This is a genomic window from Actinomadura sp. 6K520, assembly GCF_004349245.1.
Taxonomy (GTDB): Bacteria; Actinomycetota; Actinomycetes; order Streptosporangiales; family Streptosporangiaceae; genus Spirillospora.
Genome location: NZ_SMLC01000033.1, coordinates 1 through 57,671 on the forward strand (window position 1 = coordinate 1; position 57,671 = coordinate 57,671).

The 57,671-nt window shown below is 68.5% G+C and carries 46 protein-coding genes and 1 pseudogene (1 of these 47 running past the window's edge); 23 read left to right on the top strand and 24 right to left on the bottom strand.

The genetic code is table 11. From position 1 onward, the window contains the following. Positions 1-1,436 precede the first annotated feature (1,436 nt). The 3 genes from E1289_RS11625 (at position 1,437) to E1289_RS11640 (ending at position 5,372) form a co-directional block, all read left to right on the top strand. Positions 1,437-2,666: a HEAT repeat domain-containing protein gene (locus E1289_RS11625; RefSeq protein WP_131978855.1), complete on the top strand. Its 1,230-nt coding sequence runs from the start codon at positions 1,437-1,439 to the stop codon at positions 2,664-2,666. Positions 2,667-2,959: 293 nt separating this feature from the next. Beyond that, positions 2,960-4,042 carry an SMI1/KNR4 family protein gene (locus tag E1289_RS11635; RefSeq protein WP_131978858.1) on the top strand — a complete coding sequence of 361 codons (1,083 nt, stop codon included), beginning with the start codon at positions 2,960-2,962 and terminating at the stop codon, positions 4,040-4,042. A 367-nt stretch (positions 4,043-4,409) separates the two neighbouring features. After that, entirely contained in the window at positions 4,410-5,372 is a 963-nt protein-coding gene (locus E1289_RS11640; protein WP_131978861.1) for a site-specific integrase, read from the top strand. Between the two features lie 68 nt (positions 5,373-5,440). Here E1289_RS11640 and E1289_RS11645 read toward each other — a convergent pair whose 3' ends face one another. From E1289_RS11645 to E1289_RS11655, 3 genes are all read right to left on the bottom strand, one after another. Further along, a complete protein-coding gene (locus tag E1289_RS11645) occupies positions 5,441-5,725 on the bottom strand; it encodes a hypothetical protein (protein WP_131978864.1) in 285 nt (94 codons plus the stop codon). Between the two features lie 458 nt (positions 5,726-6,183). Next, the gene (locus E1289_RS11650) at positions 6,184-7,356 is read right to left on the bottom strand and encodes a serine/threonine-protein kinase (protein WP_165970438.1); all 1,173 of its coding nucleotides are present in this window, start codon (positions 7,354-7,356) and stop codon (positions 6,184-6,186) included. Further along, positions 7,353-9,107, bottom strand: a complete 1,755-nt coding sequence (locus tag E1289_RS11655) for a hypothetical protein (protein WP_131978870.1) — start codon at positions 9,105-9,107, stop codon at positions 7,353-7,355. Before E1289_RS11655 ends, E1289_RS11650 begins: the two co-directional genes overlap by 4 nt. Positions 9,108-9,649: 542 nt before the next feature. Between E1289_RS11655 and E1289_RS11660 the strand changes: the two genes are divergently transcribed. The 3 genes from E1289_RS11660 (at position 9,650) to E1289_RS11670 (ending at position 12,253) form a co-directional block, all read left to right on the top strand. After that, positions 9,650-10,111: an NUDIX domain-containing protein gene (locus E1289_RS11660; protein WP_165970439.1), complete on the top strand. Its 462-nt coding sequence runs from the start codon at positions 9,650-9,652 to the stop codon at positions 10,109-10,111. Between the two features lie 133 nt (positions 10,112-10,244). Continuing rightward, on the top strand, positions 10,245-11,564 hold the full coding sequence (hisS, locus tag E1289_RS11665; protein WP_131978876.1) for a histidine--tRNA ligase: 1,320 nt from the start codon (positions 10,245-10,247) through the stop codon (positions 11,562-11,564). A 50-nt stretch (positions 11,565-11,614) separates the two neighbouring features. Then, on the top strand, positions 11,615-12,253 hold the full coding sequence (locus E1289_RS11670; protein ID WP_243712760.1) for a DUF6879 family protein: 639 nt from the start codon (positions 11,615-11,617) through the stop codon (positions 12,251-12,253). On the opposite strand, the gene E1289_RS11675 is transcribed toward E1289_RS11670, so the two are convergent. Together E1289_RS11675 and E1289_RS11680 are read right to left on the bottom strand one after the other, a co-directional pair. Next, on the bottom strand, positions 12,247-12,459 hold the full coding sequence (locus E1289_RS11675; protein ID WP_131978882.1) for a DUF397 domain-containing protein: 213 nt from the start codon (positions 12,457-12,459) through the stop codon (positions 12,247-12,249). The genes E1289_RS11670 and E1289_RS11675 overlap by 7 nt on opposite strands. Further along, positions 12,456-13,265 (bottom strand): helix-turn-helix transcriptional regulator, encoded by an 810-nt coding sequence (locus E1289_RS11680; RefSeq protein ID WP_131978885.1) that lies wholly within the window; start codon positions 13,263-13,265, stop codon positions 12,456-12,458. The genes E1289_RS11675 and E1289_RS11680 overlap by 4 nt, the downstream gene beginning before the upstream one ends. 145 nt (positions 13,266-13,410) lie before the next feature. Between E1289_RS11680 and E1289_RS11685 the strand changes: the two genes are divergently transcribed. After that, entirely contained in the window at positions 13,411-13,668 is a 258-nt protein-coding gene (locus tag E1289_RS11685; protein ID WP_165970440.1) for a hypothetical protein, read from the top strand. Further along, positions 13,665-14,051, top strand: a complete 387-nt coding sequence (locus tag E1289_RS11690; RefSeq protein ID WP_165970441.1) for an ATP-binding protein — start codon at positions 13,665-13,667, stop codon at positions 14,049-14,051. Before E1289_RS11685 ends, E1289_RS11690 begins: the two co-directional genes overlap by 4 nt. Before the next feature lie 17 nt (positions 14,052-14,068). Here E1289_RS11690 and E1289_RS38930 read toward each other — a convergent pair whose 3' ends face one another. Then, positions 14,069-15,241: an HNH endonuclease signature motif containing protein gene (locus E1289_RS38930; RefSeq protein WP_131978893.1), complete on the bottom strand. Its 1,173-nt coding sequence runs from the start codon at positions 15,239-15,241 to the stop codon at positions 14,069-14,071. 551 nt (positions 15,242-15,792) lie between these two features. On the opposite strand from E1289_RS38930, the gene E1289_RS11700 reads away from it, so the two are divergent. Genes E1289_RS11700 through E1289_RS11710 form a run of 3 tightly spaced genes read left to right on the top strand, consistent with a single transcriptional unit; the run spans position 15,793 to position 17,656 of the window. Next, positions 15,793-16,101: a hypothetical protein gene (locus E1289_RS11700; RefSeq protein ID WP_131978896.1), complete on the top strand. Its 309-nt coding sequence runs from the start codon at positions 15,793-15,795 to the stop codon at positions 16,099-16,101. Between the two features lie 59 nt (positions 16,102-16,160). After that, positions 16,161-16,619, top strand: a complete 459-nt coding sequence (locus E1289_RS11705) for a transposase (protein WP_131978899.1) — start codon at positions 16,161-16,163, stop codon at positions 16,617-16,619. Between the two features lie 8 nt (positions 16,620-16,627). Further along, entirely contained in the window at positions 16,628-17,656 is a 1,029-nt protein-coding gene (locus E1289_RS11710; RefSeq protein WP_131978902.1) for an IS3 family transposase, read from the top strand. Here the strand turns inward: E1289_RS11710 and E1289_RS11715 are convergent. From E1289_RS11715 to E1289_RS11735, 5 genes and pseudogenes are all read right to left on the bottom strand, one after another. Beyond that, positions 17,617-17,856: pseudogene (locus tag E1289_RS11715) on the bottom strand (DUF6082 family protein); the annotation flags it as partial. The gene E1289_RS11710 and the pseudogene E1289_RS11715 sit on opposite strands and share 40 nt — an antisense overlap. 406 nt (positions 17,857-18,262) lie before the next feature. After that, positions 18,263-18,532: a hypothetical protein gene (locus tag E1289_RS11720; RefSeq protein ID WP_131978908.1), complete on the bottom strand. Its 270-nt coding sequence runs from the start codon at positions 18,530-18,532 to the stop codon at positions 18,263-18,265. 293 nt (positions 18,533-18,825) lie between these two features. Further along, positions 18,826-19,995 carry an IS701 family transposase gene (locus tag E1289_RS11725; protein ID WP_165970442.1) on the bottom strand — a complete coding sequence of 390 codons (1,170 nt, stop codon included), beginning with the start codon at positions 19,993-19,995 and terminating at the stop codon, positions 18,826-18,828. A gap of 812 nt (positions 19,996-20,807) precedes the next feature. Continuing rightward, a complete protein-coding gene (locus E1289_RS11730; RefSeq protein WP_131978914.1) occupies positions 20,808-21,002 on the bottom strand; it encodes a DUF397 domain-containing protein in 195 nt (64 codons plus the stop codon). Then, the gene (locus tag E1289_RS11735) at positions 20,983-21,810 is read right to left on the bottom strand and encodes a helix-turn-helix transcriptional regulator (RefSeq protein ID WP_131978917.1); all 828 of its coding nucleotides are present in this window, start codon (positions 21,808-21,810) and stop codon (positions 20,983-20,985) included. Before E1289_RS11735 ends, E1289_RS11730 begins: the two co-directional genes overlap by 20 nt. Positions 21,811-21,917: 107 nt before the next feature. On the opposite strand from E1289_RS11735, the gene E1289_RS11740 reads away from it, so the two are divergent. Then, on the top strand, positions 21,918-22,343 hold the full coding sequence (locus tag E1289_RS11740; protein WP_131978920.1) for an ATP-binding protein: 426 nt from the start codon (positions 21,918-21,920) through the stop codon (positions 22,341-22,343). A 134-nt stretch (positions 22,344-22,477) separates the two neighbouring features. Here E1289_RS11740 and E1289_RS11745 read toward each other — a convergent pair whose 3' ends face one another. The 4 genes from E1289_RS11745 to E1289_RS11760 all read right to left on the bottom strand — a co-directional run bounded on the left by E1289_RS11745 (position 22,478) and on the right by E1289_RS11760 (position 32,534). After that, the gene (locus E1289_RS11745) at positions 22,478-23,551 is read right to left on the bottom strand and encodes a hypothetical protein (protein ID WP_131978923.1); all 1,074 of its coding nucleotides are present in this window, start codon (positions 23,549-23,551) and stop codon (positions 22,478-22,480) included. A 97-nt stretch (positions 23,552-23,648) separates the two neighbouring features. Then, on the bottom strand, positions 23,649-26,360 hold the full coding sequence (locus E1289_RS39530; protein ID WP_243712758.1) for a hypothetical protein: 2,712 nt from the start codon (positions 26,358-26,360) through the stop codon (positions 23,649-23,651). Between the two features lie 2,289 nt (positions 26,361-28,649). Then, positions 28,650-31,427 (bottom strand): DEAD/DEAH box helicase, encoded by a 2,778-nt coding sequence (locus tag E1289_RS11755; protein ID WP_243712759.1) that lies wholly within the window; start codon positions 31,425-31,427, stop codon positions 28,650-28,652. An 84-nt stretch (positions 31,428-31,511) separates the two neighbouring features. Continuing rightward, positions 31,512-32,534, bottom strand: coding sequence for a serine/threonine-protein kinase (locus tag E1289_RS11760; RefSeq protein WP_165970443.1), 1,023 nt, complete (start codon positions 32,532-32,534; stop codon positions 31,512-31,514). A 623-nt stretch (positions 32,535-33,157) separates the two neighbouring features. Here E1289_RS11760 and E1289_RS11765 point away from each other — a divergent pair. Continuing rightward, complete coding sequence (locus E1289_RS11765) at positions 33,158-38,614, top strand: DUF3320 domain-containing protein (protein WP_131978929.1); 5,457 nt, start codon at positions 33,158-33,160, stop codon at positions 38,612-38,614. A 201-nt stretch (positions 38,615-38,815) separates the two neighbouring features. Then, positions 38,816-39,625 carry a DUF6082 family protein gene (locus tag E1289_RS11770; RefSeq protein ID WP_131978932.1) on the top strand — a complete coding sequence of 270 codons (810 nt, stop codon included), beginning with the start codon at positions 38,816-38,818 and terminating at the stop codon, positions 39,623-39,625. Here E1289_RS11770 and E1289_RS11775 read toward each other — a convergent pair. The 3 genes from E1289_RS11775 to E1289_RS11785 form a co-directional block, all read right to left on the bottom strand. Continuing rightward, a complete protein-coding gene (locus E1289_RS11775; RefSeq protein WP_131978935.1) occupies positions 39,605-41,074 on the bottom strand; it encodes an amidase family protein in 1,470 nt (489 codons plus the stop codon). The genes E1289_RS11770 and E1289_RS11775 overlap by 21 nt on opposite strands. Positions 41,075-41,296: 222 nt before the next feature. Beyond that, entirely contained in the window at positions 41,297-41,707 is a 411-nt protein-coding gene (locus tag E1289_RS11780) for a nuclear transport factor 2 family protein (protein ID WP_131978938.1), read from the bottom strand. A 60-nt stretch (positions 41,708-41,767) separates the two neighbouring features. Beyond that, complete coding sequence (locus E1289_RS11785) at positions 41,768-42,769, bottom strand: sigma-70 family RNA polymerase sigma factor (RefSeq protein WP_207928919.1); 1,002 nt, start codon at positions 42,767-42,769, stop codon at positions 41,768-41,770. Positions 42,770-42,778: 9 nt separating this feature from the next. Between E1289_RS11785 and E1289_RS11790 the strand changes: the two genes are divergently transcribed. After that, positions 42,779-43,384 carry a hypothetical protein gene (locus E1289_RS11790; RefSeq protein ID WP_131978941.1) on the top strand — a complete coding sequence of 202 codons (606 nt, stop codon included), beginning with the start codon at positions 42,779-42,781 and terminating at the stop codon, positions 43,382-43,384. Here E1289_RS11790 and E1289_RS11795 read toward each other — a convergent pair. Then, on the bottom strand, positions 43,330-43,950 hold the full coding sequence (locus tag E1289_RS11795) for a hypothetical protein (protein ID WP_131978944.1): 621 nt from the start codon (positions 43,948-43,950) through the stop codon (positions 43,330-43,332). The two genes, E1289_RS11790 and E1289_RS11795, sit on opposite strands and share 55 nt — an antisense overlap. 272 nt (positions 43,951-44,222) lie before the next feature. Here E1289_RS11795 and E1289_RS11800 point away from each other — a divergent pair, with 272 nt between their 5' ends. Next, positions 44,223-45,647, top strand: a complete 1,425-nt coding sequence (locus E1289_RS11800; RefSeq protein WP_131978947.1) for a glycoside hydrolase family 43 protein — start codon at positions 44,223-44,225, stop codon at positions 45,645-45,647. Positions 45,648-45,712: 65 nt separating this feature from the next. Here E1289_RS11800 and E1289_RS11805 read toward each other — a convergent pair whose 3' ends face one another. The 3 genes from E1289_RS11805 to E1289_RS11815 form a co-directional block, all read right to left on the bottom strand. Beyond that, positions 45,713-46,753, bottom strand: a complete 1,041-nt coding sequence (locus E1289_RS11805; RefSeq protein ID WP_165970444.1) for a right-handed parallel beta-helix repeat-containing protein — start codon at positions 46,751-46,753, stop codon at positions 45,713-45,715. A gap of 212 nt (positions 46,754-46,965) precedes the next feature. Continuing rightward, positions 46,966-47,409, bottom strand: coding sequence for a hypothetical protein (locus E1289_RS11810; protein ID WP_131978953.1), 444 nt, complete (start codon positions 47,407-47,409; stop codon positions 46,966-46,968). 66 nt (positions 47,410-47,475) lie between these two features. After that, on the bottom strand, positions 47,476-47,913 hold the full coding sequence (locus E1289_RS11815; protein WP_165970445.1) for a limonene-1,2-epoxide hydrolase family protein: 438 nt from the start codon (positions 47,911-47,913) through the stop codon (positions 47,476-47,478). A 59-nt stretch (positions 47,914-47,972) separates the two neighbouring features. On the opposite strand from E1289_RS11815, the gene E1289_RS11820 reads away from it, so the two are divergent. From E1289_RS11820 to E1289_RS11840, 5 genes are read left to right on the top strand one after another with little or no spacing between them, the layout of a single operon-like run. Beyond that, positions 47,973-50,006 carry a BTAD domain-containing putative transcriptional regulator gene (locus E1289_RS11820; RefSeq protein WP_207928920.1) on the top strand — a complete coding sequence of 678 codons (2,034 nt, stop codon included), beginning with the start codon at positions 47,973-47,975 and terminating at the stop codon, positions 50,004-50,006. A 56-nt stretch (positions 50,007-50,062) separates the two neighbouring features. Further along, the gene (locus E1289_RS11825; protein ID WP_131978957.1) at positions 50,063-51,607 is read left to right on the top strand and encodes an MFS transporter; all 1,545 of its coding nucleotides are present in this window, start codon (positions 50,063-50,065) and stop codon (positions 51,605-51,607) included. 38 nt (positions 51,608-51,645) lie between these two features. Beyond that, a complete protein-coding gene (locus E1289_RS11830; RefSeq protein ID WP_131978960.1) occupies positions 51,646-52,560 on the top strand; it encodes an SPFH domain-containing protein in 915 nt (304 codons plus the stop codon). A 12-nt stretch (positions 52,561-52,572) separates the two neighbouring features. Continuing rightward, positions 52,573-52,893 (top strand): hypothetical protein, encoded by a 321-nt coding sequence (locus tag E1289_RS38940; RefSeq protein ID WP_207928921.1) that lies wholly within the window; start codon positions 52,573-52,575, stop codon positions 52,891-52,893. Between the two features lies 1 nt (position 52,894). Next, on the top strand, positions 52,895-53,521 hold the full coding sequence (locus E1289_RS11840) for a GPP34 family phosphoprotein (RefSeq protein ID WP_131978963.1): 627 nt from the start codon (positions 52,895-52,897) through the stop codon (positions 53,519-53,521). Position 53,522: 1 nt separating this feature from the next. Here the strand turns inward: E1289_RS11840 and E1289_RS11845 are convergent, their stop codons facing one another. Next, the gene (locus E1289_RS11845) at positions 53,523-53,930 is read right to left on the bottom strand and encodes an Ohr family peroxiredoxin (protein ID WP_131978966.1); all 408 of its coding nucleotides are present in this window, start codon (positions 53,928-53,930) and stop codon (positions 53,523-53,525) included. A 158-nt stretch (positions 53,931-54,088) separates the two neighbouring features. On the opposite strand from E1289_RS11845, the gene E1289_RS40315 reads away from it, so the two are divergent. Continuing rightward, a complete protein-coding gene (locus tag E1289_RS40315) occupies positions 54,089-54,937 on the top strand; it encodes an ATP-binding protein (RefSeq protein WP_347813572.1) in 849 nt (282 codons plus the stop codon). A 44-nt stretch (positions 54,938-54,981) separates the two neighbouring features. Here E1289_RS40315 and E1289_RS11860 read toward each other — a convergent pair whose 3' ends face one another. Then, positions 54,982-56,070, bottom strand: a complete 1,089-nt coding sequence (locus E1289_RS11860; protein ID WP_131978969.1) for a mechanosensitive ion channel family protein — start codon at positions 56,068-56,070, stop codon at positions 54,982-54,984. Positions 56,071-56,245: 175 nt separating this feature from the next. On the opposite strand from E1289_RS11860, the gene E1289_RS11865 reads away from it, so the two are divergent. Next, the coding region annotated (locus E1289_RS11865; RefSeq protein ID WP_131978972.1) for a CocE/NonD family hydrolase crosses the window boundary (this coding region is incomplete at its 3' end): on the top strand, positions 56,246-57,671 show 1,426 of its 1,642 nt. The annotated region continues 216 nt past the right edge of the window.

Genomic DNA, 57,671 nt, shown 5'->3' on the forward strand with positions numbered 1-57,671 from the left:
CCCGGCCCACCGCACCGGCCCTCCCGGAAGCCGGCAGCCCGACAGCCCGCACACCTGCCGCCACCCGAGGCCGCACAAGCCCGGGCGCGATGTGACGCATGTGTGGATCCCACCGCATTCGCGAGGAGAAACCGCACCTTCTGGACGGTGCATGGAGTCGAACAGGCGGCTTGCGGGCTGCCCATATGGCCGAATGAGCGACAGTCAATTGATCATTCGATCTGTGGCAAAGTGCATTCACCGGCGAAGTGGACGCCTTTACGCTGCCTCCGTCGAGCAGCAGCAGGGCGGGGACAGCGATGGCACGGCGACCGACCAAAGCCGAAAAGCGACGCAACACGATCTTGATCTGGTGGGGCGCGGTCATCATCCTGGCGGTATGGGCCTGGCGGTCCGGCCGTCCAGAGCTATGGATACTGCCGCTGCTGACCTGGGCCTACTACGAATTGTGCGCCGTTCCTACACTATGCGGCGTCGAGACGAGCAGAGGTCTTCCCTGCAGGAATCCCGCGAACGGGCGTCTCATGGCTTGTACCCACCAGCCGTCCCACCCCGTTTACAAGACCGACGCGCTCCTAAGAATGCTCGGCTTTCGTCGCAGCCCCCGGCAGGTGACAGCGCCGGCTCCTCACCCAGATGGTGAAGCGGCTTCCCACCACAGCGCACCTGCGCCTGAACAGCCGACCATTGAGCGGAAGCAGACTCTCATGACCGCCCTGACGCTGATCGGGACACTCGCGGGAGTGGTCCAAGTACTGCTGGCCGTCACGACGACCTGACAACGCGCTATTCAGCGTCTCCCCGCCCCAACGAGAAGGTCCCCACGATCAGGCCGCCGATCGCGGGCGCGCGTCCCTGCAGATCGCCCGGCCGTCGGACAGATCGAGGGCGCGCGGTCACTGACTGTAGAAGACCACCGGATGGTCGTGATCGGCCGAGCAGCCGTAGAACCCGCCGTGACTGAAGCGGCCGAGCCGTATGCGGCATGGACACACCCTCTCGCGTCCCAACGGCAAACCCCGGCCAACCACTGCCCAGCATCGGGCCCGAGGTATCGGCGGCAAACGATTGGACGTTCTCCGAGAAGCCCGAAACGCAAGACCGTCCGCTCAGAATATCCCAGCGAGCTGGACCGTCCGCCCGATACGGTCCGCTCCTGGCCGGACACGGAAGTCACCCATACGCCGGCAGGTGTTCTCGGCCTCGCCCAACCCACCGTCTGCGAGCTGGCCGGCGGCCTTAAGCCCTCGCAGCATCGGCTGGGCGGCAAGCCATGGGCAAGCTGGCCCTACCCCCTGAGCACCTATAACGCCAGGTGGCGGATTCGGCCGCGAACACGTCCTTGATAGCGGCACTTTCGGGCGGGGCCGAGAGGCGTCCGAGGCACTGGATTACGATGCCGTCGATGTCGGTATCGGCTGGCATAATCGCGCGCCATGAGCGTCAAGGAAGATGACCCGCTCGCGGGCCTCGACGAGATCGACTGGGCGAGCCTGCGGCATGCCTACGGCCCGGCCGAGGACGTGCCCGTTCTGCTCCGGTTGCTCGTCTCGGAGTCGGCGAGCGAGCGCGACGACGCGATGCACGCGCTGTACGGCAACATCTTCCATCAGGGCAGCCGGTACGAGGCGACCGCGCATACCGTGCCGTTCCTGGCCGCGCTGGCCGCGGACCCCCGGGTCCAGGACCGCGCCGAAATCGTGCACCTGCTCTCCGCGATCGCCATCGGCTACGACGAGTCGTACCTGCCGAACGGTGTCGACATCGCCGGATGGCGCGCGAGCATCGAGCGGATGCGTACCGCCGACCCCGCCGAAGAACTGCGCCGGATGGACCGGTGGGTCGCGGAGGCTGCGGACGAAGGCGAACGCCGAGTCCGCGAGATGCGCCGCGCCACGTACGACCACGACCGATCCTTGCGGCACGCCGAAGCCGAACTCGGCGCGTACGACGCCGTCCGCGCCGCGGTTCCCGCACTGTGCGACCTGCTCGACGATCCTGACCCAGAGATCCAGGCCGCCGTGGCGTACACGCTCGGCTGGTTTCCGGAGGAGGCCACCGGGATCCTGCCCGCGCTGGGGCGGTTGCTGGAGCCGGACGTCGTCCCCGGCGTGACGGCGAACGCGATCGTCTCCGCGGGCCTCCTGACCGGCCAAGCCCTCGTACCGAGAATCCGTACCTTCCTGGCCGCAGAGAACGCGCTGCTCCGCTGCGCCTCCGCGATCGCGCTGGCCCGGCTGGGGGTCACCGACCCGGATGTCCTCGACTTGCTGGAGGCGGCCGCCGCCCAGCCGCCCGAGGACTCCGCGCCCGGAATCCAGCATCTGGAAGGCGACGTACGCGGATATGTGACGATCACCCTCGCGGCGATCGAGGAGCAGGCGCATCCGAGGCTTCTCGGCGCCATGCTCGAAGGCCTCGCGCTCAGCTCCGGCCCCGCCGCCTTCCCCACAGCCGAGGCCGTACTGCGACGCGTATTCGGGCAGCCGCGGAGCGCACCACTGCCGCCGTACGCGGACCTGACCGAACCGCAGCAGCGCGTCGTCCGGACACTGGCCGAGATGGGGGACGACACCTGGCGCTGGGCCAACTTCATGCTGATGCTCAACGCCTGGGGCCTACCGTCCGAGCATGCGAAGTGCCGCGCATACGCGGGACTCGCCTAAAGAGCGTGTCTCGTCTGGGAGTTCGGCGAGCTTCTTGTAGCAGGTGATGGCGGCTGCGAGGACGAGGAAGGCGTTGAACAGGTGGCCGTGGCGTTCGTAGCCGGCCCTCAGGCGCCGGTAGCCGAACAGCCAGGCCAGGGTCCGTTCGATCTTTCATGCCGCACCGCCTACCGAACCCACGTGGGACACGCTCCTGGTCTTCCCTCCTGTCCCAGATCGGCTGCATCGGGAGAGAAGGTCAGAGCCTGCCGCTAGGGTCTGGCTCGTTTCCGGATCAAGATTGGAGATGTCGAATGAGCGATCCCGTTCCCACGGCGGCCGGCCTTCGGCAGGCGGGCCAGAAGCTGGCCGCGACTCTCCGGAGCGTCCCGGATGACGGTGGCCCCGGCTGGGAGCCGCGCTTTCCGGGCGGTCCCTTCCCGGAGGACTACGTCGCACTGGTCTCCCGTACCGGCCCGGGCACACTCGCGGGGGTGCTCCGGCTGCTGGCCCCAGGGTGCGACGACGGGTCCGGGCGCTTCGACGGTTTCGACATCGAGGCCGAGTGCCGCAAGCACGCGCCGCCACATCCGGAGGCGCTGCTGTGGGGTGTGTGCACGAGCGGGGAGACGTGCTGGTGGCTGCCGTTCCACGACGACCCGGCCCGCTGGCTGGTGGCGCTCGCCGGTCGCGGGCATCAGCAACTCAACCTCACCACTACCGAATTCCTCGACGAGTGGCTGGACGGCCGCCTCGACCTGCCGGCTCTTTCTCTCCCACCTGTGCCTCGCGCACGCACCCTGACCCTAGCCGGACACCCCGTCGGGGCCCCCGCCTCCGAGCACGCCCAAGAAAGGCGCCGGGACCCACTGGCCCAGTTGCAGACCATCATCGGACCGGGAAGTCCGGCCCACTACAACTGGGCGGCCGTCGAGCGCGAGCTGGGCGTCCCTCGACTACCGACCGATTACAAACGCCTGTACGAGGCGTACGGCGCCGACGGGCAGATCGCTCTGAACGGGATCTTCATCGAGCACCCGCATGACCTCGCCGCCGAGCACCTGGGCCAGACCGAATTCCTTGAGGAAACGGAACCGGCGGCCAAGGACTCCACGGAGGCAATTCATCATTACACGGTGCACCCGGAGCCCGGCGGCCTGCTGTACTGCGGGAGCACCGAGGGGCGAGCCACCCTGTGCTGGGACACACGTGACCCGGATCCTGACCGGTGGCCCGTGGTCAACGTGGGCTACGGCAATGTCGAGGAGTTCGGCCCACTGGTCGATCTCCTCGTCGCTGAACTCACCGGTATCGGCCTGGGCCTGACCGACGGCTCCCTCGGTGATCCCGCGACGTGGGCGTGGCCGATCTGGGGCCCGCGCCCTCACCGCGAGTGATCCGCCCCGTCCCGGCGAGCCATGTCTGCGGTTCAGACCGGGCGAAGTGCTTCCACCGACCGTCGGATGCCCGGAACTCGCATTCAGCCGCACGGCCGTCAATCTATTGAAAGGCTGACCCTTGCTCCTAGAACCGTTCTGCGACCCGCATCAACCTGCCGAGGTGGCATAATTTGAACCCACGACCTTTTTGTCCCGAAGGGCATATTGTACGTTTTCTGCGGCTCGCAGAAAACGCTGGATCTCGATAAAATCCCAGGTAGATGGCCTGTTCGGCTGCCAGCGCGTGATCTCCAGGGTCGCGCCATCACTCGCAGTCCGGGGTCAAACGAGGGTCAGATGATCAAGCCTGGGAGGCGGAGAGCCCATGGGGCAGACACGCAAGAGACTGGGTAAGGACGGCAAGCCTCGCTACACGGCCTACTACGACGACATTCGCGGCCAACGAAGGTCTGCCGGAACCTTTGCGAGCAAGAAAGAAGCGGACAAAGCATGGCAGCGCGCCGAAGTGAAGGTCTCGGAAGGTAGAACCGGAGAACCTGCCCGCGGAAGGCAGCGATTCAGAGACTACGTCGAGAACACCTGGCTTCCGAACCACGAGATGGAGGCGAGCACCCGGGAGGGCTACACCTACGCCATCCACAAGCACCTCATGCCGGAGTTCGGCGGCATGAGGATGGTCGACATCCTCCCCGAGCACGTCCGAGCCTGGATCACCAAGCTCAAGAACCAGGGCATGAAGCCCGTGACCATCCAGTGCAACAAGATCATCCTCAGTGCCATCTTCACCACGGCACTGGACGACCAGGTCACCTACCTACACCCCTGCCGCGGGGTGAAGTCTCCGCCCATCGCGCGCAAGCCTCTCCGGATCGTCACGCCCGAGCAGTTCGACGACGTCTACAACGCCCTCCCCGAAGGCACCTTCCGCCTCCTCGCCGAAACCGAGATCGAGAGCGGCCTCCGCTGGGGGGAACTCAGCGAGCTGCGTCCCAAGGACCTCAACCTCAAGACGCGCATCCTCACGGTCAGCCGGACGGTCGTGGAGCTCAACCCGAAGTTCCATCCGGAAGGCGGCCACTTCCTCGTCAAGGACTACCCGAAGGACAAGGAGTACCGCCGCTTCAAGCTCAGCGCCCAGATGACCGAGAAGCTCGAAGCGCACATCAGGGAGGCGCGCCTCACCCGAGACGACCTCTTCTTCCACATGCCGCCTCAAGACAAGCCCCGGGCCCGCATCACCGAGATCCCCCATGGCACATCCTGTTGGGCGCCCAGGCCCGTCATAGTGTGCAGCTTCGATCATGCACTCTTTGCATCAACGCACTGACAAGCCGATGAGAGTGCGCAGCAGGCATAGCCTTCCGTGAGGACAGCCGGAGTGGCAGAGGCGCCAACCTATTCGCTTGGGATGCCTTCGCGGGCTTCCTGCTCGTCCTCGACGCCTTTCTCGGCTACCGGGGTCGAGTCCATGGCGGCAGGGTCCTGCTCACGGCCCAGGGGATGCTTCGAAACAAGCCTCCCTGGAGCCAGCTTCCAGAGCCCGACGCCAACTGTCGCGACGACGGCGGCGCTCGCAGCGACGCCGATCGCCACGCCCTTCTTTACGCCGGCGGCTTCGCCGATAGCGAGGCCCTCTCCCACGCCCGTGTGGTAACCGGCGCCCCACGCCGCGTTGCCCATGCAAGTCCCCTCCCGCGTTCCCCATGAATCGCAGAGAAGCCTAGCCGCGGGCTGCCAGCTCTTCATCAATTCTCGACGGGTTCAGCTCGTCGTGGGGCTCCGCGTGGGCCAGGTCGTCGAGCACGGTCGGCTCGGCCGCTGGTTCTCAGCGGCCAGCCACGGCAGCAGGCGACCTGTTCGGGGCTTGTTGGCTGGCCCAGACACTCGGTCGCAACGAGGTACTCCACCAATCCATGATCGAATAGGCCCGTACCGCTGTTTTGCACCCGCTCATTTGCGGCGAACAACGCACGTCATCAACCAGGGCCTATGCAGTGTTGACGTTCATCCGTACCGGCGCTCTGCGTGACACGCCGACAGAGCTGCGTCACATAGGCGCGTTCTGCATGAGCCTCGTTGATTGCCGCTATGTCGGCGCAGTTGCACAACTTCAGGCCAGCAACTCACTCACGTGGCGGTCACTTGGGGGGCGGAACCTTCCCGAGCATCCACGTCATGCGGGTTTCGATCAGCTGCTGTGTATTCGGATCGTACGGTCCACATACGCGCTGGTAGTCAACGATAAGTTCGTCGTAGGCTCGCAGGCCGCCATCAAGATCGCCCGAGCGTGCGATGCGTCCAGCCAGATCGGCCCTGGCCTCCAGCGTCAGCAAGTGGTCTTCTCCATACCGCCTGCGGGCGTCCCGTACCGCCGCGTCAGCGGCCCGCAGTTCGCCAAGGGATCCGGGATCGACATGCGGGACGTCCGGCGCCGGGCTGGTCGCGGGCCTGCCCTCGGCGTCGATGACGGTCGCGCCCGCCGCGGGATGGACAATCTCGCGGAGCCGCACGATGACCTCGTCAGCGGACTGCGGCCGGTGTCCTGGCTCCTTGGCGAGTAAGTCCATCACGAGCCGGTCGACGGCCTCAGGAATGCCGCTGAAGCCAGCCGCCGGTGACACCGGCGGCCTATAGAGGTGGTCGTTGCGTAACTGTTCGGTGTTGGCGTGCCCCAGCCACGGTCCGAACGGGGGCTCGCCGGTCAGCAGCTCGTACATCAGACAGCCGAGCGAATATAGGTCGGTGCGGTGGTCGCCGCCTCGTTCGAGCCAGCGTTCCGGCGCCATATAGGCGGGGGACCCTGCTGGGACACCCGGTGCGGTCAGCGACGACTGGCGCGTTCGGGCGATGCCGAAATCAACCAGCTTGGCGTCGTCTGTCTCGGTGATCATGACATTGGCGGGTTTGATGTCCCGGTGGAAGACGCCACCCCGGTGGCAGTGCGCCAGGCCGAGGCAGAGCTGCTCGCACCAGCGCTGCACCTGTTGCAACCGCGGCCGGTGCAGGCTGCCGCTGCTCAGGGGACGGCCCTCGATCCATTCCATGACGAGGAAGAGCAGGTCGCCTTCGGTGCCGTGGTCCCGTACCGCCACTACGTACGGGCTAGGCAGCAGATCGCCGAGAATGCTGATCTCACGGCGGGCCAATCGCGCCGCACGCGGGCTGATCTCCTTAAAGAGCTTGACGGCGACCCGGTCACCGCCGCGCAGGTCCCGGGCCGCCCACAACTCGGCCTGCCCACCCTCGCCGACCTTGTGATCGAGAAGATAGGTGCCAGCAACGGTCGTACCGACCGGTCGAAGAGAGGTCACGGCGCCAGCCCATTCAATACCTTGCTTAATTCCGCCTGGCCGGCACGCTCGGTCTCATCCCACATCCGCAGCAGTGCGCTGGCCTCCCCGACCATGGCGGTGATGGTGATGCCCGCCCGGCGTTGCTCCTCGAGGATCTCCGCGTCCCGCCGCCGAAGCCGCGCCGGGTAGGTGAACAGTTCCAGGCCTGCGTACACCACTAGTGCGATACCTAGGACGATTATCAACCATCGGACGATGCCCGCAACCTGGAAGAAACCGACGAAGGGCAGCGCGGCACCGCCGACCGCGACGGCGACCGTACGTGAGTCCGGTGGCTGTACCCTCCGGGTCGCGGCGATGTGCTCCCGCACCTCCCGAATGATCCGGGCGCTCTCCTCCTGCGCGGACGCCCCGGCAGCGATCTCGCCCTCCCAGCCGTTCAGTTCGACCGTCACACGGTGCGGACGGTGCGCGCGGGCCTCGGCCGTCACCGAACTACCGACGCGCATGATCCAGTCCTTGGCACAAACGAGCGCGAACCGCCGTGCCTGTGGGACGAGCCCGAACGCCTCGGGCTCGAAGGCCGCTTGGGTGAGGAAGGTAGCCAGGTCGTTGGTCTCCGCATACGGGTCGCCCAGCTCACTTTCGAGTTGGGCGGCCCGCTCCAGGTGTCCGTCGCACTTCTCGATCAGTTCCTTGGAACGAATGGCGCGGAGCACCTCGGCCTCGTCCGGCTCGGGCTGGTCGATGAGCGCTCCCAGGGCCTGCTGAGAGTGCCTGTGCACGCCCTGCCGGAAGCCGTCGGTAGTGTCGTTGGCGAGTTCGGCGAACCGCTCACGGAAGGCTTCGGCCGTGTTTCCGCACGCGATGGCGTACCGCCAGGTCTCCGCGATCTCCAGCCACTGCTCACCGGGCACATGGCGGCGCAGGACGGGGAACCCGTCCTGAGGCAGGGGTTCATTGTTGAGCAGAAGATGGTTACGGCAGATGTCGAACTGCGCGCCATAGGGCGTCGTCGATCCGCCCCCCGTACTCAGCGTTCGCCCCCACCTGTTCAACGCGGTGAAGGCGTAAGAGCGCGCCTCCTTACCGAGTTCGCCTTCCGCGAGCGCATTGATGATGTGCGAGAACTCCCGTCCGAGCACGCTCGGGTCGATGTTTGTCAAGTACCTGTTCATGCTGCTTGCGGCTGCGGCATGCTCGCCCAGCCTTGAGTAGAACAACGACATGAACAGGTCGCTCTTGGCCCTGTCCTTGCTGAAGGACAGAACCCATGCCTTCGCGGTGGTGTGGTCATGCCCGAGGTGCTGGGACGCGACCGCGACCACTGCGTGCGCGAGCCAGTAGTTGATCTCCTTGAGCGCGGAGGAGCCCGCCGCGCCGATCACCGTCCGGTGTTCCAGCACCCGCTGGCGGATGGCGGCAGATCCGGGTTCGCTGATGAGGCTTTTGGCGAGACCCCGGATCTCCATGCGCCCGGCGAATCTGGTGTCCAAGTCCTGCTGCAGCCGGGCTCTCTCGGCGCGGGCGCGCGCCAGATTACTTTCGCGCACCTGCTGATCGCGGATTTCGGTGAGGACCGCATCGAACCGAGCGATCCGGTCCTCGAGCCGCGCGATGCGCTGGGAAACCTCCTCCAGCTTGCCGACCTTGCGATGGATCTCGCCGACCTCATCGACCAGCCTGCCCCTGACCTCCCTGAGGTCCGCCTGGACACTGCTGATCATCTGTGACTGATCCGCCAGCCGCCGCTCGACGCCCTCGCCCAACGGACCTCCACCCACCCGAACCCCACGGACCGCTCTGTATGACGCGCTCACCTTACGGGTGGTTTCCATGTATCTCTTGCGTCATGCGACACACTTCCGATTGCGGCATGAGACGGCCCTACTTCCGTCGGTATCCGCAGTTCCTGGCGTATGCCGTTCGCCCTGGTGAGCGCTAGGAGCCGGGGCGCCAGCGCTGTCGGATCCGACCCGTCAGAAGGAGCGATCAGCTGCCCCGCGCGCGTCGCCAAGTCCAGCCTAAACCGGCGGCATTGAGTCAGCGAGATCACCACTTGCGACTCGCGGCGGCCGCTGCACACCTACCCCGTCTTCGCTGTGCCCAGATGACCGGTCACCGTCTACAAGGCATCGTGTATTCGGCGCAAACCACATGTGGCCGAACATCTGGCCGCCACATCGCTGCGAATCAGAGTTCCCGCCGACGACGGACCGGACGGACGCGCCTACATCGACATCGCGATAAACAACCTCGACCAAGCCCTCAATGCCCTCGTCTCATCGTCTGGCCGCACTACCCTGCCAGCGTGACCACCGCATCAGGCCTCGACATCCAGCAGTTGCACGCCGACGCCGACCGCGACGGCATAACCAAACTCGTGGTCGGCGCCATCGTCCACACCGATGATCAAGTGCTCATCCTGCGCCGCTCCACCGAGGACGCGTTCATGGCCGGTATCGAAGAGTTGCCCTCAGGCGGCGTCGAGTCAGGCGAGAACCTGCTCACCGCACTGGAACGCGAACTCGCCGAAGAAATCGGCTGGACCGGACCACTCACCCTTGATCCTGACTTTGTCACCCATTTCGACTGCATCTCCGGATCTGGCCGCAAAGCTCGCCAATACACTTTCGGCCTCGCCCCCCACGGTCGGCCCATCGTCCTGAGCACCGAACACACCGCCCACCGATGGCTCCGCCCCGCCGACCTGCCCGACTCCGACGTTACTGACGAGACCGCTCAGGCAATCCGGGACTCGGCCGCCTCATAATCTCGACAGCGCGGTGAGGAAGCTGTCGATAATCTCGGAGAGGTTCGGTCCCATGGTTCGCTCCACGTCCGGATGCGGACCGGGTCTGTGACACACCTATCGCGATGAGCCGTCGCATTGATCAGGAGCTCCCGTGGCGTCACAACAGTTCGAGCCGCCCTCGGGCACCAGGGACTTTCTCGCCAGCGCCCTGCGTACCCGCGAGCACATCTTCGCGAAGGTCCGTGGGGTGTTCGAGCGGTACGGGTTCGAGCCGTTGCAGACGCCGGCCTTCGAGCGGCTGGAGACCCTGACCGGCAAGTACGGCGACGAGGGCGACAAGCTGATCTTCAAAATCCTGCGGCGCGGCGAGCACGAAGCGACCGGGGAAGCCGACCTCGCTCTCCGCTACGACATGACCGTCCCGCTTGCCCGAGTCGTCGCCGCCTACGGCTCACAACTCCCTACGCCCTACAAGCGGTACGCCATGGGGCCGGTGTGGAGGGCTGACCGGCCAGGCAGGGGCCGGTTCCGCGAGTTCGCGCAATGCGATGTGGACGTGGTCGGCTCGGCGTCACCACTCGCTGATGCCGAGGTGGTCTGCGCGCTGACTGATGCGCTGGACGTGGTCGGCGTGCGGGACTACCGGGTACTGGTGAACTCACGGCGGGCGTTGTCGGGGCTGCTGGAGGTCTATGGCGTTCCGGTCGGCCTCGGCGGCGGTGTTCTCATCACCCTGGACAAGCTCGACAAACTCTCCCCAGACAAGGTCGCGGCCGAGTTGGTGGACGCCCGATCGTTGGGGCCCGACCTCGCCGAAGCCCTGGTCGGCGACCTGACGGCCGCTGACGCTGTTGAGCGAATGCAGACCGCGCTCAAGGACAGCGAGGCCGGGGGCGCAGGCCTGGACGAGATCAACCGGCTACTCGAACTGGCATCCCCGAGAATCGGCGAAGACCGACTCGCTTTCACCCCTGGCCTGGTCCGTGGCCTTGACTACTACACCGGCGTGATCTTCGAAGTGGTCGCCGAGGGAATGCCAGGATCGATCGCCAGCGGCGGCCGCTATGACGGCCTGATCTCCTCCCTCGGAGGACCAGACGTCCCGGCCTGTGGCGGCTCCCTCGGCGTCGAACGGATCATCGGCCTCCTCGGCGACGGCGAGGGCGACGCACACAGAATCGACGTCGCGGTCACGATGATCGCCGAAGACACCGCGTCCGAAGTCATGGGCTTCGCCGCACAACTACGGGACGCTGGCCTGCGCACCGAGATCTACCTGGCCGCCAGCCGCAAACTGGCGAAGCAACTCAAGTGGGCCGCCGACCGCAAGGCACGCTTCGCGCTGATCTACGGCGCGTCCGACAAGGAGGCGCAGGTGATCACAGTGCGCGACATGGACTCAGGGGAGCAGACCCGCGTCCCGGCCAGTGAGCTTGCCGCCCACCTGGCCGGGAGTGTGCACCGGTGGTAGCCGTACGGTGACTACCTCCTCGGCGCAATGAAAGACATCCTGGACGAGTGATGCATCAACCCCCTGCATGGGCACTCGACAGCAGCGAGCGACTCACCCTGGACGGCTTCCTGAAGTCGTTCGGTGAGGCCTGGGCATGCACCGAGAGGCGCTTCCTCAAGCTGGAGTGCTGGCAGTCATATCGCGAGGCCGACGGCGTCCGATCGCAGGACGCCTTCCAGGCAGGGAACGCCGCGCTGGCTCGCAGCCTTCTGGAGGAAGAGGCGATGGGGGACCAGCCTCTTCGCGACGAGGTGAAGGCGCGGAATCTGGAGTTCACCCGGGTGCGACTGCTCTCCTACCCGCTCACTGCCTACCTGCACTACGAGATGATCAACTATGAGGTGCGGAGCCGGCTGGGAGAAGACATCGAGTTCTTCGTGCCGCCGTCTCCTGTGGAGAGCCACTTCGACTTCCTGCTATTCGACTCCCACACCGCCCTCATCCACGACTACGGAAACGGCCCGGTCGGCCACCAAACCGGCGGCTGGCTCTCCCATCACGCAGAGACGCTGGAGGCCCTGGCGGGCATCGTCACCAACCTGCGCACTCACAGTGAGCAGGTGCGGCCTTTGGAGGGCGTGGTGGAAGGCCTAGAGACGACGTCCGGGCCGCAGGATCCAAGGCCCCGCCGAGACTTCCCTCAGTAAGCTGTGCTCCCAACGACATTGAGATCGTTCCGCTTCACGCTCGCCACGAGGGCGGCGAAGCTCTCTGAGGAGAGCGAGAGGTGACCGCTGCTCGGTGCCTTGCTGTCTCGTAGGCCGATAGCGTCGTCTAGCCGGGCGACCTCCACGCACTGGCCGCTAGTCCCATCGCTGGACCGGCTGCTCTTGCGCCATTGGGGGGAAGTCACGTCATGGTCTCCATCAGTTGCTCGATCAGACTCCGACTGGAGTCTACGGGGAGGGCGACCGCCCCAATGCGGTCGAACCTGTCAAGCAGGCCGTCCACCTCCGAAGCGTCCGCAACAAGACGGCCTCCAGTAGGCGCCTCCACGTAGCCGACCTGTCCCTCCTTGACCTTGATGACCTTGAACGGTCCGTCGAGTCCCGCATTGGCTCCGGCGGTGTTCGGGACGATCCTGAGCATCACGTTGGGCAGGTGAGATAGCTCGATGAGCCGGGCCAGTTGCTCCCGCATGACAGCCTTGCCGCCCACCAGACAGGGCAGCGCGGTTTCCGCGAGCATCACCCACAGGTCAGCGGGGCTGTCGTTGGTCAGGATCTTCTGCCGTGCCATGCGCGCCTCGACCAGAGCGTTAATGCCCGGCTCGCGTCCTTCGACCAGGAGGGCGCGTGCGTACGCGGGTGTCTGGAGCAGTGCGGGAATCAGCTGGCCGCTGTAGATCTTCAAGACGCTCGCGCGTCCCTCCGAGTCAGTGAAGTTCTTGAACCAGTTGGGGTCGTGTCCCAACCGCGCGTACCAGAGCATGATCGTGAAGGTGCCGCCGGTGTTCCATTCCTTGTCCAGGGCGGCAGCCTGGGCGTCGGTCAGCTTCGCTTCGCAGTTCTCCAGTCTGGAAATCGAGGAACGCGCGCAGTTGAGGAACCTGGCCAGTGCGTGGCCCGACATGCCGTGCTGCATTCGCTGAAACCGCAGGTAGTAAGCCATCCATGCCCACATCGACGACCGGGGGTCGGGGGACTCGTTGATGTGCATGAGCGTTCCGTCCGTCGGGTGAATTTCCAAGTGCTCCAAGGAACGGCGACACCGTAACCGTCACGGAGCACGCTTGTCCCGAAAACCCCAAGGTCACAGCGTGGAATCGGGAAAGCGAGTCATGGTGGACAATTTGGAACAAGAAATGCATCCAGGACGTCGGCAGCATCTGCTGACCTGGCTGGCGGACCAATTGCAGCGCTACGAACTCTGTCCCGAGGTCCTCTGGTCGGGGCCGAACGCCGTCCTGCGCGTGACCAACCAGCGGACGAAGGCCATCCGGTTCATCGCCTGCGTCCCCGCACCCCAGATGGCGACGTGGGCCTGGGTATGGTCCAACGACTGGGCACTGATCACCGACCCCCGCGCCGTCCCTGTGATCGCGGAAGCGATGAGCTCATGACGACCTGGACTGTCCTCGGCCGCGTGAGCCTGTCGGCTGTCCCGGAGAGCGTGGGGCAGGCTCGCCGCTTCGTCGCCGACGTCCTAGGCGACACCGACCGTACGGCAACAGCGCAACTGCTGATCTCCGAAGCCTGCACCAACAGCGTGAAGCACTCGGACTCACGCCACGGCGGCTCGTTCACCCTCACCTTGTTCGACTGCGGCAGTTCTCTGCGATGCGAGGTGATCGACGCAGGCGGCCCGACATTGCCGGCCCGTCGTCAGGGCACGGATCTCCGTGACCACGGCCATGGCATCGTCCTGATCGAGGCACTGGCCGTTCGTTCCGGCTACGACATCGACGAGAGCGGGCGCCTTCACACCTGGTTCGAACTCACCTGACGAAGAGCTGGTCGGTATCAGGCTCGGGATATCCAAGCCGTGTGTCTCGCCCGCGCCTCAGAGAGGAGGATCTCTCTGAGCTGCTCGCCCGTTCGACCTCTTGTTTTGATGACGTGGCAGTTGGGACAGAGAGCTACCATTTGAATGGGGTGGTTGCGCCCCCATTTTGCTCGATCTTGGACGTGATCTACCTCAAGGATGGGGTCCCCATTCTTGTTCACGTCGTTGGGCTGGCCGGTGCATAGAGGATTTTCGCACTGGCCGCCGCTTCGGATCAGGACGGCTTTGGTGGCGGCTGCAGAGCGCACTGGCTGCTCACGAGCAGTGGTTGAGGTGCGGTCGTGGTCGCCACGTTCTTCGGCGGCCTCTACCGTCTGGCAAAGACGCAGGTAGGTGCTCAGCTGATGCGAGCCCCCAGACGGCGTCGTGGAAGTGTTCTGCCCTTGGTGTAGCCCGACCTCTGCAAGCAATGCCTCTGGAAGGAGGCCTCCAAAGAATCTCGTTCCGAGAGTCGTAATGGCTTCCGTTCGTGCTGATTCGCTGGATACGATTAGTTCATACACCCAAGCCGGCAGGCCGCAGTGAGGATCTTGCTCTTCAAGCCAGGAAATCGGTTTTGCGTGGGCAGCTGGAATGTTCCCAACGTGGCCACGCAACTCCCATAGTTCCGTATGTGCGAGCGCAATGATGGGGAACTCAGGGGTCGGTCTCGAACTGGGTTGGCCGTACTCGCGCATTAGGTCGCGCAGCTCGGCATAGGCGTTTCGCCAGGGCACAAGGCGCGGATGGCGGTGTGATGCCTTTCCGAACGCCCAGAGGAGGGTGATCGGCTGATGCCGAGCCGGTCCATCGGCGGTGCTGGCGATGCGTAGCGTTTCGAGGGTTTCGATCAGGCGGCGCCGAGGTGAGGTCGGCTCATCGTTGACTACCTCGAAGCCCAAGCGTGTGAGGAGCCGGACGACCGTCTGACGACCGCCTGAGAACTGGCCGGCGGTCAGTGGCCGACCTGTCACGTGACGGTAAGCCACCCCCACGATGGCTTTGGAGTCGTAGTAGACACCATCGTGGTAGAGGAAGTATTGGCGGGCTGGGTCGAACCCGTAGCGGTCGAGGAAGCGATGACGGCCAAGCTCGTCACACTCGACGATCGCGCTGAGGACAGCCTCGCGTGTGATCGCCGATAGATCCATATGAGCATGATATGCCCGATTTGAGATAGATTCCCAGTAGGTCTCGTTGCTTCTCTCGGGCAGTGGGAGTCGGTGAGCCGCCTCTTTGGCTGTTGACTGTCCAGCAGGGAGAGCCCGCACTGCGGCACTCCCAAGCTGTCGCGCAGTGTCCGAGTTCGGCCAGAGGTGGATTCTGCTCCTCAGTCCGACAACCGATCGGCATTGCCGGACCTTCCTCCCGCTCAAGAGTCCGGGATCCCCATGCGACAGATTCCGGCGAGTTGAAATGCCCTTTCCTGTCCTAGGGGAGATAGCCTGTTGACGGCCTCCCTGACAGTCAGATCTGCGAGAACTCAGCGGCACACTCCAGGCCGCCGCCGCCCGCCGCAGCAGGGCATGAGCTTGAGAGGGATGCGTTGGCACATTTTGGGTACCGAGCTGTTTAGAGGCTGCGAGCTGTTTAGAGGCTGCAAGGTAGGACCGTGTCGCGACACGTTGTGGATTCATAGGAATCCACCGCACACACTTCTGTGGTGCGGGACCGGGCGCGGTCCTGGACGAGTTGATCGGAGGTGCAGTCACGAGCGAGGTACAGCTCAACCAGCCACGCAAGCTCCGGCGACGTTCGCAGCTCGGCGGAGGACGCCGACGGGACCGTCCAGCTCGCAGCCAACCTGCACGAACACGTCCGCCAGCTCAACTACGCCACGGCTGGCCCGCCGAGCCTCACTCAGCCTTCCACCGCGTACGCCATCCTCGGCAACCTCAGCGCAGCCATCTATGGTCTCGACCAGGCTCTCGACCAGATCAACCGCTTCTTCTTGCGCGAACTCCAGGCTGGCCGACTCGGCCACGACCCCCTCTCTGTCAGACTTCTGTGAGACCTGGGACGAACGAGTCCTAGTGATGTGAAGCAGGGCGAGACAGGACGATCGAGACAGTGACGATGACCCTCGCCGACCAGGCCGCCATGACGGGGCAGGATGGTCGTGTGACCCAACAGCAGCCGGACCGGCCCAAGCGGCGGACGTTCACCAAGGCCTACAAGGCCCGGATCCTGGCCGCCTACAATGCGCTGCCCGAGGGCAGCCCCGAACGCGGCGCCCTGCTGCGGTCCGAACGGCTGTACCACTCCCACATCGAGCACTGGCGCAAGCAAGCTGAGAACGGAACCCTGGGCGCGTCCGCCGGCAAGCCGAAACGCAATGCCGAGGACGAGGAAACGACCGCGCTGCGGGCAGAGATCAAGAAACTCAAGGCCGATGCAGCCAAACTGGAGTCCCGCAACGAGAAACTCGCCGGCGAGCTGAACAAGACTAAGTCCGCGCTGGACATTACGGGAAAAGCATTCGCGCTGCTTCAAGACATCTCAAGCAGCGCGGACTCCGACGAGAACTGAACCGGGTCATCGACGAGCATTTCCCCGCCCTGGAGGAAACGGTCGGCACCACCCGGGCGTGCGCGATCCTGGGCCGCTCCCGGGCGACCCTTCATCGGCACCGCAACCCCGCACCGCCCCGGCTGGGTCCGCGCCGGCCATTCCACCATCCGGCCGAATTGTCGGTTCACGAACGTGCACATGTGCTGGCGGTGCTGGACTCGCCTCGGTTCGCCGACAAGTCCGTCGGCCAGGTGTGGGCGACCTTGCTGGACGAGGGCGTCTACCTGTGCTCGCAGGCCACGATGTACCGGCTGCTACGCGAACGCGGCCAGTCCGGCGACCGGCGCGCCCAGGCCGTGCGTCCGGCGACCGTCAAACCAGAGTTGGAGGCCGACGGCCCCGACCAGGTGTGGTCGTGGGACATCACAAAGCTGAAAGGCCCGGTCCGCGGCGTCCATTACCTGCTGTACGTCATCATCGACATCTATTCCCGCAAGGTCGTGCACTGGGAAATCTGGCCCACCGAGAACGGTACGCTGGCGAAAGAGTTCATCCAGCACGCCATCACCGCCAACGGCGGCGTGGCACCCCGGTCGATCCATGCAGACCGCGGCACCGCCATGACCTCCAAAACGGTCACCGGCCTGCTCGCCCTCCTGGGAATCGACCAATCTCATTCCCGCCCGCACGTGTCGAACGACAATCCCTACTCCGAAGCACAGTTCAAGACCTTCAAATACTGCCCGGCTTTCCCCGGACGATTCGGGTCCATCGAGGACGCCAACAGCTTCTGCGCCGGGTTCTTCGTCTACTACAACCACCAACACCGCCACTCCGGGATCGGGATGCACACCCCGGCGACCGTCCACGACGGCACCGCAGCCCAGATCCAGGCCCGCCGGGCCGCCACCCTCCACGCAGCCTTCAAGGCCCACCCCGAACGATTCCGCGGCCGGTGCCCCACTCCGCCTCCACTACCGGACAAGGTGTGGATCAACCCACCACCCGCACCACTTCAGACCGACAACGAACCACAAACCATGCACGCAGCCTGACGTCTCACCAGCATTGACAGGTTCCGCGCCGGCACCGGCCCCCACGCCTCATCAAGGTCGGGATCGTCCATGGCCATCTTGAGCAGCTCGGCGATCGCGATCCGACGCGCCTCCTCACGCGCGATCTTCGTCTCGCGCGCCTGGAAGATGAGCGTGGCCACGATGCCGATAAGGGCGACGGCGACCACGCCGGCCGACGCCGCACCGAAGCCTGGTCGCCCTCAACGGGCCGAGAGCCCATCGGGCATGCACAGGCCCCAGAGGGCAACAGCGCCGCTGAATCCGGCGATCAGGAAGATGAGACTGATTGTCCGCAGACGCATACGGAGGGTAGACACCCCCGAACGGTAGTTGGGGCAGCGAGGGTGCCGGGGTGTTTCCGGAGCGAAGCAAACAAGGCGCTGGGCGCCGGATCGGTGAGCGGCTCGATCACGGCGGTCTGACCTGGACGGATGGGCGCGCGCTCGGCCGGAATCTCTTCGCGAGCCTCCGGAGTTTGTGCCGTTCTCCTCGCCCCGGATACTGAAGGAACGCTCCTCGACGCGCGGCCACCCGGGCGATCTGCCGTGAGGCCGCGCGTTTCAGGACGTCACCCCGGGATCTGCGTCAGGCGTCCCGAATATCCGGCTTGGCCGCCGCGAGGAGGCGGCCGGAGATGATCACGAGGCGTTCGTCGGGGCCGATGCTCACGCCCGGCGGAAGTCGGTCACCGTATGCGCTGGTGGCATCGCGTCCGATGACTGCGATGTCCCCGTTGTCCAGCTCCCAGATTTCGGGGCAGTCCTGGGTCGTGCGGCTGTCCCCCACCTCTGCGGCTGTCTTTCCCAGTCGCCGTTGGAACTCCGCATTGTGATCGGCTTCCCAGGGTCTCGACACTACGTGGCCTCCCTCTCGACGGCTGCACCGCCAGAAAGCTTCGCATCACTGGGCACTAGCGACAAGTCTTGACAGATCAGCCCTTGTACGGCACTTTCCCCACAACCACGGCATATGGTTGGCTCGCCGATCACGCGTGCGCGCGCATTTGAGGGCGCTTCACCAGCGGAACGCCGCCCGCACCTAACCGGCAGCCCGACCCCGGCGAACGGGCCGGAGGTACGGGACGGAGGTACGGGACGGCGGGCGGCCTCGGACGGCGGCTAGTACGGCAGTCGTAGAACGTGATCTTGTCATCGGCGGTTGAGGCGGGCTCGGTAGTGGAACCAGCGGGCGCGGGCTTGGTGGCGTCGTCGCCAGGTGTGCCAGCGCAGGTGGTGCTCGAGGCTGTGCCAGGTGCGGGTGAGTAGGTTGACCAGGCGTTTCGCCTCGGCGACGGTGAGGGGGATCGGTCCTGGATCGGCCGGTGGCGCCTGGTGGGGTCTGATCGGCAGGGGTGCGAGGTCCTCGTGGGTGCGTGCTTGCGCGGTGGTGACGGCGACCACGGCGAGGGCGGCCATGGCCAGGACGAGGTGGCGCAGCAGCGCCGGGTAGGTCCGGACCTGCGAGTGGTCCAGCCCGAAGGCGTCCTTGCCGACCTGGAAGTCCTCTTCCACGGGCCATCTGCGTCCGGCGACCTTGATCAGCGCTCGCAACGTAACCGGCCGGCCGTCGGGCGCGAAGCACAGGTAGAACGCCAGCTCGCGGACGCCTTTGTCGTTCGCCACGAGGCTGCGGCGGATCAGCAGGTGACGGCGGGGATCGGCGGTGCCGACCCAGGCCCATGCGTACCGGCGTTCGCCTTTGGAGCCGGCCCCGCACGAGTCGATGACCCAGTCGGAGGCGATCAGTGTCTTCAGCACGCTGTCGGCCCGAGCTGTGGTGACCGGGCTGAGCGCGATGCGGGTCGACTTGGAGATCCCCAGCACATACCCGGTGCTGACCTGGTCCGATTCCAGCCAGGCGCGCAGGCCCGGGTCGCGGCCGTAGACCTCGTCGCCGGTCACCCAGCCCGGGAGCCGGGCCTCGGCGTGCAGGTCGGCCAGGATCTGCCGGCCCAGCTCGGGCTTGGTCGCGAACACGATCTCCTCGGGCACCCCGGCCCGGGCTCGCCGGTCGGGGTCGGTGGCCCATTCGCGTGGCAGGTAGGGGCGGGCGCCGACCAGCGCATGCCCGGCCCGGGTGGCGAAACTGCAGTACACGACGTTGATGGCGTTGGAGACCCGGCCCGCGCAGCCCACGTACTGGCGTTTCACTCCGACCGTGGCGGTGCCCTTCTTCTCCTGGCCGGACTCGTCCAGGATCGCGACCGCGTCACCGTCGTCCAGTTGCTCGCAGACGAAACCACGCACGGCCGCCATCGCGGCCATCGTGTCCCACTTCGCGCGTTCCAGCAGGGTGCTGCATCCTGCCCGGTGTCGCATCGCCGGCATGCTCGGCGATCGTCCAGCAGTTCTTGCGCGGCAGGTCGCTCATCAACGCCCGCACATACTTCCTCGCCTGCATCCGCGGCTCCCACCTGCGGAAACATTTCCCCATCGAGCCCATCAGCCCGTCGAGATGACCACAGACCGCCTCGGCCTCTACCATGACGGCAGCAGCCGCCCAATCTTCTTGCGTCACAACTCGAAGATCATCGGGCGGCTGTCCTACGTTACGGTCGCGCCTGCCCGCTCAGATCACGTTCTACGACTGCCGTACTAGGCAGCGAATCCGGCATCGTGGAGGTGCGGAGCCATAGGCACCACGTGGCCGACGTGGTCCATGACAGGGGCAGGGAATCAATGCGGTCTTGCAGCTCGGCTTCTGCGCGCCCGCCGACGACGCAGCCGTGCCGCCCCCGGCCTTGGTCGGCGTCGTCTGACTGGTCGGCGTGTACGTGCCAGCACTGAAGGCGGGCCTGGGATCGGACGGGGTCGACCGACGAAGCCCCGCCGGTCATCGGGCGCGGCGGAGGGCCGCAGGCCGCATGTAGTAGCGCCTTGATATGCAGGCCACACCAGTTGCCCCGGGCGATGTCCCTCCGGATGGTTGAGGGAGGGTTCCAGCCAGTCGCGGACTGGCTCGTCCGCCAGCGCGTACGTCGTCGTGGTTACCGCGTCAGTGCCCTCCCCAACTCCTCAGCCACCAACGTCGGCCTCATCCCGTGGCCCTCTCCATGAGTCACTCTCCCGCCATCGCTTGGCCGGTCTGGGGTGGGCGTCGAACTGCCCGCCCCAGGACCAGCGGCAACTCGCTAGGCCAGGTCGAGCGCACCCTTCTTGATTTGTCCGACCAACACGGCAAACTCCGCGCTGCTCACGTCAAGCAGTCCGCCGTGCGGATTCCTGGAGTCCCTGATCCCGACGCCGCTGACCAGCTCGGCAACCTCGACGCACATCTCGTCGTTGGAGCTACCGCTGTACGAGCTCTTACGCCAGTTGATCACCATCAAAACCCTCCATGAGCCTTTCGATCAGGGCCCGGGATTCGCCTTCGGATGAGGCTTTCGCCCCGATCAACTCGAAATCTACGGCCATCTCCCGCACCTCGGCAGCGTCCTGGACCAAGCGGCCACCACGGAACGCGCCGACGTAGGCGACGTCCCTACGCTCCAAGCTCATGATCTGGAACGGCCCGTTCAACCCGAAGTGCCAACCGGCGGATCGGGCGATGACTCGAATACTCACGGCCGGACGCTCCCCCAACTCCAGCAGTCGCCGTAGCTGAGCCTTCATGACCGAAGGGCCTCCGGTCGGACGATCCAGCGAGTCCTGGTCGAGCAGAACCATGATCAGAGGATGGTCCTCCCTGCCGATGATCAACTCCTGCCGTGCCATGCGTCCGAACAGCGCCTTCTCGACATCGTCGACGCGAGCCATTGACAGGACGGCGCGGGCGTAGTCCTCCGTCTGCAGTGGGACGGGGATCGTCTGCCCCTGGTAGATCCGAAGGATTCTGGCCTTCGCCTCGTACTCCGTGCTTTGGCGGAACCAGTCCGGGTTGTGAAGGGACCGTGCGAAGAAAAGAAGCCGCTCGAAGTGCCCTCCCGTGTCCCACATCCTATCGAGGGCCTTCGCCTGATCCATATCGATGCAGGCCCGCCCAGCTTCCAGGTTCGCAACATGGGACCGGACGCAGTTGATGATCTTGCCTACCTGGACGCCTGTGAGGCCCCGCTTCTGACGGTAAAACCGCAGGTCATAGGCCAACCAGTCATAGAGCGAGGACGCGGGGTCGATCTCGTCGGCGGCGCTCATCGACATCTCCCGGGGTTGAGATGTTTACGAATACATCCCAGCATAGTCACCGGACGTGATCCTGGAGACACAAACCGTGAATCTCTCCAGGAAGGACCGGGCGATCGATGCTGACGACACCGGACTGCCTGCTGATCCCCATGCTCGCCTCGAAGGCAGCACCGGGCCTGGCGCGCACGCTTACAAAAAACCGCCTGCACAATTGGGGCTGTATGCACATTTCGGACGATGTGTTTCTGATCGCCTCGGAACTGATCACCAACGCCGTGGCGGCAACGCCCGGCAAGGAGATCCGCTACCAGTGCAGCCGCGACCCCGCCGGCGTCCTCATCGCCGTATGGGACGCCAGCCCGACCCCTCCCCGAGTACACCCGCTGATCGAGCTGACGCTCGAAACGCTGGACGTCTCCGAGGAGAGTTGGGACGACAACGGCGGCCGGGGCCTCCCCATCGTCACCGCCCTCGCCACCGAGTGCGGCCACACCCCCGACCCATCCGGCGGCAAGTGGATTTGGGCCCGCCTCAAGCCCTGACGCGACGACCACGCCAGCGGCGTGCTGTTCACACGGAGGTACCCTCGATCAGCACGCCGCACGCCACGTGCGCCGCACACTGACCCCAGCCCTGCCGAAGAGCGTGCCCTGTGCTGCTCGTCGGGGAGACCCGGTCACGATGTGACTTCTCGTCGTCTGCGTGGGATTGCGTCCAGCAAGAGTTGCCCGGCCCATGGCAGGAGACCACCAGCAAGCCCCGCAAGTACACCTGCAATGAAGAGGGAGCGGTTACCTGCCGCCTCTCCCGACAAGTAGGTGTACGCAGCATACTCCCGCTGCATAGTGGCCGACTCTTGCGGGAAAACTCCGAGCCTCTCGGGATCTCTATCAGAGGCTTGCAGAGTAACTCCGAGCCGGTCATCCCTGCCCGCCCCTGAGTCTCTTCTGTACTGCGATGTCAGATACAGCAGCCTGACGACAATATTCCACTTCTTCGGGCTGGAAGTCTTCAGAGACTCATCACGGACCGGAAAATGCTCAACGTCACGATCCAATTCAGCTCTTGGAACATTGACGACCCAAACGGTCGGCGTCGTCACTGAAAGACGAAAACCGGATACGCTGAAGAAGCTTCGGGACAGATCGCCTGAAACGGAGACCTCGTGACGCCCCTTGCTGTCGCTGCACGACCTACCTTTGACACGCTGGACGCCTGGACCTTCCGCCGGTGATCCGGCCGTGGAGACCTCGGAAGACGGCGCTAGGTTGCGCAACTTCGCCTGATTGAAGAGCCCCAAGACCCATGGGATGCAATCTTGCACCTTCCGCGCTCCTTGCATCTTCACTGTCAGGTACATCCCTGTATTTACCTGACCTTGCTCCAATGGGGGTTCCCCAGTAGCGAGCGCATGCTTGATTTCCACATCAACAAGATCAGTCTTCTCCGGAAGAAAGACAGTTATCACGCCGTCGAAATGTTCCGACGGGGCCGGCGGCGCCGAGACAGTGAAGCGATCCCAGGCAGCGGCAGCCAAAGCAATCCCGAGCCCTGCGATAACGACAGCCAACAGGACTTTCAACTTGGAGTCCTGATCTCCGACTTCCTGAGACGCTGGAGATTCGCCCGCCTGCTCCTCTTCTCCTTCTTGAGGATTACGTTGTCGCTGACCCCAAGATGCCTGACGCAACAGACGAATCAGTGCGGCCGCCAAGGTCAGTCCGCTAATGAGCATCAAGACCTTACGCAAGCCAGCCCAGCCCCTCCTACCTTCGGGCAACCTGCCATGCGATCGATGAATAGCCATCGCCCGACCAGCAGGACGCAATCAATTCCAGCGCAACCCTCTATGCCAAGGAATCTTCGCCGTCGGGCGTCCACCCCTCAGCCTTCGCCCGCTCCAACCGCTCCGAGAACACAGCATGCGCCTGCCGATACTCAGCCTCCCGATCCGCGCGATAGAACGGCGCTTTGTACCCGTTCGGAACGGGCGCGTAATGCGGGTCTTCCAGATGAGCCTGCAAGGCGATGAAATCGTCTTTTGTTTGTCCGATTCCATAGGCATTGTAATTACCGGCGATCTTTCGACCGAGCACATCAAACCAGATCTTGGACTCATAATCACAAAGCACTGGATAGCGTGATCGATATATCGCAACTAGCTGCTCAACGGAGAGCCCTATCCAGACCGCGACGAGTGCATCTAGCTCGACTAGTGCCGCGCGGCGTTCGCGCTCACTGCGTAGGGGGATAGCCGCATCCCAATCGTAACGCACGTTCTCGAGAGGCGGCAGGGACTGGTCACCCAATACCCACCGCTCTTGTTGCCAATCCTCCAGGTAGAGTCTTTCCCACAAGGCAGCGTATGCAACCGTAAGACAGTTCAGTCGCAAAGTGCGTAGAGTTAGTGCTTTCGCCAGTGGGTGCTCTGGGTAGCCTGTGGGCATACTGGATGCATCTGTGACCTGTAGGTCGGACTTGCCAGTGATACGAAGCAGGTAGTCTATGGGAAGAGCTGCCCAGAAGCCTGCTGCAATCACAGTTTCTCGGTCGTTTGAAAGAGCTAGGCTATGGACAGCATGAACGTGCGTCGGCCCCGGAGGGATAAGAGCAGGAAAGAGCGAGCGTTCGTTTGCCAAAGGGATCATACGACGCCATGCCAGACGATAGTATTCCGTATAATTGCGCCCGTCCCACTGTTCCAACAACCTCTGGGACTGGCCAGTCGACGACACTTGCTCGTAGTTTGTAACAGGTATCGCATATGGGGGAAGAGTTCGCAGATCCCAAGGCGAGTAATCCTGATTGTTGCGACAAGGAATATTAGGCTGTTTCGCATAAGGCGTCGCGATGCCCAGGTAGGGCCCCTGTAGCACGACATCACTTAGCCGCTCTGGTACCGAATTACTCCACCGGATAAGCCCAGCTGCACGTGTCCTGGCCTCATCAAACCCGCGACTTATCCGAGGGCTGGAGCGAGCCAGGCGGTGATTATAGGAGGCGATTGCCTGGATAGCTTCCGCCTCAGCTCGAGTGAGCGGATATAGAAGTGGAGTCTGACCTACCGGCCGACCTTCCATTCCAAGCAAGCCATGCCAAATTCTGAGCAAGTTCTCGTCAATTTCAATCAGACGTTCGCGGTGAGGGCGCACGTCCCACGCACCGAAATTCTTGACGCCAGGCAGCTCCCCAGATCCATCATGCCTGAGTGACTCGACGATCACAGATGGACTGAAAGCCCAGCTGAGATGTGTGAACGCAATCTCACTTGGCGCGCCATATATGTGTAGACCAAATTCGATCTTGTCTCGTATCTCGGCGAACACATATAGCTGATTAGAAAAGTGCACATGGAATCGCAAATGACGATATGCCGCCTCCCGCAGTACTCCCTCTTTCGCCCCACCGAAATGCGTGTCAGGATGAACTAGCCCAGCCAAACCAGTAGGCGCCAGATTCTTCCACACTTTACACATGAAAGCGCGATAAAGGTCAGGCTGAGTCCCTTCAAGGTGCTCGTACGCTACTGAAGAGCCCAAGAAACCCAGCATTCCAGCGCTCTTCTCCAATTCGCGCAGCAGGTACAACTTTGCCGCGCCACTTCGGAAGATCGAAAGCTTTCGATTATTCCATTCTTCTGCGGTAGGTCTGTCGGCCAAGGAAAACCATGGTTCCACTTCGGCCAGGATAGGTGCCTCAATCCAGCGAGGACGGACCCATGGAGGATTACCTACTTGGAGGTCAAACCCGCCCGTGTAGAAGATTCGGGCGAACTGGAGTTCCCAGTGGAAGAAACCCTGCTGCTTGGCGATGCTCTCGACGGTGTTGAGCCAGGGGAAACGTTCGTTCAGCTTGAATTCGTTGTCCATGCCCATCCAGGCAGGGAGCTGGTCTTCGTGTTCGCCCAGCTCCGCCAGCGAGGCGAAGTGGGCACCGAGAGAGTCTTCCGGGATGTCATCAGTGCCGAGGAGGGCCTCGGCGAAGTCGAGCCAGTCGTCCAGGTCGGCGAGCGGGATCACTGAGCGGCGCTCGACGCGGGCGGGCTTGCGGGGTGACTTGGGACGCGACTTCGGCTGGTTGATCGGAATCTGGACAGGAGTCTCCCCGAAGAGCGACGCCGCCTCCCAGCTTTGCGGGAATCCGGCCGGGTCGGGGTCCGGTGCCTCAACATCGGCGGGTGCAGGCGGCGCGCTGTCGAGGACGTTGTCCTTCAACCGCTCGTAGATGCCGTCCGAACCGTCCAGCAGGCCGGCCTTGTCGAGCGGCCAGAACCACAGGGCGCACCATGCGTCCATCAGCGTCTTGAGACGCCAGAAGGGCGTCCCCGGCCACATCAGGTCGTCAAGGATCTGCTCGCGGGAGACGATCTCCTCCCCCGGCTCGCGGAGGTCGTCCGCACCCCAGACCTGGATACGGCGGCTGATGTCCCTTTCGGACAGCTCCAACCGCTTGATGACCAACTCCCACAGGGACTCCGCGCGGCGGGCGAGGCCCTGGAGGCGCTGGACCTGGGTGAGCTTCTGTCCCTGCTTCTTCTTGGTGGACGGGTCCTTGAGCATCCCCTTGCGCCAGGCGCCGAGGCGCTTGGCGTCGTCGGGCGCGAGGTTCTTGGCTTCCTTCTCGCTCGCGACCGCTCCCCAGCCCTGGGCGGGCAGCAGGAAATGGTGGAAGGCCGTCGGGCATCGGGCCGTCGCGGAACGGGTGGTCCTTCGGCGCGGTGTTGAGCCACGCCTTCTTCTTCAGGTGGTGCGCCTCGTACAGGCGGCGGCCCGCGCCGATGAGCGAGTTGCCCCGGCGCAGGTGCAGGCCGAACCACGGAGCCTGCAAGCCCCGATGCATGACGTTCAGCCACAGCGAGACCTCGGCCAGTTCGACGGCCGTCTCATTGAGGTCCACCCCATACGAGTTATGGAGCGCGATGTACGCCTTGACCTTCTGGAGTTCTTCCGCGTAGCGGTCGGGTTCGAGGCTCTGGTTCTTCTCGGCCTGCCGCCTCTTCAAATACTCGGCGGCGACCTGGTTGATGGCCTCGTTGAGGAACGCGCCGGAGCCGAGGGCGGGTTCGCAGATCGTCCAGTCGAGAATCTCGCGAGCCTTGGTGGTCGTCCCGTCCTGGTCGAGGCGCTCGCGAAGGGCGAGCTGCACGGTGACCTGCGTCAGTGACTCGGGCGTGTAGTAGGACGCGCTGGTCTGGCGGTCGCGGCCGGCGAGCCGATAAACAAAGGCGCCGGGCCTGTAGCGGACGCGCTCGTCGGTCTTGATGCCGTTCTCGTCCACGCGGCGGACGAAGACGGCGTCCTCGTAGTCGTCGACCTTGGAGGCGGGGATCATCCAGGAGCCGTCCTTGGGGTCGCCGTTCTTGGCGACCTCGTACAGCTCCTCCTTCGCGATGAACCCCGTGTACGACATCAGCCCCTCGTACACCGCCCCCAACTGGTTGATGCCGAGCTGCGCGTACGAGATGAAGCCGCCGCGTTCCTTGCGCTTGCCCTTGGCGAGCATGAGGAGGCGCAGCACCTTGTACAGCGCCTCGTTGCGGAGGCGGGTGTCGATGGGCTGGGAGTCGGGGTCGTCCTCGTCCAGGTCGATCGCGGCCTTGCCGATGAAGCGGGTGCGGGCGGGGTCGAACAGGTCCGACTTGAGGGGTTCGAAGCGGAGTCCCTCACCTTCCGAGCCGAGGGTGCGGCCCGCGCCGCGCGGGTTGTGGCCTTCGTTGACCATGTGGAACAGCAGGTCGAGCGACTCGTAGAGGTGGACGCTGCGGCGCGACTCCTCCGAGACCAGGTCGCGGACGATCAGGTCCCCGAGGCGGGCCATGCTGTAGCCCCTGACGTACGCCTCGTCGTCGGTGGGGAGGATGCCGAGTTCCGGGCGGGCCTCGGCGTACAGCAGAAAGAGAATGCGATAGAGGTAGCGGAGGGCTTCGCGGCCGAGTTCCTTGGCGAAGGCCGCCGGTTCCATGACCTCTTCGGGGCGGACGCCTTGCTCTCGCATCCGGTCGAGGACCTCGTTGGCGATGATCTCGACGGATTCGCGGAGTCCTTCGCGCAGTTCCTTGGACACGCCGACGGCGTGCTGGCGGGAGCCGGAGAGCAGTTCGGCGAGGGGCTCGGCTCCGCCTTCCTCGGGCGGGAGGAGCGAGTCGGCGCCGAACAGGGCGGCGATCGTCTCGATCTCGGCGGCCGCGGCGGTGCTGCGGCCGAGCGCGACGTCCAGGCTGACGGCGAGGTACCGTCCCTCGCCCCAGGTCATCCGGTCGGCCAGGATGACCACGCCGCCCGCGAGGATCAGCACGTAGCGGGGCGGCTCGTCGGCGGCGAACAGCCACGACGCGAGCTTGTCCCCGGTGCGGAGCATGTGCGGGTGGTCGAGTTCGACGGGGGTGAGGAGCCGTCCGGCGTCGGTGCTGTCGAGGGCGGCGTCGACGTCCGGCGCCCAGCCGCACTCGATCGCGACGACGCTGGGACGGTCGGCCGGCTCGGCGTGCGCGACGGCGACCTCGTACTGCCTGTCCGACCGCTCGACCGTCAGGACGCGCGGCTCGGCGTTGAAGCCCAGGGCGCGCAGGACGTCGCCGTGCAGCTCGTGGAGGGCCTTCTTCCACTCCTCGATCTTCGGGATGTCCCTGCCCTCGCGGACGGTCTCCAGGGCGTCCGCGAAGAAGGGACGGTCCTTGAAGTAGCTGCGCTTGAGGCCGCGCAGGCCGGTGCGCGGGGTGGGATGCCCGTCCTTCTCGGCCTCGGCCCAGCGGGCGAGCAGTCCGTCCTTCTTCTTCAGGTCCTTGGGGAGAACCTCGGCCAGGTAGTGGGCCGAGAAGTAGTCGCCGCGGTTGACGATCGAGTCGTACGTCACGAGTCCCCCTCAAGGACGGCGAGGATGCGCAGCAGCGGCTCGCCCGTGGTCTCCAGGCTCTTGAGCAGCCGCTTCTGGTCGGTGACGGTGCCGCTCACTTGCCCCCGCTTCTTCGCGCCGTGCGATGTCCCGTCCAGGCTCTTCAAGCTCTCCCGCTCCCACAGTTCGAGCTGCCCGTCGTACTCCCGCAGCGGCCGCGCCACCTCGTCGTCGTGCCGGTCGCGCTGCTCGTCCAGGTGGCGGCGCGCGGCGTGGATCGCGGGCTCGATGAGGGGCGTGAGGCGCTCGAAGTCGGGCGTCCGGCTCGTGTTGATCATCTTGGGGCCGACCCCGGCCTCGGTGAGGACCTCGGTCATGTCGCGGACGACCGGCGCTCCGGGCAGGCCGCTGATCGCCATCCAGTCGACCACCGTCGGCTGCCCCAGCGCGTTGGAGTAGATGCCCTGGACGAGGAACGTCGGCTCGTCCACCTTCGCGGCGATGACGGGCGCCTGGCGGCGGACGAGCTGCACCTGCACCTTGTCCACCAGCCACTCCACCATCGGGTGCAGGTCGGACAGGTACGCGATGTCCGGCCACATGGTCTTGGTGCGGCGCGCCTCGTCCAGCTTGCGCTGCGCGAGGTCCCGGTCGAAGGTGACCTTCATCCGCTCGGTGATCTTGTGGGTGCGCAGGTAGGACGCCGGCAGCGCGGACAGCCGATGCACCAGGTCCGGGGGCGGCTTGAACGCCAGCAGCCCGCCGTCGTCGTCGACGCGCAGGTCCGGGCAGACGGTGCGCAGCGCCTCCCGGACGAACTCCTCCGTCGCCCCGAACAGCTTCGGGACGCGGGCGCGCTTCACCTCCGAACGCGCCTCGCCCTGCTCCACCGCGCCGAACAGCTCGGCCATGAAGTCGACCGGCGGCGCCTCCGCGAGGGACTCCTCGACCGACTTGCCCTTGAGGAGGTCCTTGATGAGGCGGTCCTCTTCCTTCTTCGCCGTGAACTCGCGGGTGACGGCCTCGGCCGTGCCGATGCTGCGGTGCGCCTCCTCCTCCCGGTTGAGGAGCTTCTCGGCGACGGTCGTGTCGTCCAGCGCGCCCTCCGTCTGCGAGGTCAGGACGATCGCGCGGAACTGCGGCTCGTGCTCCTGCCCGTACCGGTCGATGCGGCCGTTGCGCTGCTCGATCCGGATCAGGCTCCACGGCAGGTCGTAGTGGACCAGGTGGTGGCACTGGCGGTGCAGGTTCACGCCCTCGGACGCCACGTCCCCGGTGAACAGCAGCCGGACCTTGCTGTCGGCGAGGGAGAACGCCTCGACGATCTCCTGCTGGCGCTGGTCGGAGAAGCCGCCGTGCATGACCTGCACCTGGTCGGCGGCGAGCCCGAGTTCGGCGGGGACGGTCCGGGCGAGCCACTCCAGGGTTGGGATGCTCTCGGAGAACACGACGGCGCGCATCGTGCCCCTGGCCTTCACGCCGATGTTCTTCAGCTCGTCCACGAGGGCCTTGAGCTTGGCAGAGTCGCGGTCGCCCATCTGCTCGACCAGGAAGGCCAGGTTGTTGAGCGCCTCGATCTCGCGCGGCTCGGTCGCGTTCTTCAGCCGCTTGGCGACGGTCGCGCCGAGGGCGACGTGCGACGACAGGAACGCCTTGGCGAGGGTGTAGGGGAACAGGCGGCGGTCGGCGTCGACCACCGAACCGCCGGTGCGGTCGGAGCCGGGCAGCCAGACTTCGGCCAGCTCCGCGAAGATCGCCTCTTCCTTGGGCGTGGCGGGCGTGCGCAGCGAGATGGACGGGCCGCGGTCGGGCCACCGGCCGCGGATCCGGTCGCGGACCTCGTCGCTGATCTTCGTGCGGCGGATGTAGAGGTGGTCGATGTCGGACGCCGAGTACTTCTTCGGGTCCGCGATGGCGGCCGGGTCGAGAAGGCTGATCAGCTCGGCGAACGACTTCGCGTCGCCGTTGTGCGGCGTCGCGCTCGCCAGCAGCAGCGCGTCGGTGCGGCGGGCGAGGAGGCGGGCCAGCTTGTTGCGGAGGTTGCCTTCGTTGATGAGGTTGTGGGACTCGTCGATGACGACGGCGTCCCAGTGCATGTTCTCCAGGTGCTGCCCGTACCGGCCCTGGTTCTTGAGGGTGTCGACGGAGATGATGACGCGCTTGTAGTACAGGAACGGGTTGCGCCCGGCCGGGATGTCGCGCTGGATCCGCTCGATGCCGACCGAGTCGAGCCGGACGAGCGGGATCGCGAACCGCGTCCACAGCTCGTGCTGGAACTGCTCCAGCACCTGCTGCGGCGTCACGACCAGGATGCGCTCACCGCGTCCCCGGCGGATCAGCTCCGCCAGGATCAGCCCGATTTCGAGGGTCTTGCCGAGGCCGACGACGTCGGCGAGGAGGATGCGGGGCCGCAGCCCCTTCAGTGCCAGCTCGGCCGGGCGCTGCTGGTAGAGGAGCGGGTCGAGGAGGAACCGGTCGGCCAGCGCGAGTCCCCGCTCGGACTGAGGCAGCGGCGTGCGGCGCAGCACCGACTCCAGGTACAGGCGGCTGCGCGCGAACGCCGAGGACGTGTCGGCGACGAGCCGGGTGTCCTCGGGGCGGAGCGGGACGACGTCGTCGATCTCGGTGAAGAAGACCGCGTCCTCGTCCCGGACGAACTCCGAGACCCCCACGGCAGTGATCTTGAAGCCGTCGCGGGGCGTGGGGGTGCAGGTGCGCACCATCCACTCCGCGTCGCGGACCTCGATGCGCGCGCCCGGCGCGTACGGGGTCGCGGTGTCTGCGGAGGAGGTCACTCTGCGGGCTCCTAACGGATCGTTCACCGGGTTGTTCTCGAGGGTCGTTCTCGGGGGCGGGCGGTGGCGGCGGGCGGGCCGCGGTCAGAGTCTGGGGCCGGGCGCGTAGGCGACGGCCAGCCGGTCCGCGAGGGAGGCCACGACCGGGCGGGGCACCGACCGCTCCCGATGTCGTGAGCGTGCGGGACGCTTCGGCGGTTCGATGTCGGACGGCGGATCGTCCGGCCGCTCGACATAGGTGAGCGTCGCGAAGTGAGTGCGGGCGTCGTTGACCGACAGCCCGGCGGCGTCCAGCACGCGGCGGAACTCGGCGGACGCCTCCGCCGGGGCCGGCCGGGACTCCGGGGCGTGCGCGAGCATCGCCTCGACAACCGGGGCCAGCGACGCGGGCAGGCCCGACAGGTCCGGCTCGTTGTCGGGGTTCATGATCGCGTAGTAGAGGGCGTGCTCGTTCTTGTGCGCGTAGGGGTAGTGCTTGGTCAGCGCGTAGAGCAGCGTCACGCCCGCCGCGTACACGTCGGCCGCGGGAGTGAGGTCCTTCGCCGACTCGACCTGCTCCGGCGGCATGAAGACGGGCGTGCCGAGGCGCGTGCCGGTGCGGGTGAGGTCGTCCCCGGCGTCCTCCAGGGCGACGAGACCGAAGTCGATGACCTTCGGGCCGTCCGAGCCGAGGACGATGTTGCCGGGCTTGAGGTCGCGGTGCAGGACGCGGACGGCGTGGATGTCGGTGAGCGCCTCCGCGAGCAGCACGCCCAGTGCCGCGCCCATCTCGGCGGTGAGCGCCGGGCGCACCGCCAGGTACTCCCTGAGCGTCTCGCCGCGCACGTACTCCATCGCCAGCCAGGGACGGTCGGCGCCCGGCTCCGCGGCGGCCACCAGGCCCGCGACCCGCGGGCCGTGGACCATGCCGAGCGCCAGAACCTCCCGGTCGAACCGCTCGCGGATGGCGACCTGGCCGGCCAGATCGTCCCGGATCACCTTGACCGCGACCTGCTCCGCGTCCGGCGTCACCCCGAAGTAGACGACGCCCATGCCGCCCTCGCCGAGCCTGCCGTGCACCTCAATGCCGCCGATCGTCCGGGGATCGGACGGTTCGAGCGGCTTCATCGGCACCCGCCTTCCCAGGACGGCACTGACCAGGGTCGTCCGGCCGGAGGACAGGCCGGGCAGCCAGGATAGGTGTGCCGACGAGGCGGGAACACCGTTCTCCGACAGTCGCCGGGCGGTGACCGTGCGGCGTCCCGGACGCGCTACTCGCGACAAGCGTGGCGGGCCCCCTTTCCGACGGGGCGTCATCCCAGGTCGGAGCGACGGGAGGGCGGGAGCTCCCTGGTCGGCGGGCAGCGGGCGGCGGCGCCTTGCCGGGGGCCTGACACGCCTGGCCGTATGCGGACACAGTCTCCGGTCAACCGGGCCGCCGCCGGAGAATCGCACGAGGTCGGCGCCCTGATTCAAGGGACCTCCCTGCATGAACGACCAGAGCGGTGCGGGTACCGACCATACACGTCGGCCCCTTAAACAGATAGTCTTGTGGTCGATCGAATTCACACGAACACTGGTGGCCGATGGCCGCCACCGGACAACCGGCGAGCCGACCGGGGCGTCCCAATGGGCACACCGGTCCCCCAATCCCCGATCCGGGCCCGACCACCGAGGAGTGAAGTGCCACAATCGTTCCGCTCCCTTGCCAAGAACTCGCTGTCGGGTCCTGTAGGGAGGCGGTCAGATCAATGGCGGACTCGGTGATGGACGAACTGCCGCGCGCCGCACTGCGGAACGTGCTGGGCAAGTGGCGTGACAACCTGATCGATCTGACCGGCCGGAACCGGCTGCTGAACTTCCGGCACACCCGCACCGCCACGCTGGCGATCCGGTCACCGCAGGCGGGTCCCCTGATCACCGGGCTCGACTCGGGCCTGCGGTTCGCGGAGCTGCCCGAGGACGACGCCGAGAACGAGGGTCTGGTCACGCTCGAGGACACCAGCGGGATCGTCACCCAGAAGACCACCCGGCTCGCCCTCGACGCCGCGCTCCGCAAGCTGTACCGCGACTCCAACCAGATGTTCAACGACACCGGGCTGTGGACGCTCCAGCTCGGCGTGGCGTTCCTCAAGTGGCGGGAGCCCGGCGCGGAGGGGTTCAACCTGGCACCGCTGCTGCTCGTCCCGGTGCGGCTCGACCGGCTCGGCCCCGGCCTGTTCCGGTTGATCACCGAGCAGAGCGAGGACGCCGTCCCCAACCCGGCGCTGGCCGTCAAGATGGGGCAGCTCGGGCTGGCCTGGCCCGACCCCGACAGCATGAAGGACCTCCCCGGCACCCTCTCCGCCGTGCGCACCGCCGTCGCGGGACACCCGGACTGGGAGGTCAACGACGACGTCGTGCTCGCCACGTTCCGCTCCCACAAGGAGGCGATGTACCGGGACCTGCTCGACCACGAGGACCAGATCCTGGCGCATCCCCTGGTGCAGGCCATCGGACTCGGCGAAGCCGCGCACCTCCCCGAGGACGAGCTGTACTTCGAACCCGTCGACGCCGACCGGATCGACGAACTCCAGCCGCCCGAGCTGACGCCCCTCGTCCTGGACGCCGACTCGTCCCAGCGCCAGTGCGTCGCGGCGGCCCTCGACGGCCGGTCGTTCATCATGGACGGCCCGCCCGGCACCGGTAAGAGCCAGACGATCGCGAACATGATCGCGGCGCTGATGTACCAGGGCCGGAGCGTACTGTTCGTCAGCGAGAAGGCGGCGGCGCTGGACGTGGTCCGCAACCGCCTGGACTCCGTGGGGCTCGGGGCGTTCGTCCTGGCGCTGCACAGCCACCACGCGAGCCGCAAGGAGGTCGCAAAGACGCTGGGCGACGCCCTCGCGAAGCGTCCCAAGGCCGTCGGATCAGGGTCGGACGAGGATCGGCAGCGACTTCTGCGCACCCGCCAGGAGCTCTCGGCCTACGCGGCGGCGATGAACGAGACCCGGCCGCCGCTCGGCTTCACGCTGCACGACGTGATCGGGCGGCTGGGCAAGCTGACCGGCGTGCCGCCGCTGCCGACCGCGCTGCCGGAGGGCCTGACCGCCGGCGGGCTCCAGGACGTCCGTGCCGCAGCGGAGCGACTGGGCGACGCGTGGCGGCCCGTCGCCGAGGGCTCCGAGTACGCGTGGCGGCATCTCACCGGAAGCGGGCAGCCGCAGCCGCGCCTGCAACTGCTGCGCGAGCACGCCGACGCGCTCCAGCGCCGCCTCGCCGCGCACGATGACCTCACCGGGCCACTGGGCCTGACCGAGCTGGGCGCAACCGAGCGGCTACTCGCCCTGCTCGACGCCACGGGCGGCCGCCCCGAGGTTCCGGAGGCGTGGCTGACCGCCCCCGTACTGCCGGCGCTACGAGAAGAGGTGTCCGGATTCATCACCCGGCTGGGCGCACTGCGGACCTCGGTCGCCGCCGTCGCCGGGGAGGTCGGGCCGGATTGGGATCACCTGCCGTCCGGCATCGACAGCTCGGCGTCCGCCGAGGAGGCGGCACTGGCCGAGCTGGCGACGGAGGGGCTCGACCTGTCGGAGCTGACCGAAGAGTGGCTCCGCGGGCTCGGCGCCGACTTCCGGGAACAGGCGGACATGCTGCGCCACGCACGGTCGTCGCTGGCCGACATCGCCGCCGTCTACGGGATGCCCGCCCCGGTCACCTTCGAGCAAGCCCTGGCCCTCTGCCGGCTGACCGAGTTCGCGCGGTGGCCGCACCGCCCCGAAGCGGACTGGCTGGCGAGCGACCGCAGGTCCGCCGCCGTCCTCGCCGCCGCCAACCTCGAAGAGCGCGTGAACGTACTCGTCCAGGCCAGGGCCGCGGCGACCCGGGTGTTCACCGAGAAGATCTTCACCGTTCCCGACTTCCCCGGCCTTGTGCGGCGGTTCGGCGAGACCTCCGGACTCGGGAAGCTGTCCGGTGCCCACCGGGCCGACAAGCGACTGCTCGCCGGGCTGACCGTGTCGGGTGAATGGAGCAGGGAGGCCGCCGAGCGGCTCCCGCAGGCACTGGCCTGGTACAACGCCGCCATGGCGCTGCAGCAGGCGGCCGCCTCCCAGAGCCCGCTCCTCGGACGTTACTGGCAGGGCGAGCACACCGACTTCCGGCTGGTCCACGGGCTGCTGGAGGGCGCCGAGGAGATCGGGCGGCTCGCCGCGGGGCCGCATTCCCCGGCCGCTCTCGCGGAGCAGGTCGGCGCCGGCGGCCGTCCCGACGCGGGCGCCTGCACCGCCGCCGACCAGGTGCGCGAGCGGCTCGACCGGTGGCGGCGGACGCTCGTCCCCGCGCCGCGGCCGGGCGGACGTCCGAGGCTCGCGGCCGGGTCCATCGCCGACGCCACCGCCTGGTACTCGGCCCACCTCGGACCGCTGGCCGCCGCCGCCGAGCTGATCGCCGAGGTTCAGCCGGTGCTCGGGACCCCGTCGGCGCTCACCCTCGCGCAGGCGCGCGGCATCGCCGCCCGAGTGGAGGCGGTGCGTGCCGAACGTGCAGCGTTCCTGTCCCGGAAGGCTCACGACGAGCACGTGCTGGGCGCTCTCTACGCGGAGCTGGAAACCGACACGGCCGCGCTCTCGGCCGCGCTGGACTGGGTCGCCGGCGTGCGGACACCGGACGAGCCCATGCCCGAGCAGGCCGCCCGCGCGCTGCTCGCCGCCCGGCCCGACGAGGAACTGCGCGGGGCGTGGAACGCGTTCCGCGCCGCCGTCACCGACTTCGTCCAGATGTTCGACGCCGCGCGGCGGCCCGGCCTGCACGCCCGGCTCACCGGCACCGCCGCGGCGTTCGACGAGTTCACCGGACTGCTCGCCGCCGACCGGTCCGGCCCCGAGGAATGGCGCTCCTACGCCGAGGCCCGCGCCGGCCTGCGCCGGCACGGGCTCGACGGGCTCATCGGCCGGGCCGCCGAGAAGGGCCTGGACGGCGCCGGCTTCCCGCACGCGGTCGAGCGGGCCGTCCTCGAAGCCTGGGCCGAGCGGGTCATGGGCGGCGACTCCCGCCTCACCCCCGTCCGGGCAGTCGAACGGGACAGGCTCGTCGAGCGGTTCCGCGAACTCGACAAGGCCCTGGTCGCCAACGCCCACGCCCAGGTGATCGAGGCGTGCAACGCGCGCCGCCCCCGGCCCAACGTCGGGCAGGCCGCCGTCATCCAGCGGGAGGCCGAGAAGAAGAGCAGGCACATGCCCGTGCGGACGCTGCTCGACCGGACGTCCGACATCGTCCCGCTGGTGAAGCCGTGCTTCATGATGAGCCCGCTGACGGTCAGCCAGTTCCTGCCGGCCGGATACCGCTTCGACGTCGTCATCTTCGACGAGGCGTCGCAGGTGCTCCCCCAGGACGCCGTGAACTGCGTCTACCGCGGCCGATCGCTCATCGTGGCGGGCGACCAGAAGCAACTGCCGCCGACCGACTTCTTCGCCCAGACCGACGACTCGGACGACGACGACTTCGACGAGGACGTCCCGGACTCCTTCGACTCGCTCCTCGACATGTGCAAGGGCAGCGGCCTCATCCGGAGCCTGCCGCTGTCCTGGCACTACCGGAGCCGTCACGAAGGACTCATCGCGTTCAGCAACCGCCGCTTCTACGGCAACGGCCTGGTGACCTTTCCCGGGGCGTTCGAGTCCGGCGACGACGTCGGAGTCACGTTCACCAAGGTGTCCGGCGTCTACGAGCGGGGCCGCAGCCGCCGCAATCCGATCGAGGCGGACGCCGTCGCCGAACGCGTCCTGCACCACTACCGGACGCGGCCGAACCTCAGCCTCGGCGTGGTGGCGATGTCCGACGCGCAGGCGCACGCCATCGAAGAGGCCGTGGAACGGGCCCGGGACGGCCATCCCGAGCTGGAGCCGTTCTTCTCCGCGGACCGGCTCAACGGGTTCTTCGTCAAGAACCTGGAGACCGTCCAGGGCGACGAGCGGGACGTCGTCATCATCTCCGTCGGTTACGGCCCCGGCCCCGACGGGCGGCTCACCATGATGTTCGGCCCACTCAACCGGGAGAACGGCTGGCGGCGCCTCAACGTAGCCGTGACCCGCGCCCGGCACCGCGTCGAGGTCATCTCGTCGATCTCCGGTTCCGACATCCGCGAGGGCACCAGCAGGAGCCGCGCGCATTTCAAGAAGTACCTCGACTACGCCGAGCGCGGCCCCGCCGTCCTGGAGCACGGACCGCTCGACGAGGACGCGGCGCCGGAGAGCCCGTTCGAGGAGTCCGTGCTGGACGTCCTGACGGATTGGGGCTACGACGTCCAGCCGCAGGTCGGCGTCGGCGGCTACCGGATCGACATGGCCGTCCGCCACCCCGCTCTCCCGGGCCGGTTCGCGCTGGGCATCGAGTGCGACGGCGCGATGTACCACTCGTCCAAGGCCGCGCGGGACCGCGACCGCCTGCGGGAAGAGGTGCTGCGCGGGCTCGGCTGGGAACTGCACCGAATCTGGGGCACCGACTGGTACCGCAACCGCCCCGAGGCCGAGACCCGGCTACGCGAAGCCGTCGAGGCCGCCATCGACGTGATGGCCGAGGAGACCGCACCCGACGACGATGAGGGCCCAATCGTCCCCGAACCGCCTCGGACGGACGAGCAGCCCAGGGTGACCATGGAGTCCGCCGACGACGGGCAGCCGCGCGACTGGGCCGCCCCCTACCGCAGGGCGCATCTCGAAGGACACCTCTACTACTACGAGATGCACGAGCCGGAATCGCTCAGCCTGCTCCAGCGGCTCTTCCGCGAGATCCTCGAAACCGAGGCGCCGGTTCAGCGCGACCTCCTCTACCGGAGGGCGGCGACGGTCTGGGGCATCGAACGGATCGGCTCGCGCATTCGCGCCAACCTCGACAGGGCCCTCGGCGGGCTGCTCAAGGCCGATCGCGAGGTCGAGCAGGACGGCGACACCATCACCCTGCGAGAACGCCCGGTCCTCCCGCGCGAGCCCGGAGACGGAGTGGTCCGCAAGGTCACCGAGGTTCCACCCGCGGAGCGGAGGACGGCCCTGCTCGAGATCATCGCCGAATCCCCCGGCATGACCGAGACCGAACTGACCACGCACACGGCCCGCTTCTTCGGCTGGAACCGCCGCGGCTCCGACATCGCCCGCGCCTTCGCACAAGACCTGCTGGAACTCCGAGAGGAAGGCCGGATCGACGGACTTCCGGACCGGGTCGTCCTGCGCTGACAGTCCCGCATGGTGATCTGGAAAGGCAGTTCCAGGCGGCTCCGAAAATGCGTATTCGGTCTTGCCGTGGGTGCATTTTCTGGCGTGGGCGGGCCATTTGGAACCGGGCCGTTGGACGAGGCGTCGCATTAGCGGACAATGCCGGGCGGCGGGTCCGGGTCCCGCCGCAGGCGTCGTCGAGTGCGGTCAGGAGAAGCGGTAATGGCGGATGTGCCCAATGTTTCGTTCTGGGAGCGTGGTGAGCGGCAGCAGGTTCGGCGGTGGCTGCTGGTCGGCGGCGCGGCGCTGCTGTTCCTCGTCATGCTGGGGCTCGTCGCCGCCTCACCGGTGGTGCTCTACCGGCTCGGCGTGGCCGGGGGCGTGGAGTGGGACGAGATCGGCGCCATCGGTGACGCCTATGGCGCGGCGGCGACCCTGCTCACCGCCGTTTCGCTGGTCGGTATCACCGTCTCGCTGCTGCTCGGGGCCAAGGACTCCCGGACGAACCGCGCCCAGGCCATCCGCACCTTCCACTTCGAGCTCATCCGGATGCAACTGGAGGATCCGGAACTGCTGTGGGCCAACGGCTGGCCCCGGCCCGAGATGCGCAGCGACCAGGAGCGCACGACCGCGCGGGTGCGGCAGCATCTGTACGCCAACCTGTGGGTGTACTTCTATCTCATGCAGTACGAACTGCGGGTCCTGTCAGAGGCGAACCTCCGCGCGCTGCTGGTGAACGAACTCTTCAACGGGGAGGTCGGCAGGCAGTACTGGAAGTCGACGGGCTGCACGTTCGAAGTGATGAAGGGACGCCGCGTCAAGCGGTTCTTCCAGATCATGGATGAGGAGTACCGCAACGTCGTCGAATCCGGCCGGGAACCGGTGCCCGCCTGCGGGCTCCCGGAGGTCGAGCCGCCGCCACCGCCGGAGAGTTCCTCCCGGCTGCCGGCGCGGGGGGCAGTCGCGGCCGTGGTCGCGGGCGCCGCCGGCCTGGCTGCAGGGGCCACGGTCCTACACCGGATCCGTCGGTGACGTGGCGATACGCGGTGGCCTGCGCGCGTCGGCCGCTCGCTCGTAGGCCGCGGCCAGGGCCAGGACGCGGGCGTCGGCGCGCCGTCCGGCCATGAAGGAGACGCCGACCGGAAGCGGCCCGACGAACCCCGCGGGCACCGAAACGCTGGGATACCCGGCGACGGCGGCCGGGGTGGAGGTCGGGGGGAAGCCGTCGTCACCCGTGCGGCAGTCGATGGGCCGGGCGGGCGGATTGGTGGGCGCGGCGAGGGCGTCCAGGCGGTGCCGGGTGAGCAGGTCGTCGATCGAGCGCGACGCCCGCCTGGCCAGTTCGGCCCGCCGGGCGCGGTAGCCGGGGTCCTCGGGACCCGGGGCGGCGAGGGACTGCTCGAACAGATCCAGCCCGGCGAAGCACGTCCGCTCCAGCGGGTCGTCGCGGTGGAAATCGATCAGCTCGGCGAGCCCCCCGGGACCGTCGTCGCGCGTTCGCAGGTAGTCCTCGATGTCCCTGCGGAACTCGGTCGGCAGCACCCCGGACAGCAGGTCACGCGTCCGTTCTACTTCGACGTCCACTTCGACGACCTCCGCGCCCCGCTCCCGCAGAAGCTCGCCAACGCGGGTCATCAAGCGGTCGACGTCTTCGCCGTACGCCGGCATCCGCCAAAGACCGATCCGCGCCGCCCGCAGTGCTGACGGCTGGTCGCTGGGCACGAGCCCTCGGGTGCCTGGGGCCAGCACGGACAGGGCCAGGGCGGTGTCGACGACGTTCCGGGCGATCGGCCCCGCGCAATCCCGGGCGCGGCACACGGGCACGACACCGTCCACGCCCACCAGGCCCCGGCTCGGCTTCACGCCGACGACGCCGTTCGTCCCCGCCGGGCAGACCAGCGAGCCGTCGGTCTCGGTGCCGACGGCCACCTGGGCGAACCCCGCGGCCACCCCCGCCGCCGGGCCGGAGGACGAGCCGCTGGGGCTGCGGTCCGGAGCGTGCGGGTTCCGGGTCTGGCCGCCGACCGCGGACCACCCCGAGACCGCGCCGGAGGACCGGAAGTTCCCCCATTCGGAGAGGTTGGCCTTGCCGAGGATCACGGCCCCGGCGGCGCGCAGCCGGCGGACCAGCTCCGCGTCCCGCGCGGGGCGCCCGCGGGCGAGGGCGCGGGAACCGGCGGTGGTCGGCAGGCCCGCCGTGTCGATGTTGTCCTTGAGCAGCACCGGGATCCCGTCCAGCGGCCCTCGCAGTTTTCCGGCCTTCCGGCGGCGGTCGGACGCCGCCGCCTGCGCGATCGCGGTCGGGTCCAGTGCCAGCACCGCCCGCACGACACCGTCCAGGCGGCCGATCCTGTCGAGATAGGCCTCCGTCAGCCCGACCGCGTCCAGGCAGCCCAGCGTCCGGCACCGCTGAAGTCCGGGGATGGTCGCCCGGTCGAGCGCCGAGCCGTCATCGCACGAACACGCCCCGCCGACCGTCAATGCACCGACCCTCCCTTCCGGACGACCTTAGCCGCTCGGGATCACGCGGAACGGAATAGATGGCTCCGTTCTGATGGCACCGACGCCACGTTGTACTGGCTCACCGGTGACGTGCGGGAGTTCTTCCGTCCTCTCCGCTGGCGGCCCCGCGCCCCTGATGACCACCCGGCGTCTCGGGCGGTCATCAGGGGTGTGCGGCTACCTCACCGCGGTATGCCGATATCAGCCTGCTCCTTCGGGGACGTCCGGGAACGAGTGGTGCTCGTGGTGGACGACCCAGCGGCCGTCCCGCTTGCGCAGGCCGAGGGTCAGGCGCAACCGGTTGTCGGGGTCGGTCTCGAACCCCTCCTTGGTCCCGCAACGCAGCAGTGCGTAGGCGTAGGCGACGTCATCGCCCGCGACGACGTCCAGCGACTCGATCTCGAAGAGGGCGCCCTGGGCCTGCCACTCGAAGAAGGGCGGCCACGTCCGGCGGTAGTCGTCCAGGCCGCGCACTCCCTCGTAGGGCGGCGGGACGTCGAACATGACGATGTCCTCGGCGTGGTCTTGGAGGACCCGGTCCATGTCTCCGGCGTGAACCGCCTCGGCCCAGCGCTCGATCAAGGCGCGGATCTGATCCTGGTCGGTCTGCATTGTCGTGTCCTTCCGGCTCGATGTATCCGTCGGGACTACAACCCGGGCCGGGCCGCGAAATCATCGCGGCGGGCCGGCCAGTTCCGCCGGAAGGCCGAACATCGGGAAGTCGGCGTCGAGGAAGGACACGACCTCGGCGATCCGGGTGTCGCGTAGCACGAGCAGGTCCAGGCCCGCCGGGACGTACGACGCTCTGGCGTCATCCCACCTGTAGGTGCCGAAGGCGAGCTGCCCGTTCGCCTGCACCGGCACGAAACGCCAGCGCTCGGTCAGCGGGCCCTCGACCAGGAAGGCGCGGATGCCCGAGCGCCCCGCGTACCAGGCGGCCAGCGGCGGCATCGAGAACCTGGCGTCCTCGGTGAGCAGCGCCACGATGGAGTCGACGTCCCGCGCCTCCCACGCCGCCATGTAGCGGCGGACCAGGTCCCGCTGCGCGGCCTCCCCGATCGCGTCCAGCGTGCGCTGCTGGCTGATGCCGGGGACGGCCTTCCGCGCCCGCTGCAACGCGCTGTTGACCGCGGCCGTCGTCGTGTCCAGCACCTCGGCGGCCTCCCGGGCGCGGTACCCGAGCACATCGCAGAGCAGCAGGGCGGCCCGCTGCGCGGCCGACAGGTGCTGCAGAGCGGCGACGAACGCGATCTCCACGCTCTCCCGCGCGAGGACGCGGGCCTCCGGATCGAGGTCGTCCGTCCAGGCCATCCACCGTCCGGGGTACGGCTCCACCCAGGCCGTCTCGACCGCCGGTGCGCCCTCCGGGCTCATGTCGGTGGGCAGTTCCCGCCGCCCGCGCCTCTCGATCAGCGTCAGCGCCCGGTTCGTCGCGATCCTGTAGAGCCAGGACCGGATCGATCCCCGTTCCTCGTAGCCGCCCAGGCTCCGCCAGGCTCGGTCGAGGGTCTCCTGGACGGCGTCCTCGGCATCGTGGATCGAGGCGAGCATCCGGTAGCAGTGCGCCCGCAACTCGTCCCGGAAAGGCTCGACCAGCCGGCCGAACGCCTCCCGGTCCCCACCCCGGGCGGCCAGCACCAGCTCGGCCTCGGCCGGGCGTTCCCCCTCGTCCATGGGACGAGTATGGCCGACCAGGCGGCCCCCATGGCGTGGGACGATCGTGCGCGCGCGAAGGGGCGGAGGCCGCGTGCGGTCGCTGACGGAACTGGCTCGCGAGTACCGCGGGGAGCGGCGGGTCGAGCTGCTGGACGGGCGGGGCGGGCGGCACGATCTCGTGGGCGTGCGAGGTCCGGGGCTGACGGTGGACACGCCGTCCCGCTGGTACGCGTACCAGGAGCGGCACCGGACCTGGACAGGCACGTCCTGCACCGGCTCGGGGAGTACGGACGCCGCCCGCCCGCCGTCATCCAGATCATCGTCGACGACGGCGCGCTGCCCGCCGACCACCTCTCCGCGGACGGCACGGACCTCGGCCACCGGCCGCCGCCGCTGCTCGGCGAGCGGGTGCGCTGGTACATGGTGGACGGGGTGCTCAGCCAGGGCGGCCGGAGGGTCCGCGCGACCGGCGTCCCCTGTCCGGGCCGGGAGCCGGCGCGGGTCTGGGTCGCCGCCGACGACGATCCCTCCCTCGACGGGATCATCGCCTCCATCGCGCCGGCCCCGGCACGGCCGGGTCAGAGCCAGCCGAGCTCGGTGGGCTGCGGGAAGCCGCGCTGCCAGACGCCGTAGGCGGTGAGCGCGACGAAGGCGGGCGCGAACGCGGGGATCAGGACGCCTCCGAGGTCGTGCCGGGTGCGCAGGCCCCAGGCGGTGAAGGCGGCGGCGACGAGCAGGCCCATCACGGCGGTGCCGCCTTCGAGGGAGTTGGTGGTCCAGGTGACGGCGACGACCAGGGCGAGGGCGGCGACGACGAGGGCGGTTCCGGCGTACCAGATGTAGTGGCCGGCCACCTCGTCCCACAGGTGGACGACCGCGATGCCGGGGGTGTCGTTGCCGACGGAGTTGGCGGCGAGGTGGATGCCGTGTCCCTCGACGTAGGTGATGGCGCCGACGAGGTAGAGGGCCCAGCCGCGGTGGTCGGCACGCCCGGCGTGGAGTGCCGCGGCGGCCGTGAGCAGGACGGCGTACGGGGTGAGGACGTCGGCCCAGTCGGCCCAGCGGGTGTCGCCGACCATGCCGAGCCAGGCGAGGCCGAAACCGATGTGGTGGGTGAGGCCGTAGGCGAGGGCGCAGGCGGCGAGCCAGCGCCGCGCGTGCCGGTCGTTCGCGGGGGGCGGGGCCGTTGTCGAGGTCATGCGTCTCCCGTTCCGGTTCGTGACCATCATGGCGGAGACGGCACGGCCTCTGCTCGATCAGCGGGCCGCGCTTTGTGTTACCCCACAGGCTGAGTGGGTGTTTGCGCAAACATGTAGCCCTACATTCGGCGCCCTTCTCCTGGATTGGTGTTCGGCGAAATCGCATGACTCAAGGGATGCGGTCTTGACAGCGATGGTGTTATCGCTCACATTTTTGCGGAGAGATTGGTGTCGGCCCCCGCCGCGACACAACGCACACTGGGAGACCCCGCATGCCCAGATTCCTGTCCCGCGTCATCGCGATACTCGCCACCGCCTGCCTCCTCACCGCGTCCTGGACGGGGATCGCGGCCGCGGCGGACCCGTTCACCGGGTACCTCATGGCGCACTTCACCGGAGAGTCGGCGAACGGCGAGCAGATCTACCTCGCCCACAGCGACGACGGCCTGCGCTGGACCGACCTGAACAACGGCTCGCCCGTCCTCGTCTCCACGGTCGGCACGCGGGGCGTCCGCGACCCCGTCGTCGTCCGCTCCCCCGCGGGCGACCGGTACTGGATCATCGCGACGGACCTGCGGATCGCCTCCGGCACCTCGTGGGACGACGCCGCGAACCGGGGCAGCACCTCGATCGTGGTCTGGGAGTCCGGTGACCTGGTGAACTGGTCGTCGCCGCGGCTGCTCAACGTGGCGGGCGCCATCCCGGGGGCCGGCAACGCGTGGGCGCCGGAGGCCATCTACGATCCCGCGGCCGGCGGCTACGTCCTCTACTGGGCGACGAACTCCACGGTGAACGGGATCAGGAAGCACCGCATCTGGTACGCGCGCACCACCGACTTCCGCACGGTCACCGCGCCGCAGATCTACATCGACCGCACGGGGACCCAGGGGCTCATCGACACCCAGATCATCGAGGTGCCGGACCGGACCGGCGGGTGGCGGTACTACCGGGCCTCCGGCGACGGCCAACTCACCATCGAGGCGTCCAACTCGATCCTCGGGTCGTGGACGCGGCTGGGCGACCTGTCGCACCTGGGCCTCACCGGCGGCGACGTCGAGGGGCCGATGTGGGCGAAGTTCAACGACCGCGACGAGTGGACGCTGTGGCTCGACCAGTACGCCACCGGCCGCGGCTACATGCCGCTGACGTCGACGAACCTCGGCAGCACGCGCGACTTCGTGCGGCCCGGCGGCTACGACCTGGGCGGCACGCGCAAGCGCCACGGCTTCGTGCTCAACCTGACCGCCGCCGAGGAGAGCCGCGTGACCGGGCGGTGGCAGAGCAGCCCGCCCAGCCGGCTGCGGTCGTACAACTTCCCGGACCGCTACGTCCGGCACGCCGACTTCGACGTCCGCATCGACGCCGACGTGAGCCCGGCCCAGGACGCGCAGTTCCGGCTGGTGCCCGGACTCGCCGCCCCCTCCGGGCACGTCTCCTTCGAATCGGTCAACTTCCCCGGCCACTACCTGCGGCACTACGGGTTCGACTTCGTCCTCGCCCCGAACGACGGCTCGGCCACCTTCGCCGCGGACGCCACGTTCCGCCGCGTCCCCGGCCTGGCCGACGCGTCGGCGGCGTCGTTCCAGGCGTACAACTTCCCCGACCGGTACATCAGGCACTACGACTACCTGCTCCGCCTCGACCCGATCGGCGACGCCGTGGCCAGGGGCGACGCCACCTTCCGCGTGACCGGCTGACGCCGGGGCCGAACGCAGAGGGGACCACGCCGGTTGCGGCGTGGTCCCCCGGAAGCGCGGCGGGGTCAGCAGAGCCCGCGCGGCTTGGAGGTCCTGCAGTGGTTGGCGCGGAACTTGTTGGTCCGGCTGCCGCTCCTGTCGACCAGGTCGTACGGGGCGTTGCCGAGGACGCGGTTGGCCTCGACGACGTTGTGGCGGGCCGGCCGGTTCTGCGGCGGAACCCCGCGGAAGAGGACGATGCCGCCGGAGTAGGGCAGCCTGCCGCGGTTGTACGTCACCTCGTTCTTCTTGATGCTGTTGTGGTCGCCGCCGAAGAGCAGGATGCCGGTGCCCTTGAGCGCCGGGACCGGGCCGTACGGCCTGCAGTTCCGGTTGTTCTTCGAGATCTTGTTCTTCCAGAGCGCGTTGTGGCCCTGGCCGCCGGGCCGGCCGTCGTCCACCAGCAGGACCCCGGCGCAGTTGCCGACGAACGTGTTGCCGTAGACCTTGACGTTGCGGGCGTGCCGGATCAGCAACCCCATCGCGTTGCCCGAGGCGTGGTTCTCCGCGACGACCGTGCCGTGCGCGTTGGCGACGTCCCCGACGTACAGGCCCGCGTGCTCACCGGAGTGCTGAACCCAGTTGTGGACGAAGCGGCCGCGGGTGGAGTTGAACTCCGCGATGCCGTATTCGCCGTTCTTCTTGGCCAGGACGTGCTCCACCGTGAGCCGGTCGGTGTGGAGGCCGAGCACGCCGGTCTCCTTGAAGTACTGGACGCTGAGCTTCTTGACCGTCACGTTCCGGACCGGGTGCCCCGCGCGGCCGACCACGCAGATGCCCATTCCGGGCTGCCTGACCTTGGCGCAGTAGTCCTTGCGGCCCGGGCGCAGCACGGTCCTGTTGCCCGCGCCACGGATCGTCAGCGGCTTGCGGACGAGGACTCCCCCGTCGTAGCGCCCCGCCTTGAGCTGGATGACGTCACCGTGCCGAGCCTTGTTGACGGCCTTCTGGATCGAGTGCCCCGGCTTCACCACGTGGATCCGCGCGCCCGTGGACGCCTGACCGGCCGGCATGAAGGCCGCGAACGCGACCGCCGTGCCGAGCGAGACCGCAAGAGTCCGCCTCATCCCTTTTCCCCCTTTTGTAATGCTGCCGACTGGAAATCGCCGCCCTCTGTCGTGGCCGGGCAATTCCTCGCTCATCCTGGACCGCCCAGGTGGTTCCTTCGGGGTGGAAAAGGTAAACGACTCGGAAGCAGCCACGATTTTGCCGTCCCTTTCGAGAGTGCAGACGGCTTCGGGGAAACCCGCCGGACAACCGGCGGCCGCGGTCGGGCGTCTCAGCGGAAGCGCGAACGTCCATTCGGGGCGAGCAGGACCGCCAGGACATACGCCGCCGCGAGCATCGAAGCGAACAAAAGAACCCGCACCGGAAACGGCCCGCCCAATGCGGCGCGCACGGGCCCGTTGAGGGCCGCGCCTCCCAGCGCGATCCAGAGCGCTTCGTACACGACGGCTCCCGTGTGCACGCCCCGGCGGCCGGAGGGGAGGCGCGCGGCGAGCACCAGCCCGGGCACGGCGAACAGCAGCAGGGGCAGTGAGAAGAGCACCGGGATCAGCAGGTAGGGCGCGGTTCCGTCGTCGGGGACGCCGTGCACCGACACCCAAAGGGCGACCCCGGCGTTCGGCAGGAGCCACGCGAGGCCGCACAGCACGGCCTGCGCCCAGAGCACCGCGTGCGCCGCGGCCAGGGCGCCCGGCAGGGACCGCTGATCGACGTTCATGGCGACCAGGCTGCCCCGGGATCCCGCCGGGCACATGAGTACATGTACTCAGCGCCGGTGGCGCAACTACGCAGCGGTCGTCTTGCGGGGTGTCCTGGGGCGGGCGTTGAGGGCGGACAGGAGGACCCCGCCGAGGCCCTTGGCGGAGGCGGCCAGGAAGGTCGTCCAGTCGAAGTAGTCGCGCCAGAGGGTGATGCGGTCGTCCTCGACCTTGAAGGTGCCGCACACCCAGAACTCGGCGCGCCAGGCGCCGGCCTCCAGCACGTCGGTGCGTTCGGTCAGGACGACCGGGCCGTTGGCGGCGATGTTGTGGATACGGGCCTCGAAGCCGCTGCCGTAGCGGGACATGGCCCGGAGCGTCTTCTCGACGGCGGCCAGGCCGCGGGCAGGCGGCAGCGGGACGTTCTGGTACACGATCTCTGGCGCGGCGTAGGTGAGGGCCCGGTCGACGTCGAGGTCTTCTAGGGCGGACAGGAAGCCGGTGACGATCTGCGTCTCGCTCATGGCGGTTCCTCCGAGGTAGATGAACCAACCGTAGTCGAGCGATGCGCGACAATCGGGGCATGCGGTTCGGCGTTTTGGGGCCCGTGGAGGTGCGGGCCGGCGGGGTGGCCGTGCCGGTGGGCGGGCCCGGGGTACGGGCTCTGCTGGCGATGCTGCTGCTGGACGCGGGACGCACCGTCCCCGCCGAGCGGCTGATCGACGGGATGTACGGGGAGGAGCCGCCGGACGGAGCCGCGAACGCACTGCAGTCCCGGGTGTCGCGGCTGCGGCGGGCGCTCGGTGACGCGGACCTGGTGGAGGGGCGGCCGGCGGGATACCGGATCGTCGCCGATCCGGACGCTGTCGACGCGCACCGGTTCCGGCGCCTGGCCGCGGACGGGCGGCGGGCGATGGCGGATGACGCGTTCCCGCGGGCGGCCGGGCTGTTCGATGAGGCGCTCGGGCTCTGGCGCGGCCCCGCGCTGGCCGATGTGCGGGCGCCGTTCGCGGCCGCGCAGGCGGCACGGCTGGAGGAGGAACGCGCCTCGGTCGTGGAGGACCGCGGCGAGGCGGCGCTCCGCGGCGGTGACGCGGGCGCCGTGGTCCCGGTACTGCGGGGGCTGGTGGACGCGCAGCCGCTGCGGGAGCGGGCCCGGGCCCTGCTGATGCGGGCACTGCACGCGTGCGGCCGGCAGGCGGAGGCGCTCGCGGTGTTCGAGGAGGGCCGCCGGATCCTGGCAGAGGAGCTGGGGGCCGACCCGTCGCCGGAGCTGGCCGGCGCGCACGTGGCGATTCTGAGGGGTGAGGCCCGCGGACCGCGCGTGCGGCTCCCGGCGCCGCTCACCAGCTTCGTCGGCCGTGCCGAGGAGCTGCGGCTGGTCGGCGGGATGCTGGCGGCCGGGCGGCTGGTGACCCTGCTCGGGCCGGGCGGCGCGGGCAAGACGCGGCTGGCGGTCGAGGCGGCGCGGCGCGCGGGCGGCGAGGTCTGCTTCGTGGACCTGGCGCCGGTCGACGCGGACGAGGTGCCGCAGGCGCTGCTCGGGGCGCTCGGGCTGCGGGCCGCCGGGATGCGACCGGTGCCCGGCGGACCCGCCGGCACCGAGGAGCGGCTGATCACGGCGCTGGACGGGCGGCCGACGCTGCTCGTGCTGGACAACTGCGAGCACGTCGTGGCGGCCGTCGCGGGGCTCACGCACCGGCTGCTGGTCGCCTGCCCGGAACTGCGGGTGCTGGCGACCAGCCGGGAGGCGCTCGGGATCACCGGCGAGGCGCTGCGGCCGGTGCCGCCCCTGGAGCCGCCGCCGGAGGGTGCGCCGGACGGCGAGGCCGCCGCGTATCCGGCGGTGCGGCTGTTCCTCGACCGGGCCGCGGCGGTCCGCCCCGGCTTCGTGCTGGAGGGCGACGCCGTCGCGCGGATTTGCCGGGCCCTGGACGGGCTGCCGCTGGCGATCGAGCTGGCGGCGGCGCGGCTGCGGTCGCTGCCCGTCGAGCAGGTCGCGGCGCGGCTGGACGACCGCTTCCGGCTGCTGTCGCGCGGCGACCGCACGGCCGCGCCCCGGCACCGGACGCTGCGCGCCGTCGTGGAGTGGAGCTGGGGCCTGCTGGACGCGGAGGAGCAGATCCTCGCCCGGCGGCTCACGGTGTTCACCGGCGGGTTCACGCTGGAGGCCGCGACGGGCGTCTGCGATCTCGGCGACACCGACGAGCTGGTCGCCGGGCTCGCCGACAAGTCGCTGCTGCAGGCCGACGGCTCCCGCTACCGGATGCTCGACACCGTCCGCGCGTTCTGCGCGGAGCGGCTCGGCAAGGCTGTTCCACGAGGCGCTCGACGTGTCGGCCGACCGCCCGATCTTCACCTACCAGGCGCTCGCCGCAATCGGCCTGGCGGACGTGGCCGCCGCGAAGGGGGACGGCGAGCGGGCGGCGCGGCTGCTGGGCGTCGCGACGGTGCTGCGGCGCCTGGACGTCCCCCGCGACACCGACGCCGGGCGGGTCTCGTCCGCCGCCCGCGCGCTCCTCGGCGACGCGGCGTACGAGGCCGTGTTCGCCGCGGCGGCGGCCCTTCCCCGCGAGCGGGCCTTCGCCCTGCTGACCCGCCGCTGACCGTCCGCTGACCGGCGCGGGCGGCGCCGTCAGCGGACGGTCAGCGCCGCCCGCGACCGTTGCCGGCATGGAATCCACCGACCGCCGATGGGCCACGCTCGCGACCTGCCTGCTGATCGCCGCCGTGCCCGGCATCGACCTGACCGCGCTGAACCAGGCCGTCCCGCACCTGAGCGCGGACCTGGACCCGTCGGCCACCCAGGTCCTGTGGATCGCGGACGCCTACGGGTTCGCGCTCGCCGGGCTGCTGATCACCATGGGCGGCGTCGGCGACCGCATCGGTCACAAGAAGCTGCTGCTCACGGGAACGGCGCTGTTCGCCGCCGCATCCGCGGTGACCGCCTACGCGCCGAGCGCCGAGCTGCTGATCGCCGCCCGCGCCCTGCTCGGCGTCGCGGGCGCCACGCTGATGCCGTCCTGCCTGTCGCTGATCCACCGCGCCTTCACCGACGCCAAGGAGCGGACGGCGGCGGTCGGCGCGTTCATGGGCGTCGCCGGGCTCTCGGTCGGGCTCGGGCCCGTCGTCGGCGGCGCGCTGCTCGACCACTTCTGGTGGGGCTCTGTCTTCCTGATCAACGTGCCGGTCATGATCGCCGCGTTCGCCGCGGGCGCGCTGCTGCTGACCGAGTCGCGGGACCCGGTACCGGGACGGCTCGATCTGCTCAGCGTCCCGCTGTCGGCGCTGGGCGTCCTCGGCCCCGTGTACGCGCTCAAGGAGGCCGCCGTGCACGGCCTGGACGAGTGGCGCATCCACGTCTGCGCGGTGGCGGGCGCGCTGGCCATGGCCGCCTTCCTGGCCCGGCAGACCCGGCTGGCCGAGCCGCTGGTCGACACCGCGCTGTTCCGGCGGGTCGCGTTCTCCGGGTCGGTCGTCACCAACATGTTCGCGATGTTCGCGCTGGTCGCCCAGTCGCTGATCTTCTCACTGTTCTTCCAGCTCGCGCTCGGCTGGTCGCCGCTGAAGGCGGGCCTGGCCGGGCTGCCCGGCGCGGCCGCCGCCATGGTCGGCGGCGCCCTGCTCGCCCCGCCGCTGATCTCCGCGCTCGGCCGGGCCCGGGTCGTCGCGGCCGGGATGCTGGCCGGCGCGGGCGGCTACGCCTATTTCCTGACGGTCGGGCTGGACACCCCGTACTGGATGATGCTGCCCGCGATGATGCTGTCCGGGACGGGCGTGGGCATGGCGCTCACGGTCACCGGCGACACCGTGCTCGCCTCCGTCCCGCGAGACCGGACGGGGGCCGCGTCGGCGATCTCCGAGACGGGCATGGAGCTGGGCGGCGCGCTCGGCATGGCGGTGCTGGGCAGCGTGCTGAACGCGGTCTACCGCAACTCGCTGGACCTGCCGGAGGGCGTGCCCGCACCGGCCGAGTCCGCCGCCCGCGACTCGCTCGGCGCGGCCCTCCAGGCCGCCGCGCACCTGCCCGGTGACCTCGCCGCGCAGGTCGGGGCCGCGGCCAAGGACGCGTTCGTGGACGGCATGCACGCCGCGCTGCTGGGCAGCGCCGCGTTCACCGTGCTGGTCTCGGTGTTCGCCCTCATCACCCTCCGCAAGGTGCCCAGGGTGCTCTCCGATGCCGAGGGACCCGAGATTGAAAAAGTGATATCACTTTGATAGGTTGCCGATAACACCCCGGATAAGGAGATACCTGGATGGCCGAAGAGACGACCAAGGTGGCGATGCCGCGCCCGAAGATCACCGAGCGGCCGGCGGCGGACCGCAACGGCTGGGCGCTGCTGGGCCTGGCGATCGCGCTGATCGCACTGGGCGCCGCGGCGGCCGCCGCCGGGGCGCTGGCCGGAGGAGCCGGCGCCATCGCGGGCGGGGTCAGCATCGGCTCGCTGCTCCTGGCGGCCGGGTCGGTCGTCGCGGCGGGCCTGACGCCGGTGGCGCCCAACGAGGCGCGGGTGCTGCAACTGCTCGGCCGCTACAAGGGCACGGTGCGCAACGACGGCCTGCGCTGGGTCAATCCGCTGACCATGCGGCAGAAGGTGTCGACGCGGATCCGCAACCACGAGACCGGGCTCGCCAAGGTCAACGACCTGGACGGGAACCCGATCGAGATCTCGGCCGTGGTGGTGTGGCAGGTCGCCGACACCGCGCGGGCCGTGTTCGAGGTCGACGACTTCGTGGAGTTCGTGGCCTTCCAGACGGAGGCGGCCGTCCGGCACATCGCGGGCAGCTTCCCCTACGACGACGCCGAGCGGATCTCGCTGCGCGACAACGCCGACGAGATCACCGCGCGGCTGTCGGAGGAGCTGTCCGAGCGGGTCGCGTCCGCCGGCGTCGACATCATCGAGTCGCGGATCACCGGGCTGGCGTACGCGCCGGAGATCGCGCAGGCGATGCTGCGCCGGCAGCAGGCCGGCGCGGTCGTCGCGGCGCGGCAGCGGATCGTGGAGGGCGCGGTCGGCATGGTGCAGCTCGCCCTCGAACGGCTGGAGGAGGACCGCGTCATCGAGCTGGACGAGGAGCGCAAGGCCGCGATGGTCAGCAACCTGCTGGTCGTGCTGTGCGCCGACCGCGACGCCCAGCCGGTGGTGAACTCCGGCAGCCTCTACCAGTGACCCTGGACCCACGTGACTGAGCGCAAGAAGATCCTGCTGCGGCTCGATCCCGCCGTGCACGACGCCCTGGCCCGCTGGGCGGCGGACGAACTGCGCAGCACCAACGCCCAGATCGAGTTCCTGCTGCGGCGGGCACTCGCCGACGCGGGGCGGATGCCCGCGTCGGCGGGCGGGATGCGCGGGCCCGGGCGCCCCCGCAAGGCGGCGCGGGACACGGGCGACGGGAACACGGGCGACGGGAACACGGGCGGGCAGGACGCGAGCGCCCGGAGCACCGGCGGAGACGCCATCGAGGACGCGGCAGGCCCGCCGCGCGGCGGAGACGGGGATTGAGATGGTCAAGGTTCCAGAATCGCTGCCGGCCCGGATGTACCTGCTGGCGTACGACCTTCGGAAGCACAAGATGAGCAAGGGCCGCGCGGAACTCGGCTACGTGCTGCGCGGCGCCGCCCTGACCGAGCTGTACCTCGACGGCCGGCTCGGCGAGGAGCGCCGCAAGCCCGTCCCGGGCACGCCCGGCGACGATCCGTACGGCGTGCTGGCGCAGATCGCCGGGTCACGGCCCAGGTCGTGGCAGCACTGGGTGCGCAAGGACAGCAAGGAGATGGTGGCCAGGATCCGGGACGAGCTGGTCCGCGACGGGTGGATCCGCGTGCGGGAGCACCGGGTGCTGGGCCTGTTCCCCCGCCAGGAGGTCACCGTCAGGGACCCGCGGGTGGTGAAGCAGCTGTGGGGCGGGGCGTCGTCCGCGCTCCGGGGGCGTCCGGTCGCGCACGTCCACAGCTACGACGCGGCGGCGGTCGCGCTGGCCGCGGCGGGCGAGCTGACGACCGTCCTGCCCCGCGCGGACCGGCGGCGCCACAAGCGGCGCATCCGGGAGCTGACGGCCCGGACGGGCCCGGCGCCGACGGCGGTCCGCAAGGTGATCGGCGAGCAGCACGCGGCCGACGCCGCCGGCTGAGCTACTCGACCACCAGCTCCACCGGGACGTTGCCCCGGGTGGCGTTCGAGTACGGGCAGATCCGGTGGGCGCGCTCCACCAGCTCGCGCCCGTTCTCCAAGTCGTCGGGCAGTTCCACGCGCAGGACGACGGTCAGCCCGAAACCGCCCTCGACGTCGCCGCCGATGCCGACCTCGGCCGTGACGGAGACGTCCCGGACGTCCTGGCGGGTGCCGCGGGCGGCCGCGGCGAGCGCGGAGGCGAAGCAGGCCGCGTACCCGGCGGCGAACAGCTGCTCGGGGTTGGTCCCCTCGCCGTCCCCGCCCATCTCGCGCGGCGCGGCGAGGGACAGGCTGAGGCGGCCGTCGGAGCTGACGGCCTTGCCGTCCCGCCCGTTGGCGGTGGCGACGGCGGTGTAGTGGACGTCCATGAACGCCCCTTTCAATTGTGGACAACTCAGTTGGACACAACCAACATACCGCAGCCGGGCGGCGCCGCAAGGCCCGCAGGGGCCCCAAGTCGCTCCGACATGTTTATGCGGGACCGAAAGGGCACGAATCAGTCGGACGAACCTTGGACGGAGATGACGTGGAGATCAGCCTCGACCTCCTGCTCCCCCGGGACGCTGCGAGCGTCCCGGCCACCCGGAGGCTGCTGCACGCGGCGCTGACCGCCCTCGGCGTGGAGGAGCAGATCCGGGACGACATCGAGGTCATGCTCACCGAGGCGTGCACGAACGTGATCAAGCACGCCGAGCACGGCGCGGACTACACGGTGCGGGCGACCATCCAGGACTCCCGCTGCCTGATCAAGGTGATCGACTCCGGGACGGGGTTCGACGCCGGCGTGCTACCCGCCCCCGAACTCGCCGACGAGCAGGGCCGCGGCCTGATGATCATGAGGATGCTGGCCGACGACGTCCGCTTCCGCTCGTTCATGCACGACGGGGCCCTCGTGTCACTGGAGAAGAACCTGCGGTACGGGAAGGGCAGCCTCGGCGGGCTGCTCACGGCCGGCAACGGCTCCTCGCTGCTGACCGGCCCCGATCCGGATACGGAGGACCTCCCCGCCCGCCTGTGCGAGATGGCGCGTACCGGTGACACCGTCCGGCTCGCCGGCTTCGTCGACGCGGGGGCGCCGCCGAACCTGGCCGACGAGAAGGGCGACACGCTGCTCATGCTCGCCGCCCGCCACGGGCACGCCGACACCGTCCGGGCCCTCGCGGCGCGCGGCGCCGACCCCGAGCGCGCCAACGACCGGGGGCGGCGGCCCCTCGCCGGCGCGGTGGCCAAGAAGGAGGGCGAGGTGGTGCGGGCCCTGCTGGACGCGGGCGCCGACCCGCGCGCGGGCTCGCCCTCGGCCGTCGACACGGCGCGGCGGTTCGGCCACACCGAGTTCCTCGCGCTGTTCGACGAGACCGCTCCCCCGCCCGCCTGAACCCGCGGGCGCACCCGGGCCGGACGCCCGTTCGGAAGGCGCGCTCAGAAGGCCCCGTCGGAGGCCAGCTCGCTCGTGGCGGGCACGCCGTCCCCGCGCGCCTGCCCGTTCTTGTCCTCGATGACCACGCGGTGGTGCCAGTAGGGCGGCGCGATGCCCTCCTCGCGGATCACGCGGTGGAGCCGCTTGAGGAACTCGTGCTTGATGCGGAACTGGTCGCCGAACTCGGAGGAACGCAGGATCACGTGGAACCCGACGGTGGCGTCGTTGAAATCGTTGAAGCGGACAAAGATGTCGCAGTCGGCCACCCCGCCCTGGACCTCCTTCATCACCTCGTGCCCGACCTCGATGAGCAGGTCCTCGAACCGGTCCAGGTCGACCTCGTAGGCCACCTTCGCGTACACCAGGATCGACATGTCCTGCGCGGGACGGTGGTAGTTGGTGAGGATCGTGTCGGAGAACCTCATGTTCGGGATGACTTCGATGTTGTCGGACAGCGTCCGGATTGTGGTGTTGCGCCAGTTGATGTCGACGACGTAACCCTCCTGCCCCGTGGACAGCTTGATGTAGTCGCCGGGCTCGATCGTCTTGGCCGCCAGGACGTGCACGCCCGCGAACAGGTTGGCGAGGGTGTCCTGCAGGGCGAGCGCGACCGCGAGTCCGCCGACGCCCAGGGCGCCGAGCAGCGGCGTGATCGACACCCCGAGGCTCTGCAGCATCACCAGGATGCCGACGCCGAGGACGACCACGCGGGTGATGTTGGCGAAGATCGTCACATTGCCGGCGACGCCCTGCCTGGCCAGCGCGACCGAGCTGACACCGCCGGCGATCAGCCGCGCCAGCGCCAGCGTCACCACGAAGATGGCGAGGGCCGTGAGCACCTTCGCGGTGACGTCGAGCGTGCCGCGCGGGAGCTGCACGACCCTGGCGGAGATCCAGAGGCCGAGCAGGACCGAGAGGGGCACCGCCAAGTCCTTGACCAGCCGGGCCACCAGGTCGTCCCAGGTCGCCCGGGTGTCGCCCGCCCGCTGGAACAGCCGGCCGGTCAGCAGCCGCAGCAGGACCGCGAGCGCCAGGGCGGACGCCAGCACGACCCCCGCGGCGATGACCCGTTCCCAGCTCACATCACCCATGACGCGTGCATCTCTCCCTTCGCGCGGGCACGGCGAACTCGCCCGTCAGATTCGCCCGTCAGATCCCGTTATGCCGCCCTGCGCGCCCCCGATCGTATAGAAGACCCGGGGCGCGCGAGGCACATCACGGACTCCGGAGGCGGGCGCGACCCCCGGGACGATTACGCTTGATCAGATGGTAGGCGTGGGAATGATGCGCCGGCTGGGGGTCACGGCGCTGGGACTGCGGAACGGCCCCCACCGCGTCACGGTCGAGCGGGACCTCGAGGTCCCCGCCGGGGACGGCGTCACCCTGCTGGCCGACCGGTACGCCCCGACGGACGTCGAGCGGGCGCCCACGGTCCTCGTCCGGTCCCCCTACGGGCGGCGCGGCCCCTTCGGGCTCATGTGCGGGCAGGCGTTCGCGTCGCACGGGTTCCAGGCCGTCGTGCAGAGCGTCCGCGGCGGCTTCGGGTCCGGCGGCGTCTTCGAGGCGCTGGACGAACGGGAGGACGGCCTCGCCACCATCGAGTGGCTGAAGTCACAGCCGTGGTTCGGCGGGACGTTCGCGATGCACGGCCCGAGCTACCTCGGCTACGTGCAGTGGGCCGTCGCCGCGGAGGCGGGCCCCGAACTGCGCGCCCTGTCGATGCAGGTCACCGCCTCGACGTTCCGCGACGCCGTGAACGTCGGCGGAACGTTCGCGCTGGAGTCGACGCTCATCTGGGTGGACCTCACCGCGCGGATGAAGAGTTCGCTCTCCGGGATCACGACCGGCATCATGTCGCCGCGCCGCGCCCGCCGCGCCACCCTCTCCGGGCGTCCGATCGCCGAACTCGACCGGCTCGCGACGGGCGGGCAGCAGCGGTTCTTCCAGGAACTCCTCGTCAACGGCCCCGACACCTCGTTCTGGGACAAGCGCGACTTCAGCCCCACCGTCTCGCGGGTGACGGCACCGGTGAACATGACCGGCGGGTGGTACGACATCTTCCTGCCGTGGCAGATGCGGGACTACGCCGCGCTCCGCGCCGCCGGACGGCGCCCGTACCTGACCATCGGGCCGTGGTTCCACGCCGACCAGCGGATGATGCGCGGCTCGGTGGGCGAGTCGATCGCCTGGTTCCGCGCGCACCTGCTGGACGACCCGTCCGAGCTGCGGGAGCAGCCCGTGCGGCTGTACATCACGGGCGCGGGCGAGTGGCGCGAGTTCCCCGACTGGCCGGTCCCCGGCATGCGGGAGGAGCGCTGGTACCTGCAGCCCGCCGGCGCCCTCGCACCGGACGAACCGCCCGAGTCCGAACCGGACACCTACCGGTACGACCCGGACCATCCGACGCCGTTCCTCGGCGGCCCCACCCTGCTCGGCGAGACCCGCCCGTCCACCGACCAGCGGCGCCTGGAACGCCGCCGGGACGTGCTGACCTACACCTCGGCCGTCCTCGACGAGGACCTGGAGATCATCGGCCCGGTCACCGCCGACCTGTACATCCGCTCGAACCGCGAGCACACCGACTTCGTGGTGCGGCTGTGCGACGTCACCCCCGACGGCGAGTCGCTGAACCTGTGCGAGGGCATGCGGCGCCTCGTCGCGGGCGAACCGGTGCCGGACGCCCATCCCTTGC

Bases quoted from the DNA above. Each gene is read 5' to 3' on its own strand.
- E1289_RS11625 (WP_131978855.1), top strand. From the start codon at position 1,437: ATGAGCGTCAAGGAAGATGACCCGCTCGCGGGCCTCGACGAGATCGAC.
- E1289_RS11635 (WP_131978858.1), top strand. From the start codon at position 2,960: ATGAGCGATCCCGTTCCCACGGCGGCCGGCCTTCGGCAGGCGGGCCAG.
- E1289_RS11640 (WP_131978861.1), top strand. From the start codon at position 4,410: ATGGGGCAGACACGCAAGAGACTGGGTAAGGACGGCAAGCCTCGCTAC.
- E1289_RS11645 (WP_131978864.1), bottom strand. From the start codon at position 5,725: ATGGGCAACGCGGCGTGGGGCGCCGGTTACCACACGGGCGTGGGAGAG.
- E1289_RS11670 (WP_243712760.1), top strand. From the start codon at position 11,615: ATGCATCAACCCCCTGCATGGGCACTCGACAGCAGCGAGCGACTCACC.
- E1289_RS11680 (WP_131978885.1), bottom strand. From the start codon at position 13,265: ATGCACATCAACGAGTCCCCCGACCCCCGGTCGTCGATGTGGGCATGG.
- E1289_RS11685 (WP_165970440.1), top strand. From the start codon at position 13,411: ATGCATCCAGGACGTCGGCAGCATCTGCTGACCTGGCTGGCGGACCAA.
- E1289_RS11690 (WP_165970441.1), top strand. From the start codon at position 13,665: ATGACGACCTGGACTGTCCTCGGCCGCGTGAGCCTGTCGGCTGTCCCG.
- E1289_RS38930 (WP_131978893.1), bottom strand. From the start codon at position 15,241: ATGGATCTATCGGCGATCACACGCGAGGCTGTCCTCAGCGCGATCGTC.
- E1289_RS11725 (WP_165970442.1), bottom strand. From the start codon at position 19,995: ATGCGACACCGGGCAGGATGCAGCACCCTGCTGGAACGCGCGAAGTGG.
- E1289_RS11730 (WP_131978914.1), bottom strand. From the start codon at position 21,002: ATGGTGATCAACTGGCGTAAGAGCTCGTACAGCGGTAGCTCCAACGAC.
- E1289_RS11735 (WP_131978917.1), bottom strand. From the start codon at position 21,810: ATGAGCGCCGCCGACGAGATCGACCCCGCGTCCTCGCTCTATGACTGG.
- E1289_RS11740 (WP_131978920.1), top strand. From the start codon at position 21,918: ATGCTGACGACACCGGACTGCCTGCTGATCCCCATGCTCGCCTCGAAG.
- E1289_RS39530 (WP_243712758.1), bottom strand. From the start codon at position 26,360: ATGCTCAAGGACCCGTCCACCAAGAAGAAGCAGGGACAGAAGCTCACC.
- E1289_RS11760 (WP_165970443.1), bottom strand. From the start codon at position 32,534: ATGAAGCCGCTCGAACCGTCCGATCCCCGGACGATCGGCGGCATTGAG.
- E1289_RS11765 (WP_131978929.1), top strand. From the start codon at position 33,158: ATGGCGGACTCGGTGATGGACGAACTGCCGCGCGCCGCACTGCGGAAC.
- E1289_RS11770 (WP_131978932.1), top strand. From the start codon at position 38,816: ATGGCGGATGTGCCCAATGTTTCGTTCTGGGAGCGTGGTGAGCGGCAG.
- E1289_RS11780 (WP_131978938.1), bottom strand. From the start codon at position 41,707: ATGCAGACCGACCAGGATCAGATCCGCGCCTTGATCGAGCGCTGGGCC.
- E1289_RS11785 (WP_207928919.1), bottom strand. From the start codon at position 42,769: ATGGACGAGGGGGAACGCCCGGCCGAGGCCGAGCTGGTGCTGGCCGCC.
- E1289_RS11790 (WP_131978941.1), top strand. From the start codon at position 42,779: ATGGCCGACCAGGCGGCCCCCATGGCGTGGGACGATCGTGCGCGCGCG.
- E1289_RS11795 (WP_131978944.1), bottom strand. From the start codon at position 43,950: ATGACCTCGACAACGGCCCCGCCCCCCGCGAACGACCGGCACGCGCGG.
- E1289_RS11800 (WP_131978947.1), top strand. From the start codon at position 44,223: ATGCCCAGATTCCTGTCCCGCGTCATCGCGATACTCGCCACCGCCTGC.
- E1289_RS11805 (WP_165970444.1), bottom strand. From the start codon at position 46,753: ATGAGGCGGACTCTTGCGGTCTCGCTCGGCACGGCGGTCGCGTTCGCG.
- E1289_RS11810 (WP_131978953.1), bottom strand. From the start codon at position 47,409: ATGAACGTCGATCAGCGGTCCCTGCCGGGCGCCCTGGCCGCGGCGCAC.
- E1289_RS11815 (WP_165970445.1), bottom strand. From the start codon at position 47,913: ATGAGCGAGACGCAGATCGTCACCGGCTTCCTGTCCGCCCTAGAAGAC.
- E1289_RS11820 (WP_207928920.1), top strand. From the start codon at position 47,973: ATGCGGTTCGGCGTTTTGGGGCCCGTGGAGGTGCGGGCCGGCGGGGTG.
- E1289_RS11825 (WP_131978957.1), top strand. From the start codon at position 50,063: ATGGAATCCACCGACCGCCGATGGGCCACGCTCGCGACCTGCCTGCTG.
- E1289_RS11830 (WP_131978960.1), top strand. From the start codon at position 51,646: ATGGCCGAAGAGACGACCAAGGTGGCGATGCCGCGCCCGAAGATCACC.
- E1289_RS11840 (WP_131978963.1), top strand. From the start codon at position 52,895: ATGGTCAAGGTTCCAGAATCGCTGCCGGCCCGGATGTACCTGCTGGCG.
- E1289_RS11845 (WP_131978966.1), bottom strand. From the start codon at position 53,930: ATGGACGTCCACTACACCGCCGTCGCCACCGCCAACGGGCGGGACGGC.
- E1289_RS11860 (WP_131978969.1), bottom strand. From the start codon at position 56,070: ATGGGTGATGTGAGCTGGGAACGGGTCATCGCCGCGGGGGTCGTGCTG.